Origin of the sequence: Streptomyces sp. NPDC058145 (assembly GCF_042884245.1) — a bacterium.
GTDB lineage: Bacteria > Actinomycetota > Actinomycetes > Streptomycetales > Streptomycetaceae > Streptomyces.
Window position 1 is genome coordinate 133,927 of sequence record NZ_JBHVUH010000018.1, and the last position, 40,998, is coordinate 174,924.

Annotated in this window: 38 protein-coding genes and 1 pseudogene (1 of these 39 only partly in view); 15 read left to right on the forward strand and 24 right to left on the reverse strand. The window is 70.1% G+C overall.

Annotated elements, in window-relative coordinates:
* From ACFVVO_RS33455 to ACFVVO_RS33480, 6 genes are all read right to left on the reverse strand, one after another.
* A protein-coding gene (locus tag ACFVVO_RS33455) for a putative baseplate assembly protein (protein WP_390060028.1) crosses the window boundary here: on the reverse strand, positions 1-1,596 show its 5' portion. Its footprint begins 369 nt before the window's first position; 1,596 of the gene's 1,965 nt are visible here — the first part of the coding sequence; its start codon is at positions 1,594-1,596; its stop codon lies off the left edge, out of view.
* Positions 1,596-2,018, reverse strand: coding sequence for a GPW/gp25 family protein (locus tag ACFVVO_RS33460; protein ID WP_020938511.1), 423 nt, complete (start codon positions 2,016-2,018; stop codon positions 1,596-1,598). Before ACFVVO_RS33460 ends, ACFVVO_RS33455 begins: the two co-directional genes overlap by 1 nt.
* Entirely contained in the window at positions 2,018-2,335 is a 318-nt protein-coding gene (locus ACFVVO_RS33465; RefSeq protein WP_333774650.1) for a PAAR domain-containing protein, read from the reverse strand. The genes ACFVVO_RS33460 and ACFVVO_RS33465 overlap by 1 nt, the downstream gene beginning before the upstream one ends.
* A gap of 33 nt (positions 2,336-2,368) precedes the next feature.
* Positions 2,369-4,222: a VgrG-related protein gene (locus ACFVVO_RS33470; RefSeq protein ID WP_390060030.1), complete on the reverse strand. Its 1,854-nt coding sequence runs from the start codon at positions 4,220-4,222 to the stop codon at positions 2,369-2,371.
* Positions 4,219-4,941 carry a LysM peptidoglycan-binding domain-containing protein gene (locus tag ACFVVO_RS33475; protein WP_020938514.1) on the reverse strand — a complete coding sequence of 241 codons (723 nt, stop codon included), beginning with the start codon at positions 4,939-4,941 and terminating at the stop codon, positions 4,219-4,221. Before ACFVVO_RS33475 ends, ACFVVO_RS33470 begins: the two co-directional genes overlap by 4 nt.
* Before the next feature lie 73 nt (positions 4,942-5,014).
* Complete coding sequence (locus tag ACFVVO_RS33480) at positions 5,015-5,440, reverse strand: phage tail protein (RefSeq protein WP_359555948.1); 426 nt, start codon at positions 5,438-5,440, stop codon at positions 5,015-5,017.
* 157 nt (positions 5,441-5,597) lie between these two features.
* On the opposite strand from ACFVVO_RS33480, the gene ACFVVO_RS33485 reads away from it, so the two are divergent.
* Positions 5,598-6,809 carry an RNA-guided endonuclease InsQ/TnpB family protein gene (locus tag ACFVVO_RS33485; protein ID WP_390060033.1) on the forward strand — a complete coding sequence of 404 codons (1,212 nt, stop codon included), beginning with the start codon at positions 5,598-5,600 and terminating at the stop codon, positions 6,807-6,809.
* Positions 6,810-6,865: 56 nt separating this feature from the next.
* Here ACFVVO_RS33485 and ACFVVO_RS33490 read toward each other — a convergent pair whose 3' ends face one another.
* From ACFVVO_RS33490 to ACFVVO_RS33535, 10 genes are all read right to left on the reverse strand, one after another.
* Positions 6,866-9,862, reverse strand: a complete 2,997-nt coding sequence (locus ACFVVO_RS33490; RefSeq protein WP_390060035.1) for a hypothetical protein — start codon at positions 9,860-9,862, stop codon at positions 6,866-6,868.
* Between the two features lie 4 nt (positions 9,863-9,866).
* Positions 9,867-10,025 (reverse strand): DUF6760 family protein, encoded by a 159-nt coding sequence (locus tag ACFVVO_RS33495; protein ID WP_020938517.1) that lies wholly within the window; start codon positions 10,023-10,025, stop codon positions 9,867-9,869.
* A complete protein-coding gene (locus ACFVVO_RS33500) occupies positions 10,022-10,519 on the reverse strand; it encodes a zinc-ribbon domain-containing protein (protein ID WP_020938518.1) in 498 nt (165 codons plus the stop codon). The genes ACFVVO_RS33495 and ACFVVO_RS33500 overlap by 4 nt, the downstream gene beginning before the upstream one ends.
* On the reverse strand, positions 10,516-10,956 hold the full coding sequence (locus ACFVVO_RS33505; protein ID WP_020938519.1) for a phage tail protein: 441 nt from the start codon (positions 10,954-10,956) through the stop codon (positions 10,516-10,518). Before ACFVVO_RS33505 ends, ACFVVO_RS33500 begins: the two co-directional genes overlap by 4 nt.
* 34 nt (positions 10,957-10,990) lie before the next feature.
* Positions 10,991-12,553 (reverse strand): phage tail sheath family protein, encoded by a 1,563-nt coding sequence (locus ACFVVO_RS33510; RefSeq protein WP_390060037.1) that lies wholly within the window; start codon positions 12,551-12,553, stop codon positions 10,991-10,993.
* A gap of 120 nt (positions 12,554-12,673) precedes the next feature.
* Positions 12,674-13,972: a DUF4157 domain-containing protein gene (locus ACFVVO_RS33515; RefSeq protein WP_390060039.1), complete on the reverse strand. Its 1,299-nt coding sequence runs from the start codon at positions 13,970-13,972 to the stop codon at positions 12,674-12,676.
* A gap of 111 nt (positions 13,973-14,083) precedes the next feature.
* Positions 14,084-16,117: an AAA family ATPase gene (locus ACFVVO_RS33520; protein WP_390060079.1), complete on the reverse strand. Its 2,034-nt coding sequence runs from the start codon at positions 16,115-16,117 to the stop codon at positions 14,084-14,086.
* A gap of 53 nt (positions 16,118-16,170) precedes the next feature.
* Positions 16,171-16,875 carry a DUF4255 domain-containing protein gene (locus tag ACFVVO_RS33525; RefSeq protein WP_390060040.1) on the reverse strand — a complete coding sequence of 235 codons (705 nt, stop codon included), beginning with the start codon at positions 16,873-16,875 and terminating at the stop codon, positions 16,171-16,173.
* Positions 16,872-20,030 carry a hypothetical protein gene (locus tag ACFVVO_RS33530; RefSeq protein WP_390060042.1) on the reverse strand — a complete coding sequence of 1,053 codons (3,159 nt, stop codon included), beginning with the start codon at positions 20,028-20,030 and terminating at the stop codon, positions 16,872-16,874. The genes ACFVVO_RS33525 and ACFVVO_RS33530 overlap by 4 nt, the downstream gene beginning before the upstream one ends.
* Before the next feature lie 195 nt (positions 20,031-20,225).
* A complete protein-coding gene (locus tag ACFVVO_RS33535; protein WP_390060044.1) occupies positions 20,226-20,885 on the reverse strand; it encodes a LuxR C-terminal-related transcriptional regulator in 660 nt (219 codons plus the stop codon).
* 207 nt (positions 20,886-21,092) lie between these two features.
* Here ACFVVO_RS33535 and ACFVVO_RS33540 point away from each other — a divergent pair, with 207 nt between their 5' ends.
* Positions 21,093-22,424: a hydrolytic protein gene (locus tag ACFVVO_RS33540; RefSeq protein WP_390060046.1), complete on the forward strand. Its 1,332-nt coding sequence runs from the start codon at positions 21,093-21,095 to the stop codon at positions 22,422-22,424.
* A gap of 654 nt (positions 22,425-23,078) precedes the next feature.
* Here the strand turns inward: ACFVVO_RS33540 and ACFVVO_RS33545 are convergent.
* Positions 23,079-23,321 (reverse strand): helix-turn-helix transcriptional regulator, encoded by a 243-nt coding sequence (locus ACFVVO_RS33545; RefSeq protein ID WP_390060048.1) that lies wholly within the window; start codon positions 23,319-23,321, stop codon positions 23,079-23,081.
* 159 nt (positions 23,322-23,480) lie between these two features.
* On the opposite strand from ACFVVO_RS33545, the gene cutA reads away from it, so the two are divergent.
* Positions 23,481-23,807: a divalent-cation tolerance protein CutA gene (cutA, locus tag ACFVVO_RS33550; protein ID WP_053748156.1), complete on the forward strand. Its 327-nt coding sequence runs from the start codon at positions 23,481-23,483 to the stop codon at positions 23,805-23,807.
* Between the two features lie 49 nt (positions 23,808-23,856).
* Here the strand turns inward: cutA and ACFVVO_RS33555 are convergent, their stop codons facing one another.
* Positions 23,857-25,101, reverse strand: a complete 1,245-nt coding sequence (locus tag ACFVVO_RS33555; RefSeq protein ID WP_390060050.1) for a helix-turn-helix domain-containing protein — start codon at positions 25,099-25,101, stop codon at positions 23,857-23,859.
* 245 nt (positions 25,102-25,346) lie between these two features.
* On the opposite strand from ACFVVO_RS33555, the gene ACFVVO_RS33560 reads away from it, so the two are divergent.
* The 5 genes from ACFVVO_RS33560 (at position 25,347) to ACFVVO_RS33580 (ending at position 28,427) form a co-directional block, all read left to right on the forward strand.
* On the forward strand, positions 25,347-25,748 hold the full coding sequence (locus ACFVVO_RS33560; RefSeq protein ID WP_390060081.1) for an ATP-binding protein: 402 nt from the start codon (positions 25,347-25,349) through the stop codon (positions 25,746-25,748).
* 5 nt (positions 25,749-25,753) lie between these two features.
* Positions 25,754-26,332 (forward strand): hypothetical protein, encoded by a 579-nt coding sequence (locus ACFVVO_RS33565; protein ID WP_390060052.1) that lies wholly within the window; start codon positions 25,754-25,756, stop codon positions 26,330-26,332.
* 130 nt (positions 26,333-26,462) lie between these two features.
* Complete coding sequence (locus ACFVVO_RS33570) at positions 26,463-26,717, forward strand: hypothetical protein (RefSeq protein WP_390060054.1); 255 nt, start codon at positions 26,463-26,465, stop codon at positions 26,715-26,717.
* Entirely contained in the window at positions 26,714-27,418 is a 705-nt protein-coding gene (locus tag ACFVVO_RS33575) for a class I SAM-dependent methyltransferase (protein WP_390060056.1), read from the forward strand. Before ACFVVO_RS33570 ends, ACFVVO_RS33575 begins: the two co-directional genes overlap by 4 nt.
* A gap of 286 nt (positions 27,419-27,704) precedes the next feature.
* On the forward strand, positions 27,705-28,427 hold the full coding sequence (locus ACFVVO_RS33580) for an HAD family hydrolase (RefSeq protein ID WP_390060057.1): 723 nt from the start codon (positions 27,705-27,707) through the stop codon (positions 28,425-28,427).
* Between the two features lie 710 nt (positions 28,428-29,137).
* On the opposite strand, the pseudogene ACFVVO_RS33585 reads toward ACFVVO_RS33580, so the two are convergent.
* Positions 29,138-29,575, reverse strand: a pseudogene (locus ACFVVO_RS33585) (MFS transporter); the annotation flags it as partial.
* An 87-nt stretch (positions 29,576-29,662) separates the two neighbouring features.
* Here ACFVVO_RS33585 and ACFVVO_RS33590 point away from each other — a divergent pair.
* Entirely contained in the window at positions 29,663-30,916 is a 1,254-nt protein-coding gene (locus ACFVVO_RS33590; RefSeq protein WP_390060058.1) for a LysR family transcriptional regulator, read from the forward strand.
* Here the strand turns inward: ACFVVO_RS33590 and ACFVVO_RS33595 are convergent.
* Positions 30,909-31,391, reverse strand: a complete 483-nt coding sequence (locus tag ACFVVO_RS33595; RefSeq protein ID WP_390060059.1) for a hypothetical protein — start codon at positions 31,389-31,391, stop codon at positions 30,909-30,911. The two genes, ACFVVO_RS33590 and ACFVVO_RS33595, sit on opposite strands and share 8 nt — an antisense overlap.
* Positions 31,392-31,482: 91 nt before the next feature.
* On the opposite strand from ACFVVO_RS33595, the gene ACFVVO_RS33600 reads away from it, so the two are divergent.
* Positions 31,483-32,292, forward strand: a complete 810-nt coding sequence (locus ACFVVO_RS33600) for an SUKH-3 domain-containing protein (protein ID WP_390060061.1) — start codon at positions 31,483-31,485, stop codon at positions 32,290-32,292.
* A 110-nt stretch (positions 32,293-32,402) separates the two neighbouring features.
* On the opposite strand, the gene ACFVVO_RS33605 is transcribed toward ACFVVO_RS33600, so the two are convergent.
* The gene (locus ACFVVO_RS33605; RefSeq protein WP_390060082.1) at positions 32,403-32,639 is read right to left on the reverse strand and encodes a cold-shock protein; all 237 of its coding nucleotides are present in this window, start codon (positions 32,637-32,639) and stop codon (positions 32,403-32,405) included.
* Between the two features lie 253 nt (positions 32,640-32,892).
* Here ACFVVO_RS33605 and ACFVVO_RS33610 point away from each other — a divergent pair, with 253 nt between their 5' ends.
* The gene (locus ACFVVO_RS33610) at positions 32,893-33,534 is read left to right on the forward strand and encodes a hypothetical protein (protein WP_390060063.1); all 642 of its coding nucleotides are present in this window, start codon (positions 32,893-32,895) and stop codon (positions 33,532-33,534) included.
* 29 nt (positions 33,535-33,563) lie between these two features.
* Here the strand turns inward: ACFVVO_RS33610 and ACFVVO_RS33615 are convergent, their stop codons facing one another.
* Positions 33,564-34,685 carry an IS630 family transposase gene (locus ACFVVO_RS33615; RefSeq protein WP_390060064.1) on the reverse strand — a complete coding sequence of 374 codons (1,122 nt, stop codon included), beginning with the start codon at positions 34,683-34,685 and terminating at the stop codon, positions 33,564-33,566.
* A gap of 628 nt (positions 34,686-35,313) precedes the next feature.
* On the opposite strand from ACFVVO_RS33615, the gene ACFVVO_RS33620 reads away from it, so the two are divergent.
* The 4 genes from ACFVVO_RS33620 to ACFVVO_RS33635 all read left to right on the forward strand — a co-directional run bounded on the left by ACFVVO_RS33620 (position 35,314) and on the right by ACFVVO_RS33635 (position 38,808).
* Positions 35,314-35,703: a hypothetical protein gene (locus tag ACFVVO_RS33620; RefSeq protein ID WP_390060065.1), complete on the forward strand. Its 390-nt coding sequence runs from the start codon at positions 35,314-35,316 to the stop codon at positions 35,701-35,703.
* Between the two features lie 6 nt (positions 35,704-35,709).
* Positions 35,710-36,945 carry a hypothetical protein gene (locus tag ACFVVO_RS33625; RefSeq protein WP_390060067.1) on the forward strand — a complete coding sequence of 412 codons (1,236 nt, stop codon included), beginning with the start codon at positions 35,710-35,712 and terminating at the stop codon, positions 36,943-36,945.
* Positions 36,946-37,351: 406 nt separating this feature from the next.
* The gene (locus tag ACFVVO_RS33630) at positions 37,352-37,861 is read left to right on the forward strand and encodes a hypothetical protein (protein WP_390060068.1); all 510 of its coding nucleotides are present in this window, start codon (positions 37,352-37,354) and stop codon (positions 37,859-37,861) included.
* Between the two features lie 710 nt (positions 37,862-38,571).
* A complete protein-coding gene (locus ACFVVO_RS33635) occupies positions 38,572-38,808 on the forward strand; it encodes a hypothetical protein (RefSeq protein ID WP_390060085.1) in 237 nt (78 codons plus the stop codon).
* Positions 38,809-38,840: 32 nt separating this feature from the next.
* Here ACFVVO_RS33635 and ACFVVO_RS33640 read toward each other — a convergent pair whose 3' ends face one another.
* Both ACFVVO_RS33640 and ACFVVO_RS33645 read right to left on the reverse strand, forming a co-directional pair.
* Complete coding sequence (locus ACFVVO_RS33640) at positions 38,841-39,482, reverse strand: hypothetical protein (protein ID WP_390060070.1); 642 nt, start codon at positions 39,480-39,482, stop codon at positions 38,841-38,843.
* 251 nt (positions 39,483-39,733) lie between these two features.
* Positions 39,734-40,795 carry a hypothetical protein gene (locus ACFVVO_RS33645; RefSeq protein WP_390060071.1) on the reverse strand — a complete coding sequence of 354 codons (1,062 nt, stop codon included), beginning with the start codon at positions 40,793-40,795 and terminating at the stop codon, positions 39,734-39,736.
* Between the last annotated feature and the right edge of the window lie 203 nt (positions 40,796-40,998).

Consider the following 40,998-nt stretch of genomic DNA (forward strand, 5'->3'; position numbering starts at 1 on the left):
GAGGCGGGTGCCGATCAGGCGTCGCTCGTCGAGGCTCGCGGTGATCGCCTGGAGCACCTGGTCGGAGGGGATCAGCTGCTCGAAACGGAGCCGGTCGTCGCCCTCGTCGGCGGCCGCGTCCGGCACCACCAGGACCCGTACCGCACCCGCGCCGCCCTCCGCGGCGGGCAGACAGCGGACCCGGCGCACCGAGGGCGCCGCCTGGCGGCTGATGACCTCGTAGTCCTCGGCGGTCACCGCGCGCTCCTGCATCCGCAGGGCGTCCGGAGCCCGCAGCTTGGCGTTGGCGAGGGTCTCGCCGGCGACGCCGCCGCGCGCCGCCTCCCGGTTGGTGACCTGGGCGATGTACGGAACGGAGCTGAGCAGCACGGAGATCGCGCCGCGCGCGACGTTGCCCGCCGGGCCGCCACCGGTGCGGTAGCGGGCCACCCGGATCTGGGCGCCCTTGGGCGGTACGGCGCCGCACTGCCGCAGCGTGCCGTCGGGCTCGCGCAGCACCGGCGGGAAGCCGAACTCGCCGTTGGTGGCGTCCACGCGGACGTGCCGGTCGTCGGGCCCGGAGCGGCCGAAGTGCTCGACGACCTCCCAGCGTTGCCAGCCCTCGGCCGAGGACACCTCCACCACGGGGGGCTCACCGTCGAGGAGGACCGGCGGGCGGCCGAGCCGGAACGTCTGCCCGGCGACCCCCTCCGAGGTGCCGAGCAGCACGTCGGTCACGGTCTCGGCGTGTTCGACGGACATGGTGCCCCCCACGGTGAACACCGCCGCCTCGCGCACCGTCGGGGACTCCGAGTAGAACGGCTGGCCCGGCTCCGCCTCGGTGACGCTGCAGCGCAGCCAGCCGGCACGGGCGCCGCCGATCACCGACGCCGTGTGCCCGGCCGGTACGTAGACGATGACCTCGCCGGGCCGGTTCAGGCCGCCAGTGGTGTCCTCGCCGATCTCGCACACCCGCCAGCCGCCGCCGTCCCACGCCTCCCACACCAGCGGGGGCTGGCGCGGGTCCACGCCGACACCCTCGACGCGGCTGTCCAGGTGCAACGCGACGACGCAGCGCGGCACCGCCGTCGGCAGGCCGAACAGCAGCGCGTCGCCCGGCTCCGGTGCCGCCTGGAAGCAGGGCACGTCGCTGCCCTCGTTGATCTCCCTGGTCCGGTCGGTCTGCTCGCCGGTCCGGGGCGCGGTCACCAAACGCGTCAACTCGCTGGGCACGACGCGCAGTTCGTCCGTGGTCGCGAACACCACGGGTTCGTCGCTCTCGCCGCGCACAGTCGTTACCTCGGTGCCCGCGGGCAGCACCACTGTGTCGGGCTGCGGCGCCGACAGCCAGAAGTCGACCTCGGCGCCGGCCGCGGCCGGCGGGAACAGCCGGATGTCCAACAGGTCGAGGAACGCGGTGTAGTTCTTGTCCGGGACCCGGTTCAGCCGGTACAGCAACTGGTCCACGAGATAGGCGAACGTCTCGATCAGGGTGACGCCCGGGTCGGAGACGTTGTGGTCGGTCCACTCCGGGGCGCGCTGCTGCACGTACCGCTTCGCCTCGTCGACGAGTTGCTGGAACCGGCGGTCGTCCAGGTTGGGGGAGGGCAGGGCCATCAGTCGGCGACCAATTCCTCGGCCCCCTCCTCGGAGGGGATCGTGTAGAAGGGAAAGACCAGGTTGCGCCGGTCGTTGGTGGAACGCAGGGTGTAGTGCACGTCGATGTAGAGGGTGCCGTCCTCGATCGCGTCGAAGGCGACCACCACGTCGTCCACCGCGATGCGCGGCTCCCACCGCTCCAGGGCCTCGCGCACCTGCTGCGCGATACGTCCGGCGGTGGCGCCGTCGCCGGGGGCGAAGACGTAGTCGTGGATGCCGCAGCCGAACTCGGGGCGCATCGGGCGTTCGCCGGGTGCCGTGCCGAGCACGAGGCGGATCGCCTCCTCGATCTCCTGTTCCCGCTCGACCATGCCGATGCCGCCGGTCGGCCCGACCCGCAGCGGGAAGCCCCAGCCCCGTCCGATGAACCGCTCGCTCATCACACGCCCCCGATCAGGACGTTCATGGCGCCGGTCACGATCTGCGCGCCGCACGACGTCTGGTCGCGTGCGCGTGCGGCCGGCAGCCCGCCGATGAGGACCATGCCCGCGGTGACAGCGGCCGGGTTGGGCATGATCACGTTGCCCGGCCCCAGGGCCAGGTGCGGGGGCATGGCGCAGGTGTGCACGCTGCCCACGACCGCGGCGGGGCGGCCTCCGATCAGCACGGTCGCCACCTTCAGGGCAGCGCCGGGCGGCGGGGTGGCGATCACACCGCCGTGGTTGGTGGGGTCACCGGTACGGGCTGCGGCTGGCATGCGGTGCTCCTTGCGGTAGGTAGGGGACTGAGGTCAGTTGATCCGGATGAGCTTGGCCTTGAGGACGCCGAGCAGGCCACCGTCGACGGTGACGCCCGTGCGGCCCTTGATGTTCACGTACTGGCTGCCGTCGATGTCCACGGTGCGGCCGCCGATCTTCACTCCGACCCTGCCGTTGATGTCCACGTTCCGGCCCGACACGCTCACGTCGCCCTGTCGTGCGTCCAGGGTGATGCCGTTCTTGTCGAGCACGACGGAGGAGAGGGGTTTTGTACCGCCCTTCGCGGCGTACACCGTCAGCTCGATCCGGTCGCGCCGGTTGTCGAGGAACACTTCGAGGCGCTCGTCGGCGGACCTGAGCCGGACGCCCGACCTGCCCGGAGCCCTCGCGTCCAGCAACTCGACCCGGTGCCCCGAACGCGACACAATGGAGCGGCGGTTGACCTTCCCGGTGGTCTTGTCGATCAGCGGGATGTCGTGCGGCGACGGCTTGTCCACGCCGTTGTAGAGGCCGCCGATGACGTACGGGCTGTCCAGCAGGCCCTGTTCGAAGCCCACCAGGACCTCGTCGTTGACCTCGGGGCTCACCACTCCCCCGCCGCCCTTTCCGCCCCACTGCACGGTGCGCACCCAGTCGGTGACGTAAGTGTCGTCCAGCCAGGGGAACTTCAGCCGCACCCCGCCGTTCTGAGCGCCGCCCTGCTCGCGTACGTCCGTCACCACGCCGATCGCCAGACCCGGCATGCGCGGGCCGCGGCCCGGCGCGTTGGCACCGGTCACCAGGCCCGTCAGGGAGCGGTCCGGGCTGGCGCTGACCCACACCGTCGTCCGGTATCCGCCGTGCGGCTCCAGGACGTGCTGCACCGCCGTCGCCGTGTACTTGCCGGAGAACGCCTGCCCGACGTTGCCGAGCGCCACGGGCTTGCCCGCCCGCAGCCGGGGGTTGCCCTCGGCCAGCACCTCCAACTCGCCGAACCCCGCGCTGACCTGATCGGCCACGGCGTCGGCGACCGCGGTCGTCTCGGCCTGGGTGCGGTACGGGGTGTCCGTGACGGTCAGCTTCGACGACTTGCCGAACCGGGCGGCGAGCGCCGGGCTCAGCCCCGGCACCACCGTGTCACTGTTCACCGACGGCTTGCGGGCCACCAGCGGCTTCTTGGTGATGACGTCCCAGCCGCGCACCTCCACCTGCGAGGCCCCGTCCGCCGCCGACAGGGAGGCCCGCAGCGCCAGCAGGTTCCGCCCGTACTCCAGCACCATCGGGTTCCGCGTTGCCGGGGTCGAGGGCGCGGGCGCGCCGGACGCCTTCTCGGGCTTGGTGAACTGCAGCACGCCCTTGTCGTCGACGCGCACCTGCGCGCCGCTCTCGCCCGCCAGGAACTGCAGGAAGTCCCAGTCGGACACGTTCGCCTGCGAGAGCTGCTTGTAGGTGACCGGCGCGGCCTCCACGGTCCCGCAGGTCAGCCCGGCCCCGGCGGCGACCTTGCGGACGATCGCCGACGCCGTCATGTTCCGGTACGCCACCACCTTCCGGCCCCGCTGCAGGCGGTGCGCCTTGGAGTAGGCGCGCACCACGGTGAACGAGCCGGTGCTGTCCCGGTCGACCTCCATGCCGGTCACCTCGCCGTTGAACAGCCGCTCGCGCGCCTGCCCGGACACGGTGACCACCGACACCTTGAGCGGGGTGCCGATGGTGATGCCGGTCGACTGCAGGAACTCGTGGTCGGGGTCGCGGAAGGTGAGCACCGCCGCGTCGGGCAGGCCCACGTTCTCGTCGACCACGCAGCTCACCAGCTGGGCGGCCCAGATCGGCGAAAGTTCGCCGGGCGTCTCCACGACGGGGTCCGCCGCGAACGACCGGCCACCCCGTGCCTCAGGTGTGGTCACCGCTCCTCCTCAGCGCCCGCGTCGCTGAGCCCCGGCACCACCAGTTCGGTGCCGGGTTCGAGCGCCATGGGGTCGTCGATGTCGTTCGCCTCCGCGATGGCCCGCCAGGCCGTCGCGTCGCCGTACTCCCGCCAGGCCAGCAGGGCCAGGCTGTCGCCCGCCACGACGATGTGCGTGCTGCGGGCGGTGCGCGCGCCGGACGTCGGGTTCTGGCCCGGCGGATCGACACTCGCCTCCTCGATGGACAGCGAGCAGGTGGCCCGCAGCGGCTTTCCGTCCACGTCGAACAGCGTGTACGACACCGACAGGCTGGAGAGCACCCCGTCGAAGGAGGTCGTCCGGGCGGTCCCCCATTCGAACCGCACCCAGGGGCTGGCCGGTTTCTTGCGGCCCAGGCTGGCCTTGGTCGGCACGCACCCCTTCATCAGCTTCTCCACCGCCTTCTCCACGGAGTTGTCGTGGGTGGCGGTGGCGTCCAGGAACACCTCAAGGCTCAGCGTGCGCGGGCCGCTGCCGACGAACTCGGGCAGCGCGGACTCCCCCGCCATCCGGGACGGGGTGCGCCGCCACTCGGTGGTCTTGCTCAACTGCAGCGTGGAGGGGTTGAACTGGAGGTTGAGCTGCGTGATCGTCCCGCCGGGCTTCGCGCCGACGGAGGTCGGTGGCTCCTTCAGGGTCAGCTGGGCCCTGGTCCGACTGGAGCGGAGCGCTGCACACATGTCAGGACCTCCTTTCCGGGGGGGGAGGGGTAAGTCTCAGGGGCGGCGGGTGGGAGCGGTGCGTGACGGCGGGTCAGGACGGGCGCAGCCCCTGGTGGGCGATCTCCAGGGTCTCCACCGCCGCCTCGGAGTTGGCGGGGTCGAAGGAGGGTCCCTGCCAGCGCACCGGAACGATCCCGGACACCTGCCAGCTGATGATCCGGGTCAGGTTCGGTTTCAGCGCCACGATCTCGCCGTCCTTGGGCGTCACCCGCTTCAGCGTCTCGTCGAGCCAGCGGGCGATCTTCGCCGTATCGGCGGTGACCGGCCGGCTCAGCGTGATGTTCGACCAGGTCACGCGGCCGGGCAGTTGCCAGGTGAACCCGTTGTTGCCGCCCTCTGCGTAGCTCTCCATCTCGACCTCGGCGCCCATGCCGGAGCAGGTGTGGAAGGCGCCCAGGTCGTTGCCGCCGATGGCGAGCTTGAAGAACACGCTCGTGGCGAAGATGTTGTCGGTCATCGGGTCTCCTTCGTGGATACCCCGGCCTTCAGGCCGGGGAGGAAACGAAGCTCCCGCGTAGCGGGGCAAGGAAGGCGAATCGCCGCCAGGGCGATTCGGCGTCTATGGCCAACGGCCGACACCCAAGGTTCACACGGGAACTGATAGAATGTGAGCTATGGCGCAGCAGCAGGTCAAGCGGGCGTTCAAGTACCGCTTTTACCCCACGAACGAGCAGGCAGCAGAGCTGTCCCGCACGTTCGGCTGCGCCCGCCTCGTGTACAACAAGGCGCTGGAGGAGCGCACTCGCGCCTGGTACGGCGAGCAGCGCCGCCTCTCCTACGTGCAGTCCTCCGCTGCGCTGACGCAGTGGAAGAAGACCCAGGAACTGGCCTTCCTGGCAGAGGTGTCCTCCGTCCCGCTCCAACAGGCGCTGCGCCACCTTCAGACCGCGTTCGCCAACTTCTTCGCCAAACGCGCGAGGTACCCCCGGCACAAGAGCCGGAAGAAGTCCCGAGCGTCGGCCGAGTACACCCGCAGCGCCTTCAAGTGGCGTGACTGGAAGCTGACGCTGGCCAAGATGGCCCAGCCGCTGGACATCCGCTGGTCGCGTCCCCTGCCCGAAGGCGTGGAGCCGACCACGGCAACCGTGTCCCGCGACGCGGCAGGACGCTGGTTCGTGTCCCTGCTGTGCGAGGACACCATCACCCCGGCCCCCAACACCACGCAGGCCGTGGGCATCGACGCCGGGATCACCTCCCTGGTGACCCTGTCGACCGGCGAGAAGATCACCAACCCGAAGCACGAACGCCGCGACCGCCTCCGGCTGGCGCGCGCGCAGCGGGAGCTGTCGCGGAAGGCGAAGGGCTCGGCCAACCGGGAGAAAGCCCGACGTCGCGTCGCCAAGGTCCACGCGCGGATCGCCGACCGGCGCCGCGACTTCCTGCACAAGCTGTCCACTCGGCTCGTCCGTGAGAACCAAACGGTCGTGATCGAGGACCTCACCGTCCGCAACCTGCTGAAGAACCACTCGCTCGCGCGAGCCATCTCCGACGCGTCGTGGACGGAACTGCGCTCCATGCTGGAGTACAAGTGCGCCTGGTACGGGCGCGAACTCGTCGTGATCGACCGCTTCTTCCCCAGCTCGAAGCTGTGCGGGGTCTGCGGCACGGTCCGCGGGAAGCTGCCGCTGAACGTCCGCGAGTGGACGTGCGACTGCGGCGCCGTGCATGACCGCGACGTGAACGCGGCACGCAACACCCTGGCCGCCGGGCTGGCGGCGTCTGCCTGTGGAGACGGTGTAAGACCTCAACGGGAGTCCTCCCGGACGGGGCAGTCGTCGATGAAGCAGGAAACCCAGCGGGCGACCGCTGGAATCCCCCGCCTTTAGGCGGGGGAGGAAGTCAAGCGTCCGTCATCCGTTCCGTGCGCTCACGTTCCACGCCCTCAGCGGCGTCCGTCGTAGGGGCGGCCCGTGCGTTCCCGGCCGCGCCGCAGCTCGGTGCGGAGCAGCCGGGCCATCGGGTCGAGCAGGCGCCGCGCGAGGTCGTCCAGGTCGAGACCGGGGTCCTTCGGTGCCTCGGCGCGCTGCTCCGCGTTCTTGCCGGAGACGGATGAGGTGGAGGACGAGCGCGAACGGCCGTGCGCCGGGACTTCCTTCGCCGTGTCGCCCATGAGCAGGCCGGCGGCGGACGGCGTGGCAGCCGGTCGCGAACGTTCGCGGTCCCGGTCCCGCTCCGCCTTCGTCGTTGCCCCCATGAGCAGGCCGGCACCGGTGGTGTCGGTGATGTCGCGCTGAACGGGGGTCGCCGTCCGGCCGCTCCCGCCGGTCACCGGAAGAACCACGGGGACGGGCTGAGTCGATGCCGGGGCGTTCGCCGGGCGGTCCGCGAGCGGCGACGCCTGCGGGGCGGTGACCGGCAGGGATCGGGCCGGGACGGCGGGGGCCGAGCCGACCGGCCCCTGACCCGGCGGTGCGGGCCGGACGACCGGGACACGCTGGACGGGGCTGAGGGAACCTGCCGGACCTGCCGAGTTGGCGCTTCGTACGCCCGCGTTCTCCCGTCCGGCGGGCGGCGCGGCCACGGCCCGCTGGACCTGCGGGGTCGCCGGGGCGACCGGGGACGGCCCTGGCGTCGGCCGCCCGGGGTCAGCCTGCGGGGCAGCCGGTACGCCCGGCCAGCGCGCCGCCACCACGGGACGGCCGCCGGAGCGGGCGGCGACGGGCGGTGCCGCGCCCTCAGTGGCCCGGGTGCTCAGGGTGAGCGGGCGGGCGGGGAGCAGTTGGAGGGTGCGGGGTGCCGCCGGGCCGGAGGGCGCTCCGGGGCGGGTGACGGTGAGCGGGGGCGCACTGTGCGGCTGAGCGCCTCCGGTCGCCCCGGCTACGGCTCGGGTGACGACGACCGGGCTCGGCGAACCGGGGGCCCGGGGCCGCTGCCCGCCGGACGAGGCCTGACCGCCGGACCTCGTACCGGGCAGTCGTACGTCTCCTGCCGGGCTTTCCGGGGTTACGGCAGCCGCGGGTGCTGCTGCGGACGGCATCACCAACGGCGTTGCGGACCCGCTCCCGTGGTCCGCGACGCCCGGCGAGGCGGCGCCCCCGGCAAAGGAGTCGTCCGCGGGACGGCGCTGGACTACGTCGCCCGCCCCCAGCAGCGGCGCGTCAGCTCCGGCGGTGGAGGGCGTCCGGTCGCCAACTGTTCCGGATGACAACGGAGTTGGGTGGGACTTGCCGTCCTGCTGTGCCGGAGCACGCTGGACGGCGGGAGCGGGAGCGCGGGATGCGGTGGCGCCGGGCACATCAGCGCTGGGCGGCAGCGCGGACAGCGGAGGGCCCAGGCCGCCGCGCACGCGGGCGCCGTTGTGGGCGCGGTGGGCCGTTCCCTGGGCGCCGCCGTATTCGTGCGGGCGCGAGGTGCCGGCCGTGTCGTCCGTCTGGCGCTGGACGACGGGCATCGCCGCGCCGGGGACGGTGCTTGAAGTGGGGGCGGTGGAGCCGGGCAGCTCGGCGCTGGGCGGCAGCGCGGACAGCGGAGCGCCCAGGCCGCCGCGCACGCGGGCGCCGTCCGGGGCATTCTGCGCGCCGCTGTCGTGCAGGCGCGGCGTGTCGGCCACGTCGTCCGCCTGGCGCTGGACGACGGGCAGCGTCGGACCGGGCGAGGTGCCTGAACTGAGGGCGGTGGTGCCGGGCAGCTCGGCACTCGGCGGCAGCGCGGACAGCGGCGCACCCAGACCACCGCGCACCCGGGCGCCGTGGGAGGCAGCCGGCTCCGTCCCCTGCGCACCGACCACGTCCGAGCCCTCCGCCTGGTGCTGGACGACAGGCAACGCCGGGCCGGACGCGGTGTGCAGCGCCGGAGCGTCCTCCGTCAACGGAGTTGCTGCGGAAGGCAGTTCGTGCGTCGGGGTGCCGAGGGGGGCGCGGCTTGGCTCGCTCATGGCGGCGCGCTGTACGGCGGCGGTGGTGGCGTTGCCGGGTGCCGGAGTGGCGGCGGGCCGCAGCGCGGTGACGCGGCGTACCGGTCCGGACATGCGCCGGGCGACAGTCAGGGAAGGTGCCACCGGGACGGCCCGGACGGCCGGGCCGGAAGGCGTACGGCCCCCGGAACCGGACGGCGCTTGCGACACGGGCCGGGTCGCTCCACCGCCTGCGGCTGCGCCCGGGAGCACCGACACACGCCGTACCAGAGGAATCGCCGGAGCGGCCGTCGTCCGATGGTCCGGGTCGGCGGGGGTCACGACCGGATCGGCACCCGGCGGCGCGGCACGCTGGACGGGCGGCGAGGACGGGGAGAGCGCGGCGGGGGAATCGGCGGACCTAAGGCCACGGGTCTGTGGGGAGTCGCCCGAACTTCCCGTCGCTACCGGGCTGTTGCCCCCAGAGCGCGCCACCGCGGGCTTCCGCCCGGATCCTCCGTCCGCCGCTCCAGTACTGCTACGAGAAGTCCGTGAGGCGACGGATGCCGGACTCCCGGCATCCAACGCACCGTCCGCCTCGCCACCCGCCCCCTCCGGGCGCAGCGCCCGGAGCAGCAGTGGGCCCCCGCCGACCCGGGTGGCCTGCGGGGTGGCAGGACGGGCGACGCCGCGCACCAGACCGGTCGGGGCGGCGGACAGCACCGCGTGGCCGAGACCCGAGTCGAACGACGGGTTCTGCCAGGAGGCGAGGCCCGAACGGAAGACGAGCCCGTCGCTCACCCCGAGCGGGGAGCGGGCCACGGTGAGCTGCGGCGGCGGGGTGCGACGCCAGCCGCCGTCCCAGCCGCCGGGCACGGAGGAACCCCGGCCGCCGGACTCGCCGCGGTCAGTACCGTCGCCGGATGTGCCCCGGTCCGGGCCGTCGCCGGCCGGACCGTTCTCCGCGGCGCCGGAGCGGTCCGCACCCGGACGGCGTGCGGTGTCCGGCGCGGCGGCCCGGCGGCGCAGCCTGTCCCGCCATGCCATGCGTTCAACCGCCTTCGTTGACACGGGTGTTGATGCGAGCGATCTCGGCGACCCACTGCCGGCGCTCGTCGTGGGTCAGGTCGAGGATCTCCTCGCGCTGCCAGTGGAAGTGGTAGGCGATGTACGCGATCTCCTCCCGGAGCCGGGGAAGGGCGTACGTCACGATTCCCCCAGGCGCCCACCCGAGAGGTCGACCTCGAAGCCGCCCTCGCAGTGCGGGCAGGTCACCGCGGCGCGGGTGTGGCCCTCGCTGTTGACCCGGCGGTAGAAGTCCTGGAGGAACGCGACGTCGGTGGCGTACATCCGCTCCACGACCCCGGCGTGCACATCCGTGATCGAGCCGATCCGGGTGATCACCTGGCTCAGCAGCACCACGCTCAGGTACGCCGGGTTCTCCTTGACCCGCAGGTCGATCTGGGGCCGCAGTTCGTCCCGGGCGGTGGCCAGGCGCATCGAGCCGTGCCGGTGCACCGTGCCGTCGTCGTCCACGTACCCGCGCGGCAGCTCGAACTCGAACTCCGTGCGCAGCCCGTGGTCCTCCCGGCGCGGCGGGGCGGCGGCCGGGGTGGCCGCCGCCTGCTGCTCCGACGTCTGGGCGGGCGCCGTCGCCTGGAGGATCTCCTCCAGGTTGCCCGCCGTGACCGTACGGCGCCTCATTCGACGACGATCTCCTCGAACGTGATCGTGACGGACTCGGTGGCCGGAGCGGACTCGCCCGCCTTCAACGACGGGCCCTCCCACTTGGAGGCCCAGCCCTGCATCAGCTGAATGCGGCGGACCGTGTTGCCCTCGGTGTCCTTGATCTCGATGGTGAGGTTCTGCCGCGCGGTGTTGACGGCCCCGTTGTTCAGGGTCTCCTTGATCCACTTGGTGAACTCGCTGCTCTGATCGAGTCCCCGGGTGATCGTGATCTCACCGGCCTGCCGCGCTCCGGGCTGCTTGCGGATGATCTGCTTGCCCTCGGCGCTGACCTGCTTGACCTCGACGACCTCCTCCTCGACGGTCAGCCCGCTGATCTCCTGGATCGACTCGACCAGGTAGCCACCGAGCTGCACGCCGAAGACGTGGGTGGAAAGAGCATCGCCCGTTGCCATGACTGTCTGTCACCTTTCCTTGCTGACCCGCAGGTCACTCGTCGATGAGGCTGGTGCTGTCGGAGAACTGGGCCAGCCGGAACACCACGAACTCGGCGGGCTTGACCGGCGAGACGCCGATCTCACACACGACGCGGCCCTGGTCGATGGATTCCTGCGGGTTGTTGTCGCGGTCGCACTTCACGTAGAACGCCTCTTCGGCGGTACGGCCGAACAGGGCTCCCCGGCGCCACTCCTCGGTGAGGAACGCGGTGACATTGCGCCGGATGCTGGACCACAGCCGGTCGTCGTTCGGCTCGAAGACCACCCACTGGGTGCCCAGGAGGATGGATTCCTCCAGGTAGTTGAACAGGCGGCGCACGTTCAGGTAGCGCCAGGCCGGGTCGGAGGAGAGGGTGCGGGCCCCCCAGATCCGGATGCCCCGGCCGGGGAAGGCCCGTACGCAGTTCACGCCGATCGGGTTCAGCAGGTCCTGCTCGCCCTTACTGAGCCGGACCTCCAGGTCCACCGCGCCGCGGATCACCTCGTTGGCGGGCGCCTTGTGCACGCCGCGTTCGGCGTCGCTGCGCGCCCAGACGCCGGCGATGTGACCGCTCGGCGGGACGGTGGTGTTGTGCCCGGCGGCCGGGTCGAAGACCCGCACCCACGGGTAGTAGAGGCTGGCGTAGCGGGAGTCGTAGCCCGCCTCGTCGTTGCGCCAGGTGCGCACCTGCTGCGCGGAGAGCCCGGGCGGGGTGTCCAGGACGGCCACCCGGTCGCCCATCTGCTCGCAGTGCGAGATGACGGCGAGCTGCACGGTGCGTACGCCCTCGGCGTCGATGTCGCCGCGCCGGTGGGCGCTCATCAGGTCCGGCACGGCGACCATGGTGATCTCGTCGATGGTCTCCAGGCCGGCGAACCCGGTGCGGGCCGCGGCGTCGCCGACATACTCGGCGGGGTCGAGGCCGACCACCTCGCCGGAGCCGTTCGCGGCGGCCCCGCCCGGGGCGTCGGGCAGGGCCACGGTCTGGGCGGCGGGCTTGCTCTGGGCGGCGCCCCGCTGCTCGGTGACCTCGATCAGGTTGGAGGCGCGGGCCTGGTTGACCAGGTACCCCCTGACGTTCTTGCGGGTGGAGGCCTCGTAGGTCTCCACCACTTGGTCGCCCTGGCGGACCAGGACCTTGAAGCGGTCCTCCGGCGGGTTCTCGCCGTCCGCGTCGGCGATCTCCACCGACACGCCGGAGACGCCCGGCTTGGCCGCGACCAGGAAGCCGCCGAGCTCCACCGCCTCCACGGCCTTGGTGGCCTGACGCCGCTGGCCGCCGCCCGCGGACGGGGCGGAGGCGTCCTCGGCGGAGCCGCCGATGCGCACCACGTACGCGGCGCCGCCGCCGTTGGCGAAGTAGCCGTAGAGCGCGTGGGCAAGGTAGGTGCCCTCGGTGAAACCACCGAACGCCTGGGAGTACTGGTCCCAGCTGGTGACCAGCGTCGGCGCGTGGAAGGGGCCGCGCTCGGCGAACCCTACGAACGCGGCGACGGCGGTGCCGACCCCTTCGATCGGTCGGGCACCGGACTGCACCTCCTCCACGTACACACCCGGGGTGAGGTACGTCGGCATGCTGGCTCCTTCGCGTCCTACGGGTCTGTCAGCTGTGTCCAGGCCGAGTCTGCGCGGGGGTCCGCCGGGGCGACAGGGACGTGCGGACCTCGCCGGGGGCAAGGCCGCTGCCTTTCCCGGCTAACTCACGTTCGTCAGGTCCACCAGCCACGACCTGTTGCCCGCCGCCTGGGCGTCGATCGGCACCGACGCTTCGGGGTTGTCGGGGTCGAAGGCCGAGGTCACTGTGTGCGGGACCTCGGGGCTGGTCCAGGCGGGGAGATTGGTGTTCCAGCGGCCCGTGTTCCGCGCCACCTTCCAGCGGAAGCTCACGCTGTACGACTTCAGCCAGTATCCGGAGCTCATCCGCGCCGACGTACTGAAGCCGGGGTCGTCCGTGAAGGTGATGGCGTCCTGAGCGTCCGTGATGACCGCGTTGGTGTAGTTCGGTCGGTACGGGCCGTCCTGCACCCAGTCCCGTGAGGACGGCACCTCGCGGTGGCCGTCGTCGTTGGCGATGATCTGCACGTTCTGGTCGGTGACCTGCTGCCAGAAGTGGTAGTTGCTCGACACGCGCTGGGGCGCGTTCGCCGGATTGTGCAGCACGGCGGCTTGGTTGAATCCGATCTCCTGGTCCGCGTCGAGCCGTTGGCTCGCCGGGCCCGTGTAGGAGGAGGTGAACGTCAGGGTCGGATGGTCGAGATCGGCCGCCGGCTTCTGGCTCGCCCGTGTGTTGCGGCGCTGCGGCGGCGGGCTGTCGCCCTTCAGCTCGGCGGCGGTCCTGTCCCGCTTGGCGGGCATCCGCTGGACGGCGCCGGCGGACGCGGGAGCCGCACCGCTCTCCTTGTCCTCGGGCCCCTGCGCGGGGGCGAGTGGTTTCGCGAGGGCGCGGGTGGCGTTCGCCTCCGCCTCACGTTCGAACCGGTCCGACGGGTCGGAGATCTTCAGCCCGTTGCCGTGATCGGTCCCGGCGACCGGACCCTTGCGCTGCTGGATGACATGGGTGAGCTCGTGGGCCAGGGTGTGCCGGTCCGCCCCGCCCTCTCCGATGACGACATGGCTGCCGGAGGTGTAGGCGCGGGAACCGACCTCGGCGGCGGATGCGCGGGCCGTCGCACCGGTGTGCAGCCGTACGTCGGAGAAGTCCGCGCCGAGGCGGCTCTCCATCTCGTTCCGCACCGGTCCGGTCAGCGGCCGCCCGGCGGAGCGCAGGACGCCGTGCACCGACGAGCGTTGCACCGCGGGCTGCCCGTCCTGCCGTTCCGGGTGCGCTCCGGAGCAGTCTCCGTGGGCGTGCCGCTTCTCCTCGACCATACGGGCCACGGCCGCGTTGCCCACCGAGCGCTGCAGAGCCAGCATCCCGGCCGGGGCAGGTGCCGCCGGCCGTGCCTTCGTCCGCCCCTGTCCGTCGGCCTCTTTTGGTTGCTCGTGGGCACGCATCCGCAGTCCTTTCGCAGGGTCGAAACCCGTAGTACCAGACCCTCGGGTCCCCCGGTGCGGCCGTCGCGGGACTCTGCCCCTTCAGGCAACGGCGTTGTCCCGGGCGGGCCCTCAGGCGCCGGCAGCCTCCGCCAGATACGGCCCGAACTCGCCCTCCAGCACCAGCCGTCCGAGCTTGCGGTACTCCTGCGCCACCGACGTCACCACCTGCCGCATGGTGAGCGGTTCGCCGGACTCCGCCGCGAGGTAGGCCGCGGTCACCGCACACGCCCGAATGGAGCCGCCGGCCAGTTCGAAGCGGTCCGCGCAGAAGGCGAGGTCCAGGTCCTCGGCCCGGGGCAGCCGGTCGCCCAGGCACCGTTCCCACAGGGCGAGGCGCTGGCCGGCGTCGGGCACCGGGAAGTCCGCCACCACGTCCAGGCGGCGAGTGAAGGCCTCGTCCAGGTTGGCCCGCAGGTTGGTGGTCAGCACCGCGATCCCGTCGAACGACTCCATGCGCTGCAGCAGGTACGCCGACTCGATGTTGGCGTGCCGGTCGTGCGCGTCCTTCACCTCGGAGCGCTTGCCGAAGATCGCGTCGGCCTCGTCGAAGAGCAGTACCGCGTTGACCGCGGACGCCTCGGTGAAGATCCGCTCCAGGTTCTTCTCGGTCTCTCCCACGTACTTGTCGACGACCGTGGACAGGTCCACCACGTACAGGTCCATGCCCAGGTCCGCCGCGACGACCTCGGCGGACATGGTCTTGCCGGTGCCCGACTCGCCGGCGAACAGCGCGATCACGCCGCGCCCCCGGCCGCCGCCGGGCCGCATCCCCCACTGCCCGAGCACCTGCTCGCGATGGCGGGCGCGCAGCGCGAGTTCGCGCAGCCGCCGGTGAGTGGTCGGGGGCAGCACGAGGTCGTCCCAGCCGACTCCCGGCTCCACGCGGCGGGCGAGCCGGTCGAGCCCGGCGCCGTTCTGGGCCCGTACGGCGGTGCGCAGGTCGTCGGGGAGGACCGGGCGGCCCGCGAGGGTGGCCGTGCGCACCGCCACGTCGGCGGCGCGGCGCAACTGCCCGGAATCCAGGCGGTGCGCGGCGACCGCGCGGGCGAGCTCATCGGCCTCGCCGGTCCCGGAGCCGTTGCCGAAGCCATGGCCAGGGCTGTCACCGGCGGCCCGGTCGAGGGCGTGCCGCCAGCGCGCGGCCTGCCGCTCGGGAGTGGGCGCCGGCACGGTCAGGACCACGGGGGTGTCGGCAGCCCACAGCGGGTCCCAGCCGAGGGTGCCGTGCGTGAGCAGGGGAATCCCGCGCAGCGCCGAGCACAACGCCCCCAGCGTGCGGGCCCGTTCGGCGGGTTCCCCGGGCAGTGCGTCCAGGGGGCCGAGGACGACCCCGGCACCCGTCAGGCGGGCTTCGAGCGCGGCCACGTGGGCGAGCGCCGGTACGTCGCCGGGGCGCCGGGCGAGTGCCGCTGCGTCCAGGACGAGCGGGCGCAGCCCGGCCGCGTGCAGGGCTGCTACGGCCAGCCCCTCGGCGTCGCCGCCCCGGCTGCGCAGTTGGACGAGGCCGGTGCCGGCCGCGGCCGCGGCCCGGTGGACGTCCGCCGCCTCGGCGGTCGGGTCCTCGCGGGCCTCGCCGAGCACCCCGGCGAGCCGGGCGTCGGGCTGCGCGCTCCCCAGGAGGTGTCCGGTGACCCGGTCGGGAACCACCAACACCCGGGACAGCGGCGGCCGTTCGGGCTCGGTAACCTCCACCAGACCACTCGCGACCAGCGCCGCTTCGGGGGCCAGCCGGAAGCGCGCGGACGCCGCCCCTGCGAGCCCGCACAGCTCCAGGGCGAGCCCGACCGTGGGCCGACGACGCGTCAGGTCGTCGTTGAGGTAGCCGTAGAGCCGTTCGAACCGTGCGTCCAGGTCGGGCGCCACCGCAACGAGCAGCAGGTCCAGATCCAGCGAGGACAGGCCGAATCGCGCGGCGAGACCGCCGAGGACGGAGCCGGCCGGGGGATCCGGGGGTTCGTGAGCGGGTACGTCGAGGCCGCTCGGTTCGTCCAGGACGCGGGCGACTGCCTCGGGAGTGAGGTACTGGCCACGGTAGGGGTCGTCGGGATCGGGATCGGCGGCGCGCCGGACGGCCACCGCGTGCCGCACCCGTTCCTCGACCATGCGGAGCCGCACCCACAGGTGCTCCACTTCGGCGACCGCCTCGGCAGTGTGCGTCACGGCTGGCGGCCCCCCCTGCGGTGGCGACGGGCGGGCGCGGGCGGGCGTTCACGCGGGCCGGCGTAGCCGCCGTCCGGACCCGGGTCACTTGTTTCCGTGTAGCGCAGCCTGCGCCCCGGCCCCGCGTCCTCGCTGCGGGAGGTGGCGCGCACGACGAGGCCTTCGGTGACCGGCGGTGCGGCGGCCTTGGTGATGCCGGCGAGCGGCGCCCGCACCCGCAGCGAGAGGGAGGCCTTCAGTTCGCCGCCCATGGCCGACCACACGTCGGAGGCGGCCGGTGCGTCCGACCCGGTTCCGGCGGTGTCCAGGCCCACGGTCAGGCCGAGTTCGGCGAGCGTGCCGGTGAGCAGCCGCGCGGGCAGCGTGTCGGTGCTCACCAGCGTCGCAAGCACCTGCGACAGCAGCCGGTGTTCGTCCAGCGGGCGGGTCGCCCACGCCGTGACCAGGTACGTCAGCTCGAACCAGCGCGGCGGGGAGCGCCGCGCCACGAGGTGGCCGTCCTCGTCGTACACCTCTCCGGAGCCGCTGCCGCGCCGGACGGCGTCCTCCCGGATGTCGTACAGGAAGACGCAGACCGTCGGGGCGCTGCGGCGCGCGGCCCAGTCCCGGGTGGGGGCGTCGAAGACGACGTCGACGCCCGACGCCTCCAGGCCGGACTCGCCGAGCAGCCGGCGCAGCCCCTCGTCGACCTCGTGGATCACCGGCGGGTCACCTCGTCCGGCGGCTGCACGCTGCCGGTGACCACCAGGAAGTCGGTCGTCACCGGGGAGAACCCGGGGCCCTTGGCGGTGATGATCCGGGGCCCGGTCTCGTCCTTGGCGAGGATGAGCAGCTGGCCGATGAAGGTGCCGTTCGGCAGCGGAATGGTGGGTGCCGCCGCCGCGGTGATCCCCGGCTTCCAGGTAAACCGCACCGGCACGCCCGGCGGGAAGTCCTTGCCGCGCACCGAGGTGACGAAGCCCGGCTTGCCGATCGCCGGCACCGCGATGATGCGCGGCTGGAGGATGCGCAGCCGCTCCCGGGCGCTGTTGTCGCCCTTGTCGGCGTCCGTCCCGGTGGTGGTCAGCTTGCCGGTGACGTGGGTGGTCAGCGCCTTCTTGGGGCTGAGGACGACCCGCACGACGGTGCTCGCGCCCTGGTCCAGGTCCGGCAGCGCGCACACCCAGTTCTTGTCGCAGCCCTCCGGCTGCCCGTTGTTCGGGATGCTCTTGGGCAGGCCGATGTGCAGCCGCAGTCCGGTCGCCAGCGCGTTGCGGCCGTTACGCACGGTGTACGTGACCACGACGCGCCCGCCGACGTATCCGGGGTTCGGCTGGGCGGTGAGGCGGAGACCGGGCCCGGCGTCGGGCTCACCCGGAGTCGGGGGCACGGTGGGCGGAGAGGTGGGTGTCGGCGTGGGTGTCGGCGTAGGTGTCGGGGACGTGGCCTGGACGACCGGCACCACGGTGCGGCCCGTGTTGTCGCTGGGCTGCGGATCGAGGACGGTGCCGGTGACCGACCAGTCGATCGGCGCGTTGCCAGGAATGACCCCGGTGACGGTGACGGTCACCGGCACGGTGCTGCCGGGCTGCACGACACCGACGGTGCACTGGAGCGAGGCGGCGTCGCAGGTGCCCCCGGGATAGGTCAGCTTGGTGATCTGCACGCCGGTCGGCGGGGCGACGGTCAGCTTGGTGCCGGGGGAGGCAGCGGGGCCGTTGTTGACGACATCGACACGAATGGTGGTGGTCTTGCCCACGGTGACCGCCGGGACGGTGCCGGGCGCGTTCACCGCGAGGTCCACGGACTGCTGGACGCTGGGTTCCTTCTGCCGGCCGCCCAGCTCCGCGGTGAGCGGGGTGAGGTCGCCGGACGCGACGTCCAACAAGCGCAGCTTCTCGAGGCTGTTGGCGGCGACCCCGGCACGGGAGCTGATCACCAGGCCCTTGCCGTCGGCCGTCCAGGCGGCGTCCCGGGGCTGGAACGGACCGGTGGTCGAGGTGTCCGGCAGATCCGTCTGGCAGGCGCCGGGGACGTTGCGCGCGGCGGTGGGCAGCAGAACCTTGCAGTCGTCGCCCGACAGGGCCGTAAGGAGGATGCCGTCGCGTTCGTCGACTGCGCCGCCGCCGCTCTTGCGGTTGAAGGCGATGGTGAGGCCGTCCGGGGAGAACGCCGGACTGTCGTCGATGACCTGGCAGTTGCCCGGGCAGATCGTGGCGCTCAGGTCGCGCTGCTCGTCCAGGTGGTTCACCGGCACGGTCCAGATGTGCTTGTTGCCGCCGCTCCCGCCGATCACCTCGTTGCGGGTGAAGGCCAGGGTGGTGCCGTCGGAGGACCAGGTGGGCTGGGCATCCTCGCCCTGCTGCTGCCCGGCCGGCGGGGTGATCCGGCCGGTGATCGCGCCGGTCGCCGCGTCGGCGATGAGGATGCGGCTGGGGCCCGCGGCGTCCCCGAGGCCGCCCGGCGACGTCCGGGTGAAGGCGAGGTACCTGCCGTCCGGGGAGAACGCCGGGTCGGTGTCCCAGTCCGTCGCGCCGCGTCCCGCCAGGGGCATGGCCTGCGCGTTGGTGCCGTCGGCGTCCGCGAGCCAGATCCGTTCGATCCGCTGGTTGTCGACGTTGGTCTCGAAGCGGGTGACGACGATCCGGCGGCCGTCGGGCGTGTAGTTCTGCCGCTCGGTCCACGGGTCGGAGCCGGCGGCGGGCTGGAACAGAGGGTCCTTGGTGGGATCGGTGTTGGTGTCGGCCGCCGGGTCCTCGTTGAGGATCGTCAGGTTCAGGTCGCGTGGGTCGGACCCGTCGATGCGGGCGTCCTGCAGCGTCACCACGTGCGGATTGGCCGCCGAGTCGCGCTCCACCACCACGCCGCCGCCGTTGCCCGGTCCCAGCCAGGTGGGTGAGAGGACCTCCCGGTTCTCGTTGAGCACCAGCCCGGGCTCTGTGTCCGCGTGTGCAGTCGACTTGAACACGTGGTCGTAGTCGCCCTCGCACGTGCAGGTGATCTCGGGGCTGAGGAACACCAACTGGTCCCCGTCGGGCAACCACGATGCCCCGTGGGCACGCCACCCCGCGTAATTGCCCGCGAACAGCGCCTCGTCACTGGTCCCGTTGGTGATCCGCAGCCGGGGCACGGACTGCCCGTTCTCGGTGGTGGTGGAGGTGTAGGCGATCCAGTCCCGGTTCACGTCGTCGTTCACCGGGTTCCACGCCGGCTCGGAGGCCGTGCCGTTCGCCGGGGAGGTGATCCGGGTGGCGGTGCCGCCGTTCAGGGGCCGCACGTAGATCTGCTCCCCGACCAGCGGATCGCTGTCGCTGCTGTACGCGATGCGCTGTCCGTCGGGGGAGACCGTCGGGCACTCCTCGTTGGCGGAGGTGTCGGTGAGCCGCGTCAGGCCGGTGCCGTCGGTGCGTACCAGCCACACGTCGCGCTGCGTCCCGCCGCCGGTGCCGCCGGGTTCGGCCGAGTCGAACACCACGGACTGCCCGTCCGGCGTCAGCCGGGGGTGCGCCGCGTCCCGGCCGGTGGTCAGACGCCGTACCGAACCGTCCGCGGCCCGCAGGTAGACCTGCGGGTTCTTCTCGTCGCGGCGGCTCGCGAAGACCATCTGGTCACCGAGCGCGGACGGCTGCACATCGTTGTGGACGGGGCCGTCGCCGAACAGCGGTGTGCTGGAGGTGGTCGAGGCCACCGTGCCGAGGCTGCGGTGCCGGGTGCCCGCGTACGCGACGCGGGTGTCCGTGGCGTCGGCCGCGCGCGGGTCGGAGGCGGCGCTGCCCTGTCCGGAGGCCGCCGTCACCCCGAGCAGCGGGATCAGCAGCAGCAACGACGTTCCGAGTCTCCCCAGGCGGTACCGGCCGCCGGGGTCAGCCGTTCCCATCACGGTCCCCTTCGCATTCTGGTGCGGCATCCCGATGTGCCCATCCGGATCGCCTCCGCCACCCTGTACCGGACGTGCGCGGCGCGGCAGGGCGGCGGGGCCGTACCCGAGGGAAACGCGCGGTGCGCTTTCGGGCAGTGCGGGTTTCCCGTAGGTGTCTCCCGGCTTGTTGCCCCTGCGGCGTCAACGCCGGTGTCAGATCAGTCCGTTGCGCAGTGCGTAGCCCACCGCGTGGGCTCGGTTGCGCAGTTGGAGGCGCGTGATTATCTCGTGCAGGACGTTCTTGACGGTCCGTTCCGAGTACGAGGTCTTGCGGGCGATCTCCGCGGTGTCCAAGCCCTCCGACACCAGGCGCAGCATGTCCACCTCGCGCGTGGTCAGCGTGGACAGCGACAGGCCCCGCGGGTCGACAGCCGAGCGCTGGAGGCTGCTCACATGGCTGAGCAGCTTGCCGAGCAGGTCGCCGGGGAGCACACCCTCCCCGTTGGCTATCGCCTGGACCAGCTGGAGAAGTTGGTCCTGGTGCGCGTCGGAGCGCCGCAGCACCGCCGCGACGCCGCACTCTATGACGCGTTGCAGCGCCCCGGATCCGAGGGTGCCGACCACGAGGCCGGTGCGGGTGGCGGTGTTGAGCCGCAGCCGGTCCAGCAGGGCCGCCACGTCGTCGTCCACGGTGTCCACGACCACCAGTGACGCCTGGGCCCGCTCCGCGCCGGCGTCGTCGAGCAGGTCGACCTCGGGGCGCTGGCGCAGCTGGTGGACGACGCCGACGCGCAGGACCGGATCAGCGGCGTACACGGCCACCGTCACCCGGCTCCGGTGTCTGGGCAGGTTCTTGTCTTGTGCACAGGACATGAGGGTTTTACCTGTTTCATGAATTCGTGGGGGGCTGGGCGCTGGGGCGTGGCGAGCACCGGAGGGCGGCGCGCGGGCTGCGACGGGAAACACCAATGCCCCCTGGGTACATAGGAGTTGCCGGTGACTGTCGGGGCATCGCGACTGCCCGCATCTTGCCCTCGCGTTCCTCGCGGCACGCCCGGACGTGTTTCTACGGTGGTAGGCGTGACGCCTTCCGCAGCCTCTTCCGGCCCTGGTGCGCCCGGCCTCGACATCCCGGCCGTGACCGTGACACCGGGTGACACCACCACGACAACCCTGACCGTCCGCAACGACAGCGACATCGTCGAGGCGTACAGCCTGGAGGTCGTCGGGGACTGCGCCTCCTGGACCACCGTCGAACCCGCCCGGGTCTCGCTCTACCCCGGCACCTCCGAAACGGTGACGCTCCGTCTGGAGCCACCGCGCTCCCCGGAGATCCGGGCCGGCGAGATGCCGCTGGGTGTGCGGGTCCTGCCGGCCGAGCACGCCGATGCGGTGCAGGTCCTCGAAACCACCGTGCACATCGAGGAGTTCCGCGAGCTGCGCACCGAGCTGGCCCCGCGCCGCCGGCGCGGCTGGCTGCGCGGCCGCTACCGGCTGGCGGTCCAGAACCAGGGCAACACCCCGGCGCAGGTGTGCTTCACCGCCGGCCAGGCGGGCGAGGAGCTGGCGTTCGCCTTCAACCCGGCGAAGCCGAAGCTGGAGCCCGGCGAATCGGCGGAGGTCGGACTGCGCGTCCGCACCGGCAAACCGGTGTGGTTCGGCTCCCCGGTGGTGTGGCAGTTCACCGTCGACACCACCGACGACCGGGACCAGGACGCACAACCCGGCTCGTACGACACCGTTGTCCGGACGCCGCTGGACGCCGAGTTCGTCCAGATCCCGATCTTCCCCAAGTGGCTGCTCGCACTGCTTGCCGCGCTGCTCGCACTGCTGATCGCCTGGTTCGCACTGATCCGTCCGACGGTGCGCAGCGCAGCCAAGGACGCGGCCGACGAGGCGGTCCGGGCACGGCCCACGCCCGCCGGACAGCAGACTCCCGGCAGCGGCGCCGGTTCGGCCGGTCCCGGCACCCAGGGGTCGGGCGCGTCGGCCGGAGCGGGCGGCGGCAGCTCGGGCGACGGTGGCGGCGGCACCTCGACCGGCAACGGCAGCGGCCAGCAGAGCTCGCAGACCATCGACGTGCAGACGGCGAGCGGGGAGACCAAGACCGGCACCTACACGGTGCCCAAGGACAGCATCTTCGGCGTCACGGACATCGTCGTTGCCAACTTCCAGGGCGACGAAGGGGTATTGACGATCTCCTTCGGCGACCGCAAGATCACCACTATCGCGATGGAGACCTTCCGCAACCAGGACTATCACTGGGTCACCCCCATCAAGGTCCTCGAGGGCGACGCCGTGTCCATCGAGGTGACCTGCAACAAGCCGGGCACCCCGGCCACCGGCCTTCGAGCAAAGGGCTGTCACGAGGTCCTGAACGTGAGCGGCCTGCTCAGCAGCACCAAGCAATGACTCGAACCTCCCCCCTTGTAACCCATTGTCGATCGGTAAAGACGCGATCTGCCAAGCGATGGGTCTTCTTTCACTCGGATCAGTCCTGAAATCGACAGCCCAGGTCTGAAAACCAATAGCCGACAACCCCAGGTCAGCGGCCTGGGGTTGCTCTGTTGCACGGGTCGACTGCCGATCCCGTGCTGCCCTGGCATGGTCGACCGGCCGAGGGGCGATGCAGATCCCCACAACCCCGTCCAGGCCCTGATCACCCAACGCACCCGGAAGAGTGGTGGGTGCCCGCACACGGCGCCCACCGACCTGCTGACCGGTGGCTGCCGCGTGGTCCTGAGCGACGGGGACGTGCTCGCCGCGGCGCTGCGACACGGCCGAGTGAAAGGTTCTTCATCACCGCGTCGCTGTTCACCGCGATGTTGACGGAGTAGGCCCGGGAGCCAGGGGTGCGGCGCTGTACCAGCCACAGCCACTGCTGTTCGCTGGTGGCGGGCATCCGCCTCGGCGGGCATGAGCGCGTCGGCGAACGTCTTGATCATCGCGCGCAGCAGATCGGGACTCGCCGCGGCGAGGACATGCAGGGGCGGACTGTCAGGTGCGGTCATCGTGCTGATCTCCTTCGGGCTTCGACACCTCGAAGATCAGCCGGTGGCCGTTCATCTATGCGGGCCCCATCCCGATGCCGGAGCAAACCCCCGGATCAGGTCGAACCCGTACACCACTTCCCTGGACGCAACCTTCCCACCACGCGTCTAGATCGACGCGGCGGCAGCGGAGTTCACCATTCGGAAGTTTGATCATTCGGGGCGCTTGACCGCGAGCGCGCAAGCGGTAGAACGCTGACGGGCTCATTCGGATTTCCGCCAGGACCTCGGCGAGTTTGAGCGCAGGAGGGCGAGCCATTTTTCCCCTGAAGATTTGAACGAGTCGCCAGACGCTGGGCGGCACAACAGAGCTAACTCAGTAGGTGAGTCCCGCCCATCTTGACCGGTAGCGACCGACTGTCGGCGTGCGCTGAACGGCTGGGTAGGGTCGCGGTACCCGAGCTGGAGAGGTAGATGCATGGCCCACGAGATTGTGATCGCGCAGACGACCAGTGACAACGAGGATCAGGCGAAGGCGCTGGCTCGAGGTGCGGTCGAGAGCAAGCTGGCAGCGGGTGTTCACATCGATGCGCCTATCACCGCCTTCTACTGGTGGAAGGGGAAGGTCGAGACGGCGCAGGAGTGGCGGATCTCGTACATGACTTCAACGGACCGTCTTCCGGCACTGGAGGCGTGGCTGCACGAGAAGCATCCGTATGACGTCCCCCAGTGGGTCACGCTGCCCGTGACCGGAGGATCGGAGGCGTACTTGTCCTGGGTGGTCGAGGAGACTCACCCGCAGTAGGGCACGCCACCCGGCGTCTCACCGTCACCGAGCCTGCCCGCCGGATGGCTCACGACGCGAACGCCAGCAAGTGGCCGGCCAGGTCGCGCTCCGTGTCGGGGAGCCAGGCAGCGATGCTCTGCGCCCGCTGACGTCCCATGGTGTTCGGCTTTGCCTCCGCTGCTGCGGCGAACTGGCGCGCGACGTAGACCCCACGGTCTACGTCGCCGCCGCGCAGAAGCGCCGACGCCAGGTCCCCGAGGACCACCACTCCAGAGTCAGGCAGTTCCTTGCCGAGACGCTCGACCGCGGAGTCGGCTGTGACCGACTGTTCTTGGCGCTTGAGTTCGCCGTATACGGAAAGCGCCAGTGAGTCCATCCGGTACGGCGTCACGAAGCGGACCCACGCCTGCTCGCTCGTATGATTCGCGAAGTCATACGCGAATCTCGCCTGCTCCAGGGCCCGGAGAGCGCCGGCATCGTCCCCTGATTGGCTCGCTTCCTCCGCGTACCGTCCCAATGCCCACGCCGCAGCGGTCGCGTTGCCATGCCCCCGCACATCCTGAGCCGCCTGTGACAGCATCTCCAGCGCCTTACCCGGGGTAGCGGCACCATAGCTCGCGTAGCCAAGCGCAAGGGCGCGCAAGGGCGGGTGCCCGGCCTCCTTCGCGCACTCCGAGGTCACCCGGTAATAGGCAGCAGCCTTATCGTGCTCCCCCAGGTCCCAGGCGACCCATCCGGCAAGGGCCGCGGTTTCCCCCGCCGCGATGGTCAGCGCTCGCTCGTGGGCGCCGGCACGGGGAAGCGCCGCGGTGATCGCGTCCAGGTGAGACTCGACCCGGTTCTGCAAACTGCGTGCGCTTTCACTCAGCTCGTCCACATGCAACTCGGCCGCGTGATCGATGAGCACAGACGCGGACTCGGGGTCGATCCTGGCTCCCTTGCTGAGCGCGTAGGCGAGTCGGCCCCAAGGCTCGGCCGCGGCAGCTGCGCCGACGACGGCGCTCCCCAGCAGCGTTCGGCGCTTCACGTCGTCCAGGTCCTCCCCTTCAGCTTCGCCCTTCTTCCTCCGTCTGACTCGGGCGGCCTTTGCCTCCCGCAGGAGCGGCTCCAACGGGACGCCGCAGGCCACAGCGATGTGCCCAAGTGTGTGGTTCGTAGGGACGTTCTCACCGTTCTCGTACCGACTGACCTCTCGGCGGGTCACCGTCGCCCGGCCCGAGGCCGCGTTGATCGCATCCGCCTGCTCATCCTGCGATCGGTCCGCGTTACGGCGCAGCTGACGGAGTAGTTCGGCGAACGGATCTGCTGCCATGAGTGTGACCTCTATCGGTGGGGAATCCAATCCTGACCCCAACTCCCCCCTCGTTTTTCCCCCTTGACAAAGTTTTCCCCCTCAGGTTTCCCCTGTTCCGGATCACGACACCACGGTGCGATGGGCACATGACCACGCACCGGGCAGCAACGCCTCCCCAACCTGGGACGACTGACGGCGGGCCCACCGCCGCCAGCAGCGCGCTGGCCGTGTCTCCGCTGGCATCCCGTGCCTTCGAGATGGTCATGGCGCCGGCGAGTATTCACGTCGCTCAAGCACGAGGCACCACAGCGGCCGTGCTGAGGAATTGGACCCTGCCGGACGCCCCGGCAGAAGACGCCCAGCTTGTCGTCTCAGAGTTGATGACCAACGCGATCAGTCACGGCTCTGGGGCTGTGGGTCTGCGGGTGCGGTACGGCAACCACCAGCTCCGGATCGAGGTCACCGACGGAAGCACCACCCCGGCCAAGCGACGACGCGCAGGTGCCAACGACCTGGGTGGGCGAGGGCTGCTCCTAGTCGCACGCCTGTCACATCGGTGGGGCGTGGCCGACAGCGGCCGGACTACATATGCGGTCATTCCCACTCTTACGGAGGCACCCCCATGTCGCCGCATGACGCAACCAACCTTGGATCCAACGTGTTGAGCCCCGTGACCGACCGTGGCCTGGGTCTGGAGGTGCAGCCATCCGGCAGCTGGCGGAATGCTGGCAATGACCGGATCCGGGGGCGGCACAGCGGTCCCGACCCGTTGGAGCGCCAGTCCCGCAATGGGCAGCTCCGTAAGCTCCGCCAGCACTTCCATCGAGAGGCTGTCGGAAAGCGCGGCCGTCAAGGCAGCGACCGACAGCTTCGCGTCCTGGCATACAGCTTGGTGCCGAGTCCGGGGGCCAGCCCCGACGAGGACTGGAACACCCTCCATGCCGAGGCGGAGCAGCACGGCTACGCGATAGGAGCAAGGCTCCACGATGTTGCCGTACTCGTGCCCACGACGTACTTCCCCGGCTCGCGCACGGGCCGGAGCATCTACACGCCCCCCTGGCAGCGCCCCGGTTGGCGGGAAGTCGAACGACTGGTCCAAGGCGCATTCGCGGACGGCGTGATCGTTCTCGACCGGCACAACATCAGCTCCAGCGACGACGAGTACCACGCCGTGATCAAGCATCTGGGCGAGCGGTACCAGGCGTTCGTACATCTCGTGATCCCCGAGGAGCCTACTGCGCCGACTTGAAGGCGTCCGGTGCGCTGGATGGACAAGAAGGGCTGGGGCTGGAGGCAGATCAGCGCCCAGGTCCTCCTCATCGCCACCGTGTTCGCCATGCTCGCCATCACCTTCAACTTCACCTGACCAAGGGCCCACCATGACATTCCAGGGACACACCGACCGGGCGCCGCGGCTCCTGCCGCACCGCGAGCAGGGCGAGGCCCTCCTCGCCATCCAGGAGGCCGCCCCGGAACTGCCTAGCGAGGCCGGGATCGATCTCTTCGCCGTCCCCGCCGGCGAGGTGCAGGGTGGCGGCGTCGACCTCTCCCGCTTTCACCGGCTCTTCCGCCTGCCGACTTCGGGGAACGGGGCGGCCTCGGCTTCGGCTGATGACCCGCAGGGCGCAGCATGAAGTCGCTGCTGCATCGCCTCAGTCCCGACCAGTGGGATGCCTGGTACAGCCAGGGTCGGGCCATAGACCGCCTCGTGACCGACGTCGAGGTCGACCGCTTTCTCCAGCACGTCAACCCGCACGCCGGGGCATCCGTACTCGACGTCGGCTGCGGCATCGGCAGCTTCAGCCGGCAGCTTTCCCGTTGGGGTTATGACGTGCTGGGCCTGGACTTCTCGCCGATCGCGATCAGGACGGCGCATCGGCAAGGCGTCAACGGTCGGCTGCACTACGGTGTGCACGATTTCGACGCGGGGGCAATCCCGCCTCGACTGCAGCCCGGCTCGCTCGACTTCATCGTTTGCCGCAACATCCTGCCGTTCATCGACCACCCCCGTTTCATGGTCGACGCAGCCGTTGGTTGCGCCCTGGCGGGCAGTTGTACGTCCTTGTTCGTGTCTGGTCCGAGCGCGGGGGCGAACCGGCCGAGAGGCCCTGGCAGCGCGGCTTCACCGAGGAACAAGTGCAGGACCTCCAGAACGGCTGGGCCAAACAGAACCGCTGCTGGCTCGGCAGACACACCGCGCTGTTCCTGTCCAACCCGCGCAACCGGACCTTGTAACCGTTCGTCGGCACCGGCGTCCACTCGTCAGCCCAGCATTTCCTTACCTCAAGTCGAGCCAGTGAGGGGGAAGGCCGCTGCCGGTCGAGTGGATGAGTGAACCGTGAGTGATCCGATTTCATCGTCCCGTCACGGTGCCTTACAGCGGTTTCCTCGATCCGGTCGGTATCCGACGTGTGCTCGCCCGCCTCGCCCGCAGCCGTCGCCCACACGGTCCGGCAGAGGAGTGCGAGTCGCCCCGCGCCACCACCCACCCACGATCCTCAATGCGCCGTTCGAGAAGGCCGGCGGGCCCAGCCAGTACCCCGAGTGTGAACTCGACCCGGTCTCGGACCTCTGAGTCGCGCCGCCTGCTGCCAATAGCCACCCTGATGAGGAGAACGAGCATGACCGTTCCAGCCCCGATTACTACACCGGCTCCGGCCGCATCCGAGATCACAGCTGGCGAGAGACAGCACGCTGGCCGCGCGCAGCGTGCGCTTCTTCTCGACCTCGACGGCGTCCTGCTCGACACCCGTCCGGTGATGCAGAAGGCGTGGCGGAAGGTGCAGGAGGCCCACGGCATCGCCCTTCCGTTCACCGCCTACGAGCGTCACCTGGGACGCGAGTTCGGCGACATCATGCATCGGCTGGGCGTCGCCGACGTCGACGCAGTCCGCCGGACGTACGAGACGGAATCCGTCGCCGTCGCACACCTCGCACACGAATTCACCGGCGTTGTCGAAGTGCTCCATGCCTTCGTCTCCGCCGGCTGGCGGCTGGGCGTGGTGACGTCGAAGCACATCAACCGTGCCGCCCCGCTCCTCGCGCACCTCGGATGCCCCTTCGCCACCGTCCGCACCTCCGCTGGGCCGGGCCGGGCGAAGCCGGCCCCCGACCCGATCCTCCTGGCGTTGGTCGACCTCAGAGTCGACCCCGCCGCGGCTGTCTACGTGGGGGACATGGCGGTCGACCAGGAATCGGCGGCCCGCGCCGGTGTCGCCTACGTCCATGCCGGGTGGGGATACGGGCAGCCCACCTCGCCCGCGCCCGAGATCGTCGCCTCGCCGGAGGAACTGCTGCAACTGCTTACCTCCGCCTCGCCGTTCGTCGAGGGGAGCCTGGTGTGAGCACCCGTGCGACCGGCGGTCTGGGTCTGGTCCGCTCCGACTTCGCCGGCCAGCCCCGATGGGCTCTCGTCGGCAGCAGCGCCCTGGACCACGCGAAGGCCGACCACATCCAGACCCGGGAACTTGAGACCATCCCTGTCGACCGGCAGGAACTGCGCGCCCTAGTCGAGGACGTCATGGACGCCTTGGAACCATACGGATCCTCGCGCGCCTCCACACCGGGCGGCGTTGGCTGGCTCCACGTCCAGCACGTTCCCGTTCGGCGCTTCGTGGCCGAGATCCTGCGCAAGCTGCTGGCCCTGGAAGCCTGGGAGCCGTTCGCGACGACTCCGGGGCCCCTGGCGCTCGCCCCGTACGAGGGGCTCGTCGGGCTTCGTACCAGCAGCTCGCGGGAGTACCTCGCGTACACCGTCACATGGTCCGGCATCGCCTATTTGCTCGGGGCAGCGGCTCCGCACAACCCGACCCGCTCCGCCCAGTTACGCAACCGCTCCCGGTCCAGCACGGCGAACACGGAGCCGAGCCCGCTCCCTGCGGACCTGCAGCAGCGGGACGTCGTGGCGCTGTCGTGGACCTCTCGGCATGCGGCCACCCTGACGCCGGTTCTCGCCGAACTGGAGCGCGATGGACGGACGAACCTGCTGCTCGACCTCGCCACCGATCCTGCGGAGCGGTGCTCCGCGCATGCGGCGTCGGGCATCGACCTGCAGGAACGGTCGGCTGCGCACCACCGGGGCCGCGCCTGCGGAGGCGTGCGCAGGACTGGATGGGGCGTCCGGCCAGGGCGCTCGCAGCGCGAGGGCGTGGGCGGGGACGGTGACTGCGGAGAGGATCCCGGCCAGCACGAGGTAGGTGTGCCGCCAGGACAGGTGGTCGGCGAGCAGGGCCGTCAGGGGTGCGAAGACGGTGGAGGCCAGACCGCCGGCGAGGGTGACGATCGTCAGGGCCCGGACGTGGTCCGGGGCCCACCAGCGGGTGAGGGCGGCGAACGCGGGCTGGTAGAACGTGGCGGCCATCGCGACTCCGGCCAGCGCCCAACCGGCGAAGAACATAGGCAGGTTGGGGGCCGTAGCCACCACGAGCAGGCTGGCGGCGCCAAGGGCTGAGCCTGCCGTCATGACGGTGCGCGGGCCGCGCCGGTCGAGCATCCTTCCCACCCGAATACCGGCGAGCGCGGAAATGACCAGGCCGAGCGAGAACGCCGGGCCCAGCCCTCCAACCGGTTGATCATTAAGATGGCGTTTCGACGCGTGATCGCCTCGCCCGAGCACGAGACCACCATCGCCATCTGCCTCACCCAGCTCGCCCGTCACCTCGACGATGAAGGCTCCCCGATCGGCTACGGCAGACGACGCCACTTGTTCACGTCCGAGAGCATCACGCTCAACCTCAACGAGTACACGCAGCTCTGCCGCCAGCAAGGCTGGGCCCGCGGTGGAACAGGCCGAATCCACATGCTCAGGTGGATGCTCCTGAGTTTCCTCCTCGGCACCCACGCGGACCTCCCTCCGAGGAACATCCACGCCCGTGACGAGTTCCGCTACCAGGTCCCGCCGCTGATGCGCGCGTTCCTGCTGAAACAGGCGGCCACAAACCTCGCTGCCCACCGGATCGACGAACCCGTGCTCTGGGAGCCCCCCACCGAATGGTGCGACTGGACCGACTGGCCTGGGGCTACCCCCGAACAGATCTCCGACAGCGACTTCGACACCTTGATCGCCGACCGGACCCCGACCGAGGAGACGGCCGCCGCCCTCGGACTGACCACAGAGCACGTCCGGCTCTACTGCGACGCCACCGGCACCACCCAACCGCCGCCCCCTCCCACATCCCCCGGCCTCGGCCGGCGTCGGCCTCGACGCGGGCTGCTCGACCCGGGCTTCCTCCGCACCACTCACTCCAGCGGAACTCTCAATCAGAGCCTGATCGCCCGCAGTGCCGGCTGCAGCCTCTCAACCGTCCAAAACGCCCTGGAAGAAGCCGGGATCCCCGCCACACCACGCCCCGAACCGCTCAGCCTTCGCATCACCCGCGAGGAACTCGAACATGCCTACCTGCACCGACGCCTCAGCATCCCCGACATCGCCGAACAGTTCGGTCTGGACAGGCACCGCCTCAACCTGCTGGCCAAGAAGTGGGGCATCGAGATCCGCCCGAACAGCGCCACCAGCAACCCGTTCGCGCTCCTGCCGGACGCACCGGCCCTGTCCCCGTCGATGGCGGCCGTCAGCAACATCCGCAACTGCGTCGAACGCCTCAGGCGCCTGGTCCGACTGCCCGGCCAACGGAACCTATGCGCGGTCGCCAGAAGCCTCGGAACGCTACCGGCGACGCTCACCCATCAGCTGCACGCCCTGGAAAAGGCTGCAGGCGTTCAGTTGATCGAGCGGACCAGCCCCCTCGCAGCCACTCCCGCGGGCGCCGCTCTCATCCACGAAGCAGAGCACCTGCTCAGCCTCCTGGACGCAGCGCAATCCTCCGTCACCTGACCGGCGGCTCGACCAGCATCACGACGCGGTCCGCCTCGACATCGAACCCGAGGACCGGACGGCTCCCGTCACCGCCCTCGGCATCCATCAGCACCGGCTTGCCCAACCGGCGACCGATCGCGGCGAGGAATCCGCACAGGGCATCAAGTGGCTCCTGCCCCTGAATCTCCCGCAGGTCGACGTCGATCTCCTCTGCTGCATAGAACCGAAAGATCGCCAACATGTCTTGCACCGGCCGAACCTCCAGATGAGGCTGCTCGGCGTCGGCGGGACGCGACAGCACGACCTCTGCCGGGGGCAGCGGCAGCGCTGTCGAGCCCTCGGAGTACTGAAAGGTCCAGCCCTGCTCCACCACGAGGTCGAGGACCGCCTGCCAGTCCCTCTCTGAGGCATTGGGCACCCACACGTCCGGCAGCGACCCCATCACCTCGGGGTCGAAGAACCACCAGACGTCGTCCCACAGCAGATCAGCCACGGTCCTATCCTGCCGCCCCAGTGCACCCTGGCCCACCGATTTCCTTACCCAACAGGCCCTGCTTCGGAGAGCGGGATGCCAGGATGTCCGGGTGGTCAGCGCTGAAGAGTGGATTCGAATCCGTCGCGGCCTGCGGTTCGGGCAACGGATCCGAGGGACGGTGACGGCAGTCCCGAGGCCGGGCGCGATCGGGATATTCGTCGACATCGGTCTTCCGGTCGGAGGGTTCGTCGATGTTCTGCTTCTGCCGACGGTCGCAGACCGCTGGCCAGACCAAGGAACCGAGGCCGAATTCGAGGTCTGGTGGGCCGATCAGCGACAGCAAGTGCGACTCAAGCCAGTTGACCCGCAGTTCCTGCGTGACGACTTCGCCCACTGGCAGGCGGACTGGCGGCCCGGCTGGCCAGAAGACGTGCCAGTGGACCAGGCATGGGTCGATGCGGCGGCGACGTCTCTACGGGGAACTGGCGTGATCGAGGAGACACTGCGCTCAGCAGGCTGGCGGCCGGGACGGCACGTCTCGACGGACCACTGGCGCAAGACGCTCGAGAAGACCGGACTGGTCCGCATGCACGATGCCGCTAAAGCCTTCTTGGCGGAGTTCGGTGGCCTGGTCGTCCAGATCAGCGGCCCCGGGATCACCTGCGCCAAGACCCCCTTCAACTTCGACCCGGACAACCTGATAGGCGAGGAAGACCGCTTCGCCGACTGGAGTCACACCATCGGGCGCGCGATCTTCCCCCTCGGCGAACTCGATGAGGGCAGATTCTTCCTCGGCATCGACGAGAACAGCGAGATCTACCTGGTCGAGACCTGGCTGGCTACGTTCGGCGATGCCCAGGATGCGCTGGAGAAGCTCATCCTGGGCATCGCCCCGGAACGGATCGAGACTGCCGACTGAACAGCCCCAACCGGACCGGACTCCACTCCGACGATGCTTCCCGGCGGGCCACCCGATTGCTAAAGATCAGCCGATCGACACATTGCTAACGCCACGCGGAATCCACAGTCTCAGCAGGACCTCCTGCTAACGAAGCGGCCGAACCTACAGCGGACGATGTTCTCGGCTTGAGGGCCCTTCTGACCCTGAGTGACGTCGAACGTGACCGCCTCGCCCTCCACCAGCTCGCGGTACCCGTTGCCGGAAATATTGGAGTAGTGGGCGAAAACGTCCGGTCCGCCGCAGTCCTGAGCGATGAAACCGAAGCCTTTCTCGGAGTTGAACCACTTCACGGTGCCGCTGGCCATACTGCTGCGTACTTCGATCTCGCCGGGCGTACCGGCCGGGGTCAATAGCAATATCTTCCACTGCGTGAAGACATCCGCGTCCGTTCTACCCCAGCCGCGGCGCCGCCGCTCGGACATTTCGACGACGAGCCGGATGGGGTCTGCGCAGCGGGTCACGCATCTAGTGCTCTGACCGCATACCTTCGCCGGGTTGGGCGGATGTGGGGCCATTAATGCCAGCTACCTGGCCGGGGCATCCGCCTATGCTCGGCTCGTGCAGCCGCTTTCCGACCGCAGCAATCCGTTGATCACGGCGTTCCCAGCCGAGCTTGCAGGCGATGCCGAGGCAGTCCTGGCGGTGATGCCTGATTCTCGGCTCCAGCCGCATGCCTCGTTCTCGGTCGCTGTCGAGGGCCAGCAGGTTTTGATCCCCGGGCGCCTCTACAACGACGAGCCGCCAACTGACAGGGTGGCGTCGCTTTCGTCGCGCCAACAACAGCTTCTGCACTGCCTGTACTCAAGGCACTGCGACGGCATGGTCAGGCAGCGCCACCTGGAGAAGGTCGTTGGTTCCACGGACCCATGGGTCGTCCCCTTCGTCGTGCAGCTGGTTGGCGAGTACGTCCTGGAGATCCTGGTCGTCATCTGCGATGAGCTCCGTGATCTCGCCACGCCCGGCACCTACGGCCACCTCGCTTACGGGCAGTTCCTCGTGGACAACGCTGCCTTCTTCGCGCGCACTCAACGGCGGGTCGTGAGCTACTGGAGCTGCTACTACCGGGGCACCTACGCGAGTTTTCGGGGCTACCCGGGGTGCACGATTCTTGACCTCCTACGGTCCGCTGCCTCCGACAGAGCAGGACATCCCTGGCCCAACCTCGCTCCAGCCAGCGCCAGGGTGGACGGCTACTGCTAGAGCCCGGCCGGGCAAGGTCGCCGGGCTGGTCAAGCGGCATCGGCGAGGGGACGTCCGCCCCAACGGATGCCCTTCTCGCTGCGGATGCGAGCGCGCTCGCGGCGCTGGGCTGCCAGCACGTCGGGGTGACGGGCATTCGCGTTGCGCCAGCGCAGATAGGCGTGCAGGGCCCGGGTCTGCACGGTGTGGTTGCGGTGGTTGGAGTTGGCGATAGTGAACTGCCGCAGCGGCCCGAAGTGCGCCTCGATTGGGTTGGCCCAGGACGCGTATGTCGGCGTGAAGCACAGCTCGACTCGGTTCTTCTTCGCCCAGCGGCGGATCGTCTCGCCCTTGTGGGCGGACAGGTTGTCCAGGATGACGTAGACAGGGGCGCCGTCCGGTCGGGCAGCCCGGATCGATCTGAGCGCGGCCAGCGTGTTCGCGGCGCCCTTCTTCCGGCGGTTGACACCCCAGAGCGTGTCGTCACCGACCGAATAGCAGCCGTGGAAGTACCTGACGCCATGCGTGCGGTGGTAGGTCGCCGGGTGCCGCTCGGGGTGACTGGCCGGGGCCCAGCCCGCACCGCCGGTGGGGCGGATGCCGAGCGGGCCGAACTCGTCGAACGCGAAGACCCGGTCCGGGAAGCGGTCCAGGACCTCCTCGATCCGGTCCAGCTTTGCCTCGCGGTCGGGGTCCGGGGACTCCTTCCACGTCTTGGTGCGCTGGAAGGTGATGCCGCGGCGGGCGAGCAGACGGCGTAACGCCTCGCGGCCGATGCGGATGACCCGCCCATGGACTTTCCGCAGGTGGGCCAACAGTTTGCGGATGGACCAGCGAGTGAAGGGCTGGCCGAGCTTGGTGGGGCGGGTGGTGGCCGTCTGGATGACGAAGTCCTCGTCGTCAGGACTGAGCAGGCGGGGACGGCCTCCCGCCCACCGAGGGTCCAGACAGACCAGGCCGATCTCGTTGAACCGGTGGATCACCTCCCGGACGGTGCCCTCGTCGGCCTGCACCAGCTGGGCGATCACCGGGACCCGGTTCCCGCCGGCCGACGCCAGCAGCATCATCGCCCGTCGGAAGCGGACCGAACTGGTGCTGCCCCGACGCACGATCTGCTGCAGCTTCTGCCCCTCCTGATCGGTCAACCTGCGCACGCGGACAGGCTCAGCCACCACACCCCCAGCACTCGGATCGAACGTCACGCAACATCCAACCGCCCCGACCACCAACCCGGCGAACCAATGTGGTCAGAGCACTAGCGACCGGCCTGCCACCGAGGGTCAGGTTCGTGGCTGGGGCAGCGTGCCGGGCCTAACCGAGACCAGCTCGACCTCGGTGCAACCGCTCGCCTCGAGGTCTGCCTTGCACCGCTCACCGCTAATTCTGCCGTAGGCGACCGCGGACGCCTACGGTCTCCCGTCGGCGTCTGTCCAGGTCAAGCCGAAATTTTCCATCGTCGTCAAGCGCCCATCACCGCTGTCGGCACTAACACTGCCAGCGCGCAGGTTCCGTCCGTCGGCGCTGCGCCTACGTTGCCAGCGCGTGGGCGGCTCTGGTCAGAGGCTGGGCAAACAGCGACCTGTCCCATCGTCCGGAACGGGGGACGAAGTCGCTTCCCGCCCTCTGGTCGCCAGCGCACCGTCAACGCCCACGACGAGCCGGGCCAGGCATCGTGGTGAATTGGACCGAGTGGCGCCTGCAACACTAGTGACGGCGCCTGGAGTTGGCGTCTTCGTCCAAGGTGGCTCGCTGAGGCCAACGGCAGATTGGTGCGGCCGCCCGACCCTGTAAGGAGCAGTGGTGAGCGCAGAGTTTTCGTCGGGTCCGGCCTTCACCGAGGTGCGGCTGGCCGGGCCGGCCGCGGAAGTCGCCCGATTGGTGGAGAAGCTCAGCGGGAGCGCCGAGGTCATCTTCGACTCTCCGTCCAAGACCGGTGCGAGCGGTGATGTCGAGCGCGTGCTGCACCTGGTCACCCATGCCGAGCCGCGGCCTGTCACGGGCGAGGGGGTGTCGGTGACCGTGCAGAGCGTGCTTGAGGCTGAGGGCGGTGCCTTCTCCGAGCTGCCCGGCCCGGCGGCCGTTCAGGAGGTGGAACAGGCGGTGAAGGGGGCTCTGCAGGGGCTGCCGCAGGTTCGCCGGGTCAGCAGCCGGGTGATCTCCGCGTGGGGTCTGCCCTCCACGGGTCGGTAATCGGCCGTGGCAGGCGCCGAAGCACGGCTGGACGCGGCGGGTGTTTCCCTGTGGCTGACCAACTGGAAGACCGACGCGGGCGGGGCGTGGTCCGGGCGCCGGGTTTTGGCCCTGGTCGGCGGCGCCTACGCGGGCCGATTGGATTTTTTCGTTCACCCCGACGGGCAGGCCGTCCAGGTCGACATGCTGGAGGTGGAGCGCCGCTTTCAGAAGCGGGGCCTGGCCTCGGTGCTCATGGACGCGCTGTACGCCTCCCATCCGACGGCGTGGATCGACCACGGCGGGCGAAGCCCGGAAGGGACACTGTGGTGGGACCGCTACCGCGAGCCCGCGCCGGAACGCAACATCCACAACCGGCCGCCGGTCGAGTGGGCGCACTACTTCGACCCGGTCGGCGTGGCCGGACAGAAGACCCGCAACGCCTACCAGAACCGGTATCACGGCGTGGACGGCCACCGTTCGGTGGTGTACCGGTACGGCGAGCCGATGGAGGCTGAGGCCCGGCACTACGCCCCCCAGTTCCGTGAGCCCGACGCGCAAGCGCTGGATCCAGCCCTTCACGAACTGCACGGCGGGATGCGACTGTTCCTGCCTCCCGGCCTGCACCGCCTCGCCCATGGCCCCGCAGCGGACGCCGTCGTACGGGCCGGCATGCTGCTCGACCACATCGGCTACGGCAACCTGCCGGCCGCCGCGGCTTGGAGCACCACCAGACTTGAGGCACTCGAGGACCTCGCACAGGAAGAGGTCTTCGACACCAGACAACACGCGCCGGCGACGCACGTGACCTTCCGGATCCTGCCCCTTGCGCACGAGGAGCTGCCCGAACACGACCCCAGAGCCTCGTGGCTACGCTTCGTGAACTCGCCAGGGATCGAGGTGCAGCTGGCAGGCATGTCCTGGAGCTTCCCGGACCGGCCGTGGGTCACCCACCACGCCGCCTTCGACCCGCCGGTGGCCGCAGCCATAGCGCCCCAGTTCAGACAGGACGCCAGTCCCGCCTACCTGTCCCGCTACAGCGAACTGGGCGATCTGCTGCCCGGCCAGCGGGCCCACCGCAGCGAGGCACCGTCCCCGTATGTGGGGCGCGGGGCGGAGATCACCGCGATGGCGAACCAGCTTCTGGAGGGCATCGCACAGCGGGCGGCCGCCCGCCCGGACATCCCCTCGGGGCAGCCACAGCACGCGGAGCAGTCGGCTCACCAGCAGCCTTCACAGCGGCACACACCACGCCTGCCGTAGCCGCGACGGGCTCGGAAGCACCGTTTGACGAATCGCGTAGGCACGCGGAGACGGTGAACGCGCAGGGCCTCGGCTCCAAGGGCGCTCGCTGCAGCCGAGGACGTTGGCGGTGTGGTTGCCGGACGGACGTACGGCGGTGTCGCAGCGGATCGGTGCCCGGCTTGGCGCCAAGCCCGCCCGTTCCGGACTGCGGCCGCGGTGGGCCAGCCCCCTACCCTCGCCGCAGGCGCACTCTCCCTGCGGAGGGGACGCCGTTCCCGGCCGCGGGCACATCGTGGTGAGCGTGGTGGGCTCCCATCCCGTCCGCCATCGACCCAGGCAGAGCCGAGCAGACGTGTGGGTCGACGGCGGACGGGATGGGAGCTGGGGTGAGTGGTGCCGCAGACGATCACAGGGGAGGGTCCACGTGCCGAGTGATCTCCAGTTCAGTTGGAGTCTGACCGGAGCAGGTTGGGCGACGTACCGAATCACCGATGGTAGGGCGGAGCACAAGAGCAGTCCGAGCTACTGCACCAACGCTCTTGCTGATCTGCTTGTTGGTGTTGCCGGGTTGTACGGCCCTGACGCCACTCAGCGGTTCTCGTTCGACCTGGAGCCCTCAGAGGTGAGGTGGGTCCTCAGCAGCCGTGAGGCGGCCGTCGCCATTGGAATCTACCGATTCCCGGACATGTTCAAGAGCTTCAACCTGCCGGACGATGACGGCCACCTCTTGTGGAGCTCAGAGCAGTCGCGCACCGCGTTCGCTCACGTAGTCGTAGAAGCGGCACAAGACGTTCTGCGCTTGCACGGCGGAGGCGGATATCGGAAGAAGTGGATGCAGCACCCCTTTCCCATCGTCGAGCTGCGAGAACTCCGTCACCTGCACCTTGAACAGGACACTTGCGATCTCCCCCACGAGCTGCCACACCCGGAGTGAGTCGTGCCCCTCGCGTGCCCGATCGAGCGGGGAACCACGGGCAACAGCGGTGCACGACGGGCGCCGGACACGACGAAGGCCCACGACCGATGTTCCTGTGTTCCTGATCAGGGGCCTTCGACCTGCGCGGAGGCGGTGGGATTTGAACCCACGGTGACATCGCTGCCACGACGGTTTTCAAGACTTCACCTACCTCAGGGGTGTAGCCGGCCAGGTTCCGGTATTGTGCCCCGCCGTTGAGCGCTGAGATCATCCTGGCGAGTGCCTGGGAGAAGGCGCCGGGGAGGGTCGTGTGTCGTCCGTCGTTCTTGTGGTCATTCTCGTGATGGCGTCGCTACTGTGCGTGACCGGTGTATTGGCCATGTCGACTGGGCGCATCGCACTCCCTTGGGCGCGCAAGAGAGTGAAACGGCCTCGCGTGTGGGGTGCTGGGACGTTGCTGATCGCGGCGAGCCTCACGGCGGCGTGGCTGGTTCCCTTCCATGGCCAGAGCCTGCTCTGGCTCGCTGGCCTCGTGCTGACTTGTGGGGCTCAGGGCTGGCGGCATCGGGAGACACCCCGGGAGACTGATCTGTCAAGAACAGCGCCGACACCTGACACCAACGGCTGACACCAACAGTGGCGAACAAGGCCGCACGAGAGCGGCCCTCAGCGGTCGGTGGACCGTCGTAGGACTGGGCACCCTCCAGCCCTCAGGGTCCTTCGCGACCATGCTCACCGACCGCCGGGGCCAACTGCTCCCGGCTGGCTCAACGCCGTCCGACAGGACGACCTGCCCAGCCTCCGACGGCATCGACCGCGGCATCGACGCCGTCACCGCAGGGCTGACCCTGCCCTGGAGCTCTGGCGCGGTCGAAGGCCATGTCAACCGGATCAAGATGCTCAAGCGCCAGATGTACGGCCAGGCCGACTTCGGCCTGTTGCGGAAGCGAGTCCTGCTGGCCTGACCGCAGCCTGGTTGCTCAACGAGTGGGTCCGTTCAGCTGATCGCGAGCGTCACGGGATCCAGGCCCAGCTTGCTCCGGCATGAGCTGACGGCCCGGGTGACCCAGGCAGTCACAGCGTCGCGATCTGGCGCGATCGCGTGAAGCTCACGTGCCTTCTCCTGGGCCTGGACCATCCACGGGGCCAGCGGGTCTTCTCGAAGGACTCGTTCGAAGTGATCGCGTGCCGTGGCCGCGTCTCCGGTCAGAGCGGCTGCGATCCCGGCGTCGAAGCTGTCCCAGAGCAATCCCCGGCGCACCGGCCTGGAAGTCAGGTACCGGGCTACGTCCGGGAGGGCCGGGAACTTCTCCCTCAGCGCGGTCACGTTCGCAGCCGCCTGACGGCTGAGTTCCAGTGCCAGCGGCGTGAACTGGTCCTCGGTGCGAAACGGCTCGGGGCCAGTCCGGACTGAGTCCACATGAAAGGCCAGGTGGTCCACGTCGTGCCACAGCCACATCGCACCGACGTGCAGACCGCTGCCGGCGGTCCGTGGCGGAGTGAATTCCACAACCCCGAGCCACCACTCGTGATCATCGATCCATAGCCGCGACCGCCCGCGCTGAGCCAGGCCGAGCGGCTTCAGGGACTCCCGCGCTGCCGAGGTGATGATCCGGAGGACCGGACTGCGGTCTGCCATGACTGGCATTATCGGCCGTCCCAACGACACCCCTGTCGGTCGGGGCAGCACATCACGCTGCACAGCAGCCTTCAGCAACACCGAGCGTCACCGCTCCAAAAAAGTTGGACCAGAACCCGAAAATCGACAGCAGATGTTCAGAAATGTTGACAGCACCCCGGCGCGCTTCTGGTTCGATAGAGGCCAGGCCCGAGCCCCGACTTCTAGCCGCGGCAGCAGCCGACGCCGAGCGGTGGCGCCGGGCGACCGGGTCAGGACGTCCAGCAAGTGTAGGTGAACCAGGTCTGGACCTCGTCGGCGGACAGCACACGAGTCAGCTCGGCCGTCCCTGGGAGCATCGGGAAGAACCGGTCGGCGTTCCAACTGCGCGGGTACATCGGCTCGTCCAGCACGAGTAGGCGGCGCCCCTCCACAACGGGGATGTCGTCGGGCAGCCCCTCGTTCCAGATCCGCTCCCCGTCCGGGGCGAGGAGTTCGAAGGCCCCGGTCGCGACGGCCCCGGTGCGCCCCTGGGCGGGCTCGGGGTCCGTGGCCAGGCGGACGCTCTCCGCCGACGGTGCGGTGCCGGGCACGTGGCCGCCGCCGACGAGGACGTGGGCGAGCAGCGTGTGCAACTGGAAGTTGTCCCCGATGCCGCCGATGCGCACTTCGAACCCGGTCCCGGTGGGCCGGTGCAACACCACCAGGGGCTCGTCGTCCAGGATCGCCAGCGCGTAGGCCAGGCACTTGAGGTCGTGCCGCTCCAGGGCCGCCAGGTCGCGGCAGGCGGGGAGCAGCGCGAATGCGTGCCGACGGCGCACCTCGGCGCTGCGGCACAGCACGGCCAGCGCGGGCGGCTGCCACTGCTCGACCGAGCACCAGGCCAGCGCCAGCCGCAACGCCTCGTGCGCCTCGCCACCCAGCCGGGCCATCAGCGCGTCGTTGATGATCTTCTCGTCGGCGTCTGGCAGTTCGTCCCCGGCATCGCCGGCGGCGGCCCAGCGGCGGGCGAACTCCAGGGCATCGAGCAGGTCCCGGTGGGTGCCTTCGAGGACCGGCTCCGCACACGCCACCGGATCGGCACCACGTTCCACGCAGAAGCCGGCCATCGTCGCCAGCATCGGGCGCGGACCGGTGGGCGGAAAGGCAGGGAGTAGCGCGGCCAACCTGGGTCCCACCGGCACGCATTCGGGGCCCGTTGCCGACTGCAGGCCGCTCATCGCCGCGTTGAACGCACGCTCGGTGCGGCCACCGTCGCGAGCGGCCACTGCCTGCTCCAGCTCTGACATGACGGCGGCCAGGTCCGCGGCCTTCTGCTTCCTTCTGAAGATCACCGGCACACCTTAGGCCCGAGGTCTGACAGGTGTCATCAGGCCACCGTCGTTCAAAGATTCCGGACCGCTCCGTGCTGTCGAAACTGGTGAACATTCGCTGTCGGTTCTCGGGTTCTGGTCCAACTTCTGTGGTGTGCCTACTCCCTGTGATCGTGGGTCTTGCTGGTAGGTCTCGCGAGATCGTCTAGAAACTGCCGGTGCCG

What these genes read in the sequence shown, in the direction of transcription:
- ACFVVO_RS33460 (WP_020938511.1), bottom strand. Translation starts at nt 2,018, where the DNA reads ATGAGCGAGCGGTTCATCGGACGGGGCTGGGGCTTCCCGCTGCGGGTC.
- ACFVVO_RS33465 (WP_333774650.1), bottom strand. Translation starts at nt 2,335, where the DNA reads ATGCCAGCCGCAGCCCGTACCGGTGACCCCACCAACCACGGCGGTGTG.
- ACFVVO_RS33475 (WP_020938514.1), bottom strand. Translation starts at nt 4,941, where the DNA reads ATGTGTGCAGCGCTCCGCTCCAGTCGGACCAGGGCCCAGCTGACCCTG.
- ACFVVO_RS33480 (WP_359555948.1), bottom strand. Translation starts at nt 5,440, where the DNA reads ATGACCGACAACATCTTCGCCACGAGCGTGTTCTTCAAGCTCGCCATC.
- ACFVVO_RS33485 (WP_390060033.1), top strand. Translation starts at nt 5,598, where the DNA reads ATGGCGCAGCAGCAGGTCAAGCGGGCGTTCAAGTACCGCTTTTACCCC.
- ACFVVO_RS33490 (WP_390060035.1), bottom strand. Translation starts at nt 9,862, where the DNA reads ATGGCATGGCGGGACAGGCTGCGCCGCCGGGCCGCCGCGCCGGACACC.
- ACFVVO_RS33500 (WP_020938518.1), bottom strand. Translation starts at nt 10,519, where the DNA reads ATGAGGCGCCGTACGGTCACGGCGGGCAACCTGGAGGAGATCCTCCAG.
- ACFVVO_RS33505 (WP_020938519.1), bottom strand. Translation starts at nt 10,956, where the DNA reads ATGGCAACGGGCGATGCTCTTTCCACCCACGTCTTCGGCGTGCAGCTC.
- ACFVVO_RS33510 (WP_390060037.1), bottom strand. Translation starts at nt 12,553, where the DNA reads ATGCCGACGTACCTCACCCCGGGTGTGTACGTGGAGGAGGTGCAGTCC.
- ACFVVO_RS33515 (WP_390060039.1), bottom strand. Translation starts at nt 13,972, where the DNA reads ATGCGTGCCCACGAGCAACCAAAAGAGGCCGACGGACAGGGGCGGACG.
- ACFVVO_RS33520 (WP_390060079.1), bottom strand. Translation starts at nt 16,117, where the DNA reads ATGGTCGAGGAACGGGTGCGGCACGCGGTGGCCGTCCGGCGCGCCGCC.
- ACFVVO_RS33530 (WP_390060042.1), bottom strand. Translation starts at nt 20,030, where the DNA reads ATGGGAACGGCTGACCCCGGCGGCCGGTACCGCCTGGGGAGACTCGGA.
- ACFVVO_RS33535 (WP_390060044.1), bottom strand. Translation starts at nt 20,885, where the DNA reads ATGTCCTGTGCACAAGACAAGAACCTGCCCAGACACCGGAGCCGGGTG.
- ACFVVO_RS33545 (WP_390060048.1), bottom strand. Translation starts at nt 23,321, where the DNA reads ATGGCTCGCCCTCCTGCGCTCAAACTCGCCGAGGTCCTGGCGGAAATC.
- cutA (WP_053748156.1), top strand. Translation starts at nt 23,481, where the DNA reads ATGGCCCACGAGATTGTGATCGCGCAGACGACCAGTGACAACGAGGAT.
- ACFVVO_RS33555 (WP_390060050.1), bottom strand. Translation starts at nt 25,101, where the DNA reads ATGGCAGCAGATCCGTTCGCCGAACTACTCCGTCAGCTGCGCCGTAAC.
- ACFVVO_RS33560 (WP_390060081.1), top strand. Translation starts at nt 25,347, where the DNA reads ATGGCGCCGGCGAGTATTCACGTCGCTCAAGCACGAGGCACCACAGCG.
- ACFVVO_RS33570 (WP_390060054.1), top strand. Translation starts at nt 26,463, where the DNA reads ATGACATTCCAGGGACACACCGACCGGGCGCCGCGGCTCCTGCCGCAC.
- ACFVVO_RS33575 (WP_390060056.1), top strand. Translation starts at nt 26,714, where the DNA reads ATGAAGTCGCTGCTGCATCGCCTCAGTCCCGACCAGTGGGATGCCTGG.
- ACFVVO_RS33580 (WP_390060057.1), top strand. Translation starts at nt 27,705, where the DNA reads ATGACCGTTCCAGCCCCGATTACTACACCGGCTCCGGCCGCATCCGAG.
- ACFVVO_RS33590 (WP_390060058.1), top strand. Translation starts at nt 29,663, where the DNA reads ATGGCGTTTCGACGCGTGATCGCCTCGCCCGAGCACGAGACCACCATC.
- ACFVVO_RS33605 (WP_390060082.1), bottom strand. Translation starts at nt 32,639, where the DNA reads ATGGCCAGCGGCACCGTGAAGTGGTTCAACTCCGAGAAAGGCTTCGGT.
- ACFVVO_RS33635 (WP_390060085.1), top strand. Translation starts at nt 38,572, where the DNA reads ATGCTCACCGACCGCCGGGGCCAACTGCTCCCGGCTGGCTCAACGCCG.
- ACFVVO_RS33640 (WP_390060070.1), bottom strand. Translation starts at nt 39,482, where the DNA reads ATGGCAGACCGCAGTCCGGTCCTCCGGATCATCACCTCGGCAGCGCGG.